The following is a 50,463-nucleotide window of genomic DNA, read 5'->3' as shown; positions in this document are numbered from 1 at the left end:
TGGCGGCCAGCGGCACGGGTGGCGAGGAGCGCAGACCCAGGCGGCGCAGACCCGGCGGCGCTGGCGTGCGGAGCGGCCGCGGGCAGCGCGCCGCCCCGCTCGCCGACCTGGGCCCCGCGGCGGGCGCTCATCGCCGCGCCTGCCACGGGCACGGCGCCGCGTGCAACCGACCGGCTGGCCCAGCTCGACCGCCTCGCGGCGTCAGTGCGCGGCGGCCTGCGCAAGCGCGGAGCGGCGCCGCTGCCCAGCGGCCCGGAGCCGAGCGGCGGCGCCTTTGCCCTTCGCCGCACGCTGCTCCCGTCGGCCTGGCGCGGCTGCACGGCGCAGGCGCACGGACTAGGCGGGCGTGGGGTGCAGCGCTGGACGGGGCGTCGCCGCCGTCCGCCGTCGGGCGCCGTCCTCTCGCCTGACCCGCATGGGCGGGAGTGCCCGGCCGACACGGGATCGCCGGGCGACGCAGCGCCGACGCGGGCCGTGGTGTCCCTCCAGCGGCGGTGGGCGTCTCCTCGTTCCTGGGCGCCCAGCGCGCCGGGCGGCGGTTTCTGGGGCTGGGCGGCCCAGCGGCGCCGTGGCTCGGTCGAAGCAGCAGCATCCCGGGACGACGCCCCGCCGCCGGTTCGCCAGCCGGTCGGGCTCGGGCTCGAGGAGGGCGCCGGCACGCGGCGCGGCGCCGGCCGGGGGTGGCCGACCGCCGCGACGGCACCTGATGGCAGCGTGGCTTCTCGTCGGGCTCGGGCCCGACGAGGGGGCCGACACGGGGCGCGGCGCCAGCCCACGAGTGGCCGACCGCGGCGACGTCATCTGATGGTGGCGCGGCCTTCTCGGGCTCTGGTGGGGTGGTGGCGGCGCTGCGTCCACGCGCGGGCTGCGGGGCCGCGCCGTTGCGCAGTAGTACCGGCGGCCACAGTGGGCCCAGGGCCAGGCCGGCGCAGGGCTGCCGGGGGGGGTGGGAGTCGGCATTCCCTGGGGTGCGGCTCCGCGCGGCACCGCTCGGTGCCGTGCCCCGGCGGTTATTTGACGCCGGCCTCCTTCATTTCCCTCAGTTCGCGTTTGAGTTCCTTGATCTCGTCGCGGAGGCGGGCGGCGAGCTCGAACTGCAGGTCGGTGGCGGCCTGGTGCATCTGGTCGGTCATCTGGTCGATCAGGGCCTCCAGCTCCTCGCGGGGGCGCTCGCCGACCAGGTCGGCGGCGTGGCGGCCCGCCTCCCTGGTGCGGGAGGCCAGGCCCGGGACGGGGGCCTTGCCGCGGCTCTGCTGGCGGCCGGCGCCGCCGATGAGGGTCTCGGTGTCGGCGTCCTCGCGGGCCAGGGAGTCGAGGATGTCGGCGATGCGCTTGCGGAGGGCGGTCGGCTCGATGCCGTGCTCCTCGTTGTAGGCGATCTGCTTGGCGCGGCGGCGGTTGGTCTCCTCGATCGCCCGTTCCATGGACGGCGTCACCGTGTCGGCGTACATGTGGACCTGGCCGGAGACGTTCCGGGCGGCACGGCCGATGGTCTGGATCAGGGAGGTCTCCGAGCGCAGGAAGCCCTCCTTGTCGGCGTCGAGGATGGCGACCAGGGACACCTCGGGCAGGTCGAGGCCCTCGCGCAGCAGGTTGATGCCGACCAGCACGTCGAACTCGCCCGCGCGCAGCTCGCGCAGCAGCTCGATGCGGCGCAGGGTGTCGACCTCGCTGTGCAGGTAGCGGACCTGGATGCCCAGCTCCAGCAGGTAGTCGGTGAGGTCCTCGGCCATCTTCTTGGTGAGGGTGGTGACCAGGACCCGCTCGTCCTTCTCGGTGCGCAGCCGGATCTCGTGGATGAGGTCGTCGATCTGGCCCTTGGTGGTCTTCACCACGATCTCGGGGTCGACCAGGCCGGTGGGGCGGATGACCTGCTCGACGACGTCGCCGCCGACGCGGTTCATCTCGTAGGAGCCGGGGGTGGCCGACAGGTAGATCGTCTGGCCGATCCGCTCCAGGAACTCCTCCCACTTCAGCGGGCGGTTGTCGATCGCCGACGGCAGCCGGAAGCCGTGCTCGACCAGCATCCGCTTGCGGGACGCGTCGCCCTCGTACATCGCGCCGATCTGCGGGACGGTCTGGTGGGACTCGTCGATGACCAGCAGGAAGTCCTCGGGGAAGAAGTCCAGCAGGGTGTTGGGGGCCGAACCCGCCTCGCGGCCGTCGATGTGGCGGGAGTAGTTCTCGATGCCCGAGCAGGTGCCGACCTGGCGCATCATCTCGATGTCGTAGGTGGTGCGCATGCGCAGCCGCTGGGCCTCCAGCAGCTTGCCCTGCGCCTCCATCGTGGCGAGGGTCTCCTCCAGCTCGGCCTCGATGCCGCCGATCGCCCGCTCCATCCGCTCGGGGCCGGCGACGTAGTGGGAGGCGGGGAAGACGTAGAGCTCCTCGTCCTCGCTGAGGACCTCGCCGGTGAGGGGGTGCAGGGTGGCCAGCTTCTCGATCTCGTCGCCGAACATCTCGATCCGGACGGCGAGCTCCTCGTACTGCGGGATGATCTCGACGGTGTCGCCGCGGACCCGGAAGGTGCCCCGGGTGAAGGCCAGGTCGTTGCGGGCGTACTGCATGCCGACCAGCTGCCGGAGCAGGTCGTCGCGCTCGATCTCGTCGCCGACCCGCAGCCGCACCATCCGGTCGACGTACTCCTGCGGGGTGCCCAGGCCGTAGATGCAGGAGACGGACGCGACCACGACGGTGTCGCGGCGGGTGAGCAGCGAGTTGGTCGCCGAGTGCCGCAGCCGGTCGACCTCGTCGTTGATCGAGGAGTCCTTCTCGATGTAGGTGTCGGTCTGCGGGATGTAGGCCTCGGGCTGGTAGTAGTCGTAGTAGGAGACGAAGTACTCGACGGCGTTGGCGGGCATCATCTCGCGCAGCTCGTTGGCGAACTGGGCGGCCAGGGTCTTGTTGGGCTGCATGACCAGCACGGGCCGCTGGAGCTGCTCCACCAGCCAGGCGATCGTGGCGGTCTTGCCGGTGCCGGTGGCGCCGAGCAGGACGGCGTCCTTGTCGCCGCGCCCGATCCGCTCGCCCAGCTGGGCGATGGCCTGCGGCTGGTCGCCGGACGGCGTCATCTCCGTGACCACCTCGAACGGCGCCACCCGGCGCCGCAGATCCGTGATCGGCCGCATCCCTCGCCTCTTCCCTGCTCGGACCGGCGGGCCGCTATGACCCGCTCCCACCACTGTATGCAGGGGGTACGACAATCGCGGCCGCTCTATTATTTCCGCAGGTCAGGTGGCAGGCAGCGGGAGCCTGGCGCGGACGGCGAAGCCGCCGTGGTCGCGGGGGCCCGCCTCGAAGCTGCCGCCCAGCCCGGTGACCCGCTCGCGCAGGCCGAGCAGGCCGTTCCCGCCGCTGGGCAGCCCGTGCCGTGGCCCGGCACGGGGCGGCTCGTTGCGGATCTCCACCTCGACGGCCTCCGGGATCAGGGACAGCTCGATCGAGGTGTCGGCGTCGCCGGCGTGCTTGTGGACGTTGGTCAGCGCCTCCTGGACCAGCCGGTACAGGGTGCGGCCGACGGCGGCGGGCATGGGCCGCTCCTCGCCCTGGACCGACAGGTCCACGCTGAGCCCGGCGGCGCTGGACTGCCCGATCAGCTCGCGGATCTCCGTCAGGGTGGGCGAGTCCTGCGGCAGCGCCTCCTCGCCCTGCCGCAGCACGCCGATCACCTGGCGGAGCTCCTCCAGCGCCTGCCGGCCCATGTCCCCGATGACGGTGGCGGTCTCGGCCGCGCGGGCCGGGTCGCGGACGGCGATGGCCTTGAGGGCCCCGGCGTGGACGACCATGACGCTGACCCGGTTGGCCACCACGTCGTGCATCTCGCGGGCGATGCGGGTGCGTTCCTCGCCGCGGGCCCGTTCGGCCAGGAGGTGCTGCTCGCGCTCCAGCCGTTCGGCGCGTTCCTGGAGGGAGGCGAACAGTTGCTTGCGGGTGCCCATGTACAGGCCCAGAAGGACGGGGGGCGCGGTGAAGGCGAACCCGAACGTGGCCTGGGCGAGGAGCGGTTCGTCTGCGGCGGTGGGCCCCGGGAAGAGCAGGAACATCACGTACCCGGCCAGGGCGACGGCGATGACCGTGCGCCGGGACGCGGCGTAGGCGCCCAGGGAGTACAGCGAGACCAGTCCGGAGAAGCCCCCGCCCCCGGTGGGGGTGGCGAAGAGGATGCCGAACACCGACAGGCCCACGGGGTGGCGGCGCCGTACGACCAGGGCCAGGCCCAAGACGGCGCTGGCGGCCGAGACCTCCCAGCGCGGCAGCCAGAAGTGCTGGGGGGCGAAGTAGAGCCAGAAGGCGTCGAACGCGGCCAGGCCGACGGCGAGGGAGACGTCCAGGGCACGCGAGCGACGTGTCGGCCACAGTGCCGACCACCAGCCCCGGACGGTCATGGACTGAGCTTATAGCGCAGGTGGGGCTCTCTATCACGGGCCGTCGGGACCCGGCGGAAACCCTTGCGCGCAGGGCGCTGCGGGCCGGTCCCCGTGGTGGCCCCGCCGCGGGCGCGGTGGTTACGATGCCGACACCGACAACGACGGGGATGACGCTCACGATGACCCGCTTCGCCGCCTGGGCAGGCAAGAACGCCGACGCCGTCATCGCCTTGGTCCTGGCGCTCGTCGTGGCCGCGCTGGGCCTGGGGGTGAAGCTGCCCAACGAGGACGAGATCACCAACAGCGCGGTGCTGGCCGTGGTCGGCCTGCTGGCCACGTCGGTGCTGCGCGACCGGGCGCGGCGGGCCCCGGTGGAGAACGAGATCAGGGACTCGCTGCGGTCGTCGTCGGCCACGCTCGACGGGCTGACCGAGAAGGTCGGCCGGATCGATTCCTTCGAGGGCGTGGTGACCGACACCAAGCGCGCGCTGGAGGAGACCTCGGTCGTGAGGGTCATCAGCGGCGCGCAGGTGGCGCAGGTGCTGGAGGAGGCCCGGCGCAACACCGACCGGTGGTTCTTCAAGGGGGGCACCGGAACCTACATCAGGGCCAAGACGCTTCCCGAGTGCGTGGCGGCCGCGCGGCGGGAGCGGCGCACCCTGCTGTTCCGCCTGGAGATCATCGATCCGACCAGCGTGGCCGTGTGCGAGGACTACGCCCGGCACCGGCGGTCGGTGGCCGAGGGTCCCGACGCAACGGGCGAGCCGTGGACGCTGGAGCGCACCCGCAAGGAGGCGTACGCGACGATCCTGTCGGCGTGCTGGCACAAGCAGCGGTTCGGGATGCTCGACATCGACATCGGCCTGTCCAGGACGATGACGACGCTGCGCTACGACCTGTCGGCGTCCCGGGTGGTGGTGACGCGGGACGACCCGCGCGGCGAGGCGCTGGTGGTCGACAGCGGCAAGTTCTACTACGGGTGGGTCAGCGCGGAGCTGCAGACCAGCCTGGACCAGGCGCGGCGGGTGCCGGTGGAGCAGGCCCGGCTGGCGCCGCTGGACGACGAGCCCACGGTCGAGGAGGTGCGCAAGCTGTTCGACGTGATCGGGATCGAGCTGGCCGCCGCGTACACCGACCGGGACGTCGTCGAGATCATCCGGAAGGCCCTCCGTCCCAAGGACCCCTACGAGTAGCAGAGGCCATGCGCTACACCGAGATTCGCCGGGAGATCGCCGCGGGCACGGCGGCGGCGACGGTTCCACGGTGGGCGCGGCATGTCCTGGACGACATCGCCGCGGGAAGGGTCGCGGTGGAGGCGGTACGGCATCCTCTGGGCTTCCTGTGCCTGCCCGTGGAGAGGACGGGCGACCTGGGCGTCTGCCTGCATATCTGGACTCCGGAGGTAGAGTCGGTGGCGGCGACGACCTCCGGAGTGCACTGCCATAGCTGGGAGCTGGTGAGCTTCGTGTTGTACGGCGAGGTGCGGAACACCCGCGCGCGTGTGGCCGACGTTCCTCCCGCGGGGGCGGACGGCGCCACCCACAGGGTTTTCGAGGTCGTCAGCAGGGGCGAGGTGGACGAGCTGAAGGCCACGGGCCGCACGGTTCGTTACGCCGCCGGCGACACCGGCACGCACGGCACGGGCGCGGTCTACACGCTGCCCGCCGGGGTGTTCCACAGCACGTTCATCGAGGGCGGGCCGGACGCGGCGACGGTTGCGCTGGGCCGGCAGGACCCTGACGGCGGCGATCTCTCGCTCGGTCCGCTGGGCACGTCCTCCCACCAGATGCGCAGGCTGCGCTGCGATCCCGACGAGACGGCCCGGGCGGCGCTGCGTTCGGCGCGGCGCATCGAGGCCGCCCATCCCGCGCTGCCCGAGCCCGAGCCCTCCCTTGAACCGGGCCTTGAGCCCGGCTCGGAGCGGGGTGCGGAGCCGGGTGGGCGCGGCCGGTCCGGCCGTACGGCGCGGGGGTGACGATGGGATCGCGCGTTCCGTCCGCACAGGGCGTGCCGGTCGATCTGGGCGCGGCCCGCCGGGTGGCGGTGGAGGCCGCCGAGGCGGCGGGGGCGCTGCTGCGTGAGCGGATGGGCGCGCCTCTGGACGTGCGGCTGAAGGACCCGGGCGGGGACGTGGTGACCGAGCTGGACGTCGCCGCGGAGTCCCTCATCCTGGGGCGCCTGCGCGAGGCGTACCCGGGGCATCGGGTCATCGCCGAGGAGTCGGGCGTCACCGACGGTGAAGGCGGCGGGGACGGCGCCGGCATGGTCTGGCTGGTCGATCCCCTGGACGGCACCAACAACGTCGCGATCGGCATGCCCGTGTACGCCGTCGGCCTGGCGTTGTGCGCGGGCACGGTCCCGGTGCTGGGGGTCGTGCACGACCCGGTCAGCGGGCGGACGTGGTCGGCGATCCAGGGGGAAGGGGCGCTGGGCCCGTCCGGGGCGCCGTTGCTGCTGAACGGATCGTTGCGTCCGGGCCGTAAGGAGAACCCGGTCGTGGCGTGGACGCAGGGCCACAAGGTGGGCCGCTCCGACCCGGTGGCCTTCCCCCTCAGGTCGGTGCTGGAGGCCAGCAGCGGCCGGGTGCTGCAGTTGTGGGCGCCGCTGGTGGCCTGGGTGATGCTGGCGCGCGGCGACATCGACGGGATCGTGGGCTACCGGCCGGAGGTGGTGGACCTGCCCGCGGGGGCGATCCTGGCGACCGAGGCCGGGGCCGAGCTACGGGCGCTCGACGGCTCCCCCTACGAGCCCGGTATCGACCGTTCCCCGGACGAGCTCAGTTTCGTGGCGGCGCGGCCCGCTTTCCTGGAGCGTCTTCTGGAGACGACCGCGAAGGCCACCCGCCTGGCCCGCGAGGCGAGTCCGTCGGGCGAGTTGCGCCTCGCCTGGTAGCCCCGGGGCCTCAGGCCGTGAGGAAGAGCGCCCCGGTCGCCGCCGCGCATCCGAGCACGGCCAGGACCGCCCCGGTCAGGACGAAGGTGCGCATGGGAACGGCCACTCCCCTGCGGCGGCACCACTCGAACCACAGCAGCGTGGCCAGCGACCCCCACGGGGTGATGACCGGGCCCACGTTGGTACCGATGAGGAGCGCCAGCAGCTGGTCGTGGTTGCCGGACGGGACCACGGCCTCCCCCGCGACGTAGGCGGGGAGGTTGTTGAGGGCGTTGGACAGCCCGCCCCCGGCGAACGCGGCGCGGAAGGCACCGCCCACGCCGTCGTCCTCGCCGATGAGGCCGCGCATCACCGTGTCGAGCCCGTACCGGCTCAGGGTGGGCACCACCAGGAACAGTCCGGTGACGAACACCAGCAGCTGCCAGGGGATCAGCGCGGGTCTCAGGTGTGAGCGGTCGCGCACGGCGAAGGCGACCACGGCGATGAGCGCCGCCGCACCGGCGGCGACGGCGATCTCCCAGCCCGTCTCGGCGCCCGCCAGGACGGCGCCGATGAACACCAGGCACGCCAGGCCGGTGGCGCTGAACAGCACCGGGTCACCGATGGGCGTGGGCGCCGGCGGCTCGTACCGGTCGGCCCCGCGCGCGCCCCGCCGCCAGTAGAAGACCCAGAGCAGGACCATGGTGACGGCAAGGGCGGCCAGTTGCGGCGCCCACATCCGTTCGGCGAACGCGGGCGTCTCCAGGGCCACCCTGTCGGAGGCCAGGAGGTTGGTCAGGTTGGACACCGGGAGCAGGAGGCTCGCGGTGTTGGCCAGCCACACGGTCGTCATGGCCAGCGGCAGGGCGGCGATGCCCGTGCGCGCCGCCAGGGCCAGCATGACGGGGGTGAGCAGCACCGCGGTCGTGTCGAGGTTGAGGAAGACCGTCGTCAGGGACGCGAACGCCACGCACAGCAGGAACAGGGCGCCGTAGCCGCCGCGGCCCGCGCGAGCGACCCGTTCGGCGATGACGTCGAAGACGCCTGCCTCTTTGGTGAGTTCCGCGAGGACGATGACGGCGAACAGGAAGACCAGCATCGGCCCGATCCGCCGGACGCTGGCCTCGGCCTCGTGGGCGGGCAGCAGGCCCGTGGCGACGAAGAGCAGGCCGATGAGCAGGAGCCCGACGCGGACCCAGTCCAGCACGCCCGCGGAGAGACACAGCCGGCGGAGGGTCTGGCCGATCGCTACCACGGGCGCCATGATCCCATAGGCCGCGCGCCGCCTGGGGCGGACGGCGGCGGGCGCGCGATACTGGCCGCATGACTCCCCCCGGTGTCCCCCTCAGGCAGGAGCGTCCGACCGACTTCTTCATCAGCTACTCGCCGGCCGACGAGCGCTGGGCGTCGTGGATCGCCTGGCAGCTGGAGGCGGCGGGGCACCGGACGATGATGCAGGCCTGGGACTTCGTGGCGGGGACGAACTTCATCGACTTCATGGACCGCGGCCTGTCGGAGGCCAAGGTCGTGGTGGCGGTGCTGTCGCGCAACTACCTGCGTTCACGGTACGGCCGGTGGGAGTGGATGACGGCGTTGCGGGCCGACCCGGACGATCCCGCGAACAAGCTGGTGACGGTCAGGATCGAGGACTGCCCCATCGACGGGCTCCTGTCCACCATCACCTACGTGGACCTGGTCGGGGTCGACGACCCCGACCGGGCGCGCACGATGCTGATGCGGCGCATAGAGGAGGCCCTGGCGGGCCATGCCCGTCCCTCCGACGGCCCCGGATTCCCTGGCGGAGGGCGTCCTCCCCTGGCCGGGCGCGTGGAGCAGCCCGAACCCCCTTCCCAGTCGCCCGAGCCCTCGTCGCGCTTGCCCGAGCCCACGGGTGAGCGTCCCGCACGCCGTGCGCCCGTCGTTCCACCGGTCTTCCCCGCCGGGGAGGGGGACGGGGAGAGCACGCGCGAGACCCTGACCGTGCTGCACGTCTCGGGCCCGCGCTTCGGCCGCACGCTCGCCGAGGAGGGCGAGCCCACCACCGCGACCGAGTTGCAGAACCGCATCTGGAGCGAGGTGACGCTGCTGGCGGACGCGGGCGTCCCCCGGCCGGAGCTGCTGGTGGTCACGGGCAACCTGACGCACTCGGGCAGCCGCAAGGAGTTCACCGAGGCGCTGTCGTTCCTGACGAGCCTGCGCGCGCTGCTGGGCCTGGAGGCGCAGCGCGTCGTCATCGTGCCGGGCACCCATGACGTGACCCGGGCCGCGTGCCAGGCGTACTTCTCCAGCTGCGAGGCCGACGACATCGACCCGCAGCCCCCGTACTGGCCCAAGTGGCGCCACTTCTCGGGGCTGTTCAAGGAGTTCTACCAGGGGCTCGACCCGCTCATCTTCGACAGCGCGCAGCCGTGGACGCTGTTCCCCGTGCCGGACCTGAAAGTGGTGGTGGCCGGGCTCAACTCGACCCTGCCGCAGACGCACCGTCCCGAGGACCGGTACGGGCAGGCCGGCCAGGCACAGGCGGCGTGGTTCACCGAGCGGCTGCGGCATTTCGAGGACGAGGGCTGGCTGCGCCTGGGCGCGGTGGAGCACGGCCTGGTCCCCGGGGAGCCGGGGGCGCTGCGCGATGCCGACACGGTCGATTCCCTGCTCGGCGGGCACGTGAACCTGTTCTTCCAGGGGACCGAGTCGGAGCTGGGCGCGATCCCGCTGACGCCTTCGAACGTGCCGTCCGTGCCCTCGCTGGGGGCGGGGCGCCACCAGGTCCTCGTCCTGAGGCGGGACGGCCTGGAACGGTGGACCGCGCAGGACGCGGGAGGGCGCGGCCCCGAACGCCTGGAACGGACATGGGCCAAGGCCGTTGGTACGTTCCCTCCCCCGGCGGAGGCCGCGCAGCCCGCACTTCCCGTGGGCCCGACCCCCGAACTGGGCGAGGGCGCGTCCGAGGGCGAGGGCGCCGATCCTGCCCCCGACCCGACGGCGAGCCTGCTCGACCGCATCGCCGAAGCGTGCGAGACCCGTTTCGAGAAGGCGACCATCCGCCGCATCGACGCCGACCCGCCCCACCTCCTGCTCTCCCATCTGGAGGACGGCTTCGTCCGCCAGTACAGGATCGGCGCGCACGTCGGCCAGGTGACGGACGCGGACGTGGACGCCTTCGTACGGCACGTGCACGCCGACGGCGCCGACTACGGCTCGGAGCTGGTCTACCTGGGCACGCCCCCGCCGCGTTCGCTGCGCCAGGACGCGCTGCGCCGCGGCATCCGGGTGCGCAGCCTCACCGAGTTCCAGGGCCTGCTGGACCTGTCGGAGTACGTCGCGGGGCAGACGTCCCGCCTGGCGGCCGGGGGCCTCTACCCGCCCTCGCTGTACGTGCCGCAGCGCTACCGCGAGCTCGACCGCGTCCCCGCGCCGTCCGAGCGGCAGGAGGAAGCGGACGGCGACCGGGCGCCCCAGGACCAGGCGCCCCAGGACCGGGACGTGCGCGCCGACGTCGTCGGGGAGATGCTGCGCCTGCTCGCCGCCGACCACGGGCGCTTCCTGCTCCTGCTGGGCGACTTCGGGCGCGGCAAGACCTTCGCGCTGCGCGAGCTGGCCCGCCGCATCCCCGCCGAGCTGCCGCACGTCATCCCGATCCTCATCGAGCTGCGCGCGCTCGACAAGGCGCACTCGGTGGACGGCCTGGTCGCCGCGCACCTGGCCAACCACGGCGAGGAGCTGATCGACCTCAAGGCGTTCCACTACATGCTGCGGCAGGGCCGCATCGTGCTGCTGTTCGACGGGTTCGACGAGCTGGTCACCCGGGTGACCTACGACCAGGCCGCCGACCACCTCGACACGCTGCTGCGGGCGGCGCAGGACAAGGCGAAGATCGTGGTGGCCGGGCGCACGCAGCACTTCAAGTCGCAGGCGCAGGTGCTGACCGCGATGGGCGAGAAGGTCGGCGTGCTGCCGCACCGCCGTGTGCTGGGCCTGGAGGACTTCACGCCGTCGCAGGTGCGCTCCTACCTCGTGGGCCGGTACGGGGACGAGGAGGTCGCGGACGCGCGGCTGCGCACGCTGGAGGACATCGGGGAGCTGCTCGGCCTGACCAGCAACCCGCGGATGCTGAGTTTCATCGCCGACCTGCCCGAGGAGCGGCTGCGGGCCGTCGCCCAGGCGCGCGCGACCGTCAGCCCCGCCGACCTCTACCAGGAGATCCTGTCGTCCTGGCTGGCCTACGAGGCCGAACGGGTCCGCCAGAGCGGCGGGCCGTCGGGCCTGACGGCCGACGACATGTGGGCGGCGGTCGGCACCCTGGCGCTGCGGCTGTGGGAGGGCAACGAGCAGTTCCTCCGCCTGGCCGAGCTCGCCGACGTCGCCGACACGCTGAGCGGCCTGACCGACGGGCGCCTGTCGCCGCACCAGGTGACGCACGCGATGGGCGCGGGGAGCCTGCTGGTCCGCACCGAGGAGGGCCTGTTCGGGTTCATCCACGGCTCGGTCATGGAGTGGCTGGTGGCGCGGCACATCGCGGAGCGGTTCGCCGAGGGGCGGGCCCCGGAGGCGCTGGCGCACCGCGCGCTGTCCCCGCTCACCGTCGACTTCGTGTGCGACCTGGCCGACACCCGGGCCTGCCAGGAGTGGGTGGCCGGGGTGCTGGCCGATCCGGAGGCCGGGGACGCCGCCCGCGCCAACGCCATCAAGATCACCACCCGGTTGCGGACGCCGGCCCGCACCGACCTGCGCGGCGCCCGGCTGCAGGGCGAGGACCTGTCGTACCGCGACCTGCAGGAGGTCGACCTGACCGGCGCCGACCTGACCGACGCGCAGCTGGTCGGGGCGAACCTGTCGCGGGCGGTGCTGCGCGGCGCCTCGCTGGCCGGGGCGCGGCTGGACGAGGCGCGCCTGACCGGCGCCGACCTGCGCGGCGCCGACCTGTCCCGGGCCCGGCTGGCCCGCGCCGACCTGCGCGACGCCGACGTGGAGGGCAGCCGGTGGACGCGGGCCGCGCTGATCGCCGCCACGCTCCCCGACCGCATCGCCCGCGCGCCCGAGCTGCGCGAGGCCGCCATCGCCCCGGGGCGTCCCATCGACATCCAGGTGGCGCCCGCCGCGGTCGGGGTGCCGTACGGGTTCCACTTCCAGACCAGCCGGCTCCCGCAGCCGCTGGCCTACAGTCCGGGCGGGTCGGTCCTGGCGGTCGGGGGCGAGGACGGGGGCGTCCTGGTGTGCGACGCCGTCACCGGCACTCCGCTGCGCACGCTCCAGGGCCACCGTGCCCGCGCCTACGCGGTCGCCTTCGACTCGGCGGGCAACATGCTCGCCACGGGCGCGGCCGACGGGACGGTGCGCCTGTGGGACCTCGCCACGGGACGCAGCGCGCACACCCTGACCGTCCACCCCGAAGGCGTCTGGCCCGTCGTCGTGGGGCCGGGCCCCGATCCCCTCGTCGCGGCCGGTGCGGCGGACGGCACGATACGGGTCTGGGACTCGTCCACGGGAAACCTGCGGCACGAGCTGCCCGGCCACACCGCCCCCGTATACACGGCGGTCTTCGACCCTGGGGCGTCCCTCATGGTGACCGGCGACGCCGGCGGCACCCTGCGCGTGTGGGACCTGGGCACGGGCGCCCTGCACCGCACCCTCACCGGCCACAGGGGCGCGGTGTTCCGGGCCGTGTTCCACCCCGACGGCTCCATCCTGGCCGCAGGGGACGAAGCGGGGGTCGTACGGCTCTGGGACATCCGCACGGGCGAGATCCGTGAGGAGCTCCTCGGCCACACCGGACGCGTCTACGCCATCGCGTTCCACCCCGAGGGCCGCCTCATGGTGACCGGCGACACCGACGGCTCGGTGCGGCTCTGGGAGGACGCCCGCCACAAGCTGACCCTGCCGGGCCACGGCGGCGCCATCTACCAGGCCGCGTTCAGCCCCGACGGCAGCCGCCTGGCCACCGCCGACAGCGCCGGGTCCGTCCGGCTGTGGGACCCCGCCACGGGACGGCAGCGGCTGGAGCTGGCCGGGCACCGGGGCGCGGTGTGGCCGTTCGCGTTCCGTCCCGACGGCGCCCAGCTCGCCACCAGCAGCAACGACGGCACCGCCCGCCTGTGGGACGCCGAGACCGGCCAGTGCCGCACCGTCCTGCGCGGCCACGGCAGGCGCGCCACCGGCGTGGCCTTCAGCCCCGACGGCGGCCTGCTGGCGAGCAGCGGCAACGACGGCCTCGTCCGCCTGTGGGAGCCGCGCACCGGCCGGATGGTGCGCGAGCTGCACGGCGTCGCCGACAACCTCACCTCCGCCGCGTTCAACCCCGCCGGGGCCCAGCTCGCCACCGCCACCAACGACGGCGGCGTGCACCTCTGGCAGGCCGGCACCGGCACGTTCGAGCGGGAGCTGAACGTGGAGACCGACCACGTCTGGGCGCAGGCGTTCAACCCCGCCGGGGACGTCCTGGCCACCGCCAACGACGACGACAGCGTGCGCCTGTGGTACTGGACCACCGGGCGGGAGATCGTCGACCTCGCCGGGCACCGCGGCCGGGTCCGCTCGATCGCCTTCGCCCCCGGCGGCGAGCGCGTCGCCACCGGCTGCGACGACGGCCTGGTCCGCGTCTGGGGCGCCCGCAGCGGCGAGCTGCTCGCCGAACTGCGCGGCCACACCGACCGGGTCTACCGGGTGGCGTTCGACCCGTCCGGGGACACCCTCGCCAGCGCGAGCAACGACGGCACCGCCCGCCTCTGGGACACCCGCTCGGGCACCGCCTCGCACGTCCTCACCCGCCACACCGGACGGCTGTGGACGTGCGCGTTCAGCCCCGACGGCACGCTGCTCGCCACCGCCGGCGACGATCTGGTCGTCCGGCTGTGGAACGCCCGTACCGGCCACCACCTGCACACCCTGCCCGGCCACACGCGACGGGTCTGGTCGGTGGAGTTCAGCCCCGACGGCACGCTGCTGGCCAGCGCCGGAGACGACGGAACCCTGCTCCTCTGGGACGTCGCCGACCGGAACGCCCCGTCCCAACGCGCGACCCTCCTCGGCCTGGCCGAGGGCTGGGCGGCGCTGTCCCCCGAGGGCCGCTACAAGGGCGAGGGGAACACCTCAGGGGAGTTCTGGTACGCCATAGGCATGTGCCGGTTCGAGCCCGGCGAACTCGACGCCCACCTGCCCGAGGTGCGCCAGATCCCCCTGGACGCCGAATTCTGACCCCGTCTCAGCCCTCGAACACGCAGTGGGCGACGGTCGCGTCGTCGTGGGGCTTCGCACGGGGCCACCGGATGCCCCTGGGGTCGGTCCGCTCGATCTCCCTCGTACGGGCGATCAGCGCGGCCGGCCCCTCCTTCTCCACGAGCCCGGCCAGCCCCCGCCAGTCCGCCATGCCGAACAGGTCGGCCGGCCGCGTCGCCCCGTCCGTCATCAGGTAGGCGGCACGCAGGCCGCCCAGCGGCACCGTGCCCGTGATCGCGTACTGGGCGGCCGACGGGTCCGCCGCCGCGTAGTACGGCCCGCCGGTGATCTCCTGGAGCCCGTCCGCGCCGTCCAGCAGCAGCGTCGAGTCCGCCAGCACGAGGTAGTCGACGAGATCGCCGCGAACCCGGAGCGCCACCACCGTCGCGGCGGGCGTCGTCGGGCAGGTCAGGTCGCACGTCGCCCGATGCGACGCCGCCACATCGGCGATGGCCCCCGCCAGACGTCCCACCAGAGGCCGCTCATCGGGCCGGTGCGCGCCCTCCGGTGGCCCGACGGGAGGTCCCGCCTGCGGCGCGTCCCCGAGCCCGTCCACGAGCCGTGAGAGCAGCCTCATGCCCAGCGAGCGGGAGTACCAGGCCGTCCCGTGGACACACCCGAGATCGGTCCCCAGCGCCAGCCCGCACCCGTCCAGCACCACGACGGCGCCGGGCGCCGCCGCCACGAAGTCCTCGTTCCCCCGCCGCGGATCCCCCAGCTCCGTAGCCCACGCAACCCGCATCCCGGCCTCCCCGCCGTCTGCCCCAGACCCCCATCATCCCCGACCCGGCACAGCCTCAGAGCTCCAGTCCGAGATCAACAGAATCGGAGCCGGAGTGCGAGGGGACGCCTAGATCGACTTCCGGCGGTGGACTGCGATTGTCGGAGACGGGGCGTAGCATGACCATCCACTTCGATGGAAAGCGGCGGTATGAGCGGTAGTACGCATCTGTCAATTCGTGTCCCATGGCATGATTCCGGATGGTCCGGAACTGTATGTAAGGATCCCCTGGGGAACGCCTCATGCGTTCTACTTCGAAACGTGGGCCAGCGGCGCGATGACAGCTACGAGCTGGCACACGCCGGCAAAGCACTGTACGATCTGGAAGCTCACCGGGTCGGGTGCCTGACCGAGCGGGGCACCTTCCTCAGCCGCCGTCCTTTCCAGTACCAACGTGAGCACCCCTACGGTTTCACACCGGCGTTGAAGGGTCGGATAAAGCCGACCCCCGTCACTGTCCCCGCATTCGGGGCACACGCGACACCCTATTTCTGGCTACACCGCAAAAACGTCGACGAGGTCGTCAACGCGTATAACGTCGACTACCTTCCGGAACGCGAGGATGCCGTCGATGCCGCGCTCGGCTTCCCACCAGAGTGGGTTCTCCATGGAGACAATCAGCAGGCGCTGATCGAGCGCTTCTTCGAGGACGTTGACCCTGCGGACTCGCTGGTCTTCTTCTACGCGAAGCACTCGCCGTTCGACAGCGCGCGCAACGGCGGGCCCCTGTTGGTCGGAGCCGCCCGGGTGACCGATGTCCAGCTCCCCGGGCGGTGGCTCACCGACGGCGCGAGCGCCTTTCCCAATCACATGTGGGAGACGGCGGTCCTGCACTCCCTCAGGTCTGACGGCACCGGCGGCATGCTTCTCCCGGTGGCGGACCTGGCCCGGCTCGACGAGGAAGGTGAGGATGTAACGCAGGCTCTGGCCTGGGCTCCCGCGATCGGCCGTGAGTTCGCATATGTCACCGAGCACGTCTCACATGACACCGCCATCGCCGCCTTGGAAAGGCTGTTCCATGCGGCGCAACGGTGCCGGAAGCTCGGACTCGACATCCCAGAGCACTCCCTGCAGTGGGTCGACGACCGCATCGGCGAGCTCTGGACTATGCGAGGTCCTATGCCAGGGCTCGGCGCGGTACTCGGAGGCGCACTGAAGTTCCCCCACAGCCAGGTCCTCGCACGGGCCGTCGCCCGTCACACACCGGACGGCACCGACCCGTGGGAGGTGCTTGCCGATGCGATCGCGAATCCAGTCGGCTGTCCAGGCGAGCTGAACGCGGCGATACCCGACACCCATCGAAAGATGTGGCGGACAAGCCTTACCCCAGAGCACCTCCGTGTCCTGCGCCTGCTAGCACGTTTCCACATCACCCCCGATCAGGCGGCGGCCCTCTTCAAGGGTTCTACAGAGATAGAAGTGGAGCACGGAGAGCTCCTGGACGACCCCTATAACGCCTATGTCTGCACTGTCGGTGGACCTGATCCCGTACCGTTCGACGTGGTCGACCGCGGCTGTTTCCCCCAGTCCTCCGTCCGCGCGCGGTTCCCCCTCCAAGAGCCGACGGCAATGACCGACGGCGCCGACGCCCGGCGTGTCCAGGCGCTGCTGGTCGCGGTGCTGGAGGAGGCAGCCCAGAACGGGGACACCCTTGTTCCGATGGACCGCGCGATGGAGATGGTCGAAGCGCGGCGCCTCGCCGAACCCTGCCCGATCTCGGAACCGATACTGCGAGCCCATCGGCTCCATCCCGACCAGTTGCGGTACAGCCTGGAGAGCCCGTACTGGCCACCGTTGACGGGCGCCAAGCTCGCCGACGGTACACCCACCTTCAAGCTCACAAGGCTGGAGACGACCGCCCAGGTGATCAGGAAGGTGGTCGACGCGCAGATCGCGCGTCCCCGCATCACCGCGCCCTCCGGCCTCCGATCAAGCCTGGATCAAGTACTCGGCTCGTATCAGGCGGAGAATGACGACGATTCCCAGGCCGAAGACCGGGCTCGGCTAGAGAAGGCCGCAGCGCTCGAGGAGCTCTACTCCTCGCCCCTGAGTGTGCTCAACGGACGGGCGGGAACCGGCAAGACGACCCTCATCAAAGCGCTGACGACCAGAGATGAGGTGCGCGGCAAGGGGGTGTTGCTGCTCGCACCGACGGGAAAGGCCCGAGTACAGCTCCAGACCAAGGTCGGCCTGGAGGCGCAGACCATCGCGCAGTTCCTCACCAAGTGCCGCCGGTACGACGGCAGGACCAACGCCTACATCATTGACGGCACTCTGCAGAAGGCACCCCGCTACGGCACGGTGGTCGTCGACGAATCGTCCATGCTCACCGAGGAGCAGCTGGGCGCGCTGCTCGATGCTCTGGTCTTCCCCGACCGCTTGATCCTGGTGGGCGATCCTCGTCAATTGCCGCCCATCGGATCGGGCCGCCCCTTCGTGGACCTGATCTCGTATCTGACGGCGGGAAGCGAGGTCCCCAGGTTCCCGCGCGTCGCCCAGGGGTACGCCGAGCTCACCGAACTCCGGCGGCAGAAGGGAGGACACGTACGCGACGACCTCATGCTCGCCTCCTGGTTCTCCGGGGACGAGGTTCCCCAAGGTTTCGAGGAGGTCTGGGAGCGGCTGCGCAACGGTTCGTCGATGGAACGGCTCGGCGCAGTGCCATGGCAGGGGGTGCGTCCCACGGAGACGCTGGACGAACTCCTTCGCGATGAGATCGGCATCACCGATGACGATCCTTCGGGCGCTTTCGAGGTGTCCTACGGTGGGCAGCGCAACGGCAAGTGGGTCAACTTCCCATGGGGCAGGGGAGGCGCCGCGTCACGCTGCGAGGACTGGCAGATCCTGTCGCCTACGCGTGGCCGGGGCTGGGGCACCGTTGAGATCAACCGGCATCTGAAACGCACCTACCGGAGCAAGGCGCTCGCCGACGCGCTGAAGCCTCGCCGGGATCGCACGACACCGCCACCACTCGGCACCGAGCAGATCGTCCTTGGCGACAAGGTGCTGAACAACTCCAACGGGAAAAGTGACGCGTATCCGCGGGGGACGGGGCTCGACTACGTCGCCAACGGCGAGATCGGAGTGGTCGTCGGCCGGCTCGGCAAGCGGGGCTCCAACCCGCGCTGGACCGACGTCGAGTTCTCCTCCCAGACGGGTGCCACGTACAGGTACAGCGGGGAGAGCGAGGACGACCCGACGCTTGAGCTGGCCTGGGCGATGACGATCCACAAGTCACAGGGCTCGGAATTCCGGAAGGTGTTCGTGATGCTCCCCGGGTCGGCCCGGAGGCTGTCTCGGGAGATGCTCTACACCGCCCTCACCCGGCAGCAGGAGCGCGTGGTGCTCCTGCACGAGAGGTCGATCGACGAACTGCTGGACCTGACCGTGTCCACCGGTTCGGATACCGCACGACGACTGACCGATCTCTTCACCCCGCCGGCCCCTCGGCAGGTCCAGTTCGCCGACGGGTCCCCCGCCGGGGTCATGGACGCCAACCGCGTCCATATCACTGCGAACGGAACGGTGGTGCGCAGCAAGAACGAAGTGATCATTGCGGGGATCGTCGACGAGTTGGCTCCCGGCCTGTGGCAGTACGAACGGCGGCTGACGCTCAACGGTGCGACGTACAAGCCTGATTTCACGATCGTCACTCCCGATGGCCGGACCATCTACTGGGAGCACCTGGGGATGCTCGACAACGCCGGCTACAAGGCCATGTGGGACCGCAAAGAGCGCTGGTATCGGTATGGCGGGGTGATTCCCTACGAGGAGGGCGGTGGCCCGCAAGGTACGCTCCTCCGGACCAACGACCTGAACGGTGTCAATGTCCAGGCCTGGACGGAATTGGCCAGAGCGGCCATCGGCCCCATCAGCGCAGGGCCCGTGATCTCTTCCAAGAAGAAGATCAAGAAGTCGCGCCCGGGAGAACCGACGTGAAATGTCCCGTTCCGGCTCGCCACCTGCCGTGCTCCGGCGCGATGAGCCGCGCCGGAGCACCCGCAGGCCTCGTCTCACAACGGCAGGAACGAACTCCGGTTGCCGGAGTAGGAGACGTAGAGGGCGTCACGGGCCCGGGTGCAGGCCACGAAGAGCAGGCAGCGCTCACGTTGCAGGTCCTGGCGGCGGGCGATCGGGTCCTCCGCCTCGTCCGTGAGCGCTCTGGGAGCAGGGCAGGCGACGTCGTTCACCCCGATCACCGCCACGCAGCGGAACTCCAGCCCCTTCATCCTGTGCATCGAGCCGATGCGCACGCATTCGGGGGCCGATCCTGAGGCCGCCAGCGAGATCGTCGCGATTCCGGCGTCCCTCAGCGCTTGTTCGGCCCGGCCGGCCACCGGGTTGAACCGGGCCGCGATGCCGATGGCGTGCGGCTCGATGCCCGCTTCCAGCCATGCGCGCACTTGGTCGACCAGGTCGTCCAGTTCGGTCTTCTCGTCCGGGCAGGCGCGGACTACCGGTCGGCGGCCGTGGAGGGAGGATCTGAATCCGGCGAGCGTCGCGGGCTCGTCGTCCAGGCCCGCGACGGGTTCGATCCCCAGGGTCCGTACGGCCCAGGTCAGAATCTCGGCGGTCGTGCGGTAGCTCAGCTTCAGTCGGTGGCTACGGCCCGCCACCTTGATTTCGAGCCGTTTCAGGGAGACGCGGTTGTCGTAGATCCGCTGATGCGGGTCGCCCACGATGAACAGGTCGTCCGGGCCGGAATCGACCGCGGCGCGCAGCATGCGCCAGCGGGACGGGTGGAGGTCCTGCGCCTCGTCCACGACGATGTGCCGGTAGCGGAGGTCGGGGCGGCGTTTGAAGATCTCGGCCGCCCGGTCGGCGAGTTGAAGGTAGGTGGCCTGCCTCGTCCGCCCGAGCGTCTCCTGGAACCGAGCGATCGCGGCCCATGCCTGCTCGCGCTGTGCCGGATTGAGCTGCCTGCCCCGTCCACGGCGGTCGCAGGCCAGATAGGCCGCCTTGCTCGTCAGTCCTTGCGCCAGGACGACCTGTTCCCATTCGCGGTGCAGGAATGCGGGGGAGAACGGGGCGTTGCTCTGGTCCGCCGCCCGGTGCCAGAGGGCTTGCAGTTCCGCCTCCCCGATGATCCGCGGGTACGCGTCCGCCTCTTCCTTGACCGTCCGGTAGGCGAGCTTGTCCGCGTTGATGACCTCAACGCGCTTGCGGACGTCCGGTTCCTCGATCAGCAAATCGAGCTGGCGCCCCAGCGCCTCGGCAAGGGTGGTGGTGAACGTGGTCACCAGGACGCGTTCGGATCGCGCCGCGAGATAGCGCGCCCGGTGCAGGGCGGTGACGGTCTTGCCCGTTCCTGCTCCCCCGGTGACCTGGGCGGATCCGGTGTAGGACGGGCGGTAGGCGAGTTTGCGCTGGGCCGGGTGCAGGAAGAGCCGCCACAGGGCGAACGGGTTCTCCAGGATGCTTGCCAGTTCGTCCGATCCGGACACGAACGCGATTTCGCTGGGCGTCCGTTCCATGGCCGTGACCAGGTCGGCGGTGTCCACCTCGGCGGGGGGCTCCGAATCGGGCAGCAGCCGGCAGACCTCCTCCCATGCCTCCTGGAGGGTCATGCCGTCCGCGAGCGCCAGGAGGGCGAGGAACTGCGGCTCCGGCAGCATGGTCTCCAGCGCACCGAGGTGATCGTCGTTGGTGACGAGCCGTATGATCGGGAGCACTTCCGCGTCGAGGCCGAGTCCGATCAGGTCCGCGTTGGAGAAGTCGGCGAACAGTCGTTCGTCCGTCGTTTCCGCCACCGCCCCGAGCGCGGGTCTGAGGGTGTCCAGCGCCCGCGCGTCGCGGACCTCCAGCAGGCCGAGCCGGTGGTTGACCGAGAACTTGCGGCCGGTGGCGTACTTGTAGGCGGCGTCATGCTCGAGGACGGCGAGAAGGCAGTAGACGTCGCCGGTCTCGGGTTTGAGCACCACGCCACGGCGCCCGTCGTCGATCTTGATCGTACGCACCCGAGGGTCGCGCGCCCCCTGGATCTTCTCGAGGTGAAGGCCCGCGAAGGTGTGCTCCTCGAACTTGTCGATCGCGGCGTCCACGGCCTTGCGGACCTTCTTGTCCAGGTTTGCGTACCCTGTCAGAAAGCTCTTCGCGATCGCGAGTCTGGCCACCGGGGGTTCCCGCCTTCCGCGATGTCGGGTTCAGTTGTCTCAGCCTGGCCGGAACGAGCCAGGCTCGGCTGAATTCTCGTGATCGGTGCGGCACGATGTCTACCGTCGGGGGTCGGGTCTATCGGCCGGGTCTGACAACGGGGCGAACATATGGGGATGGGGCGAGCATGACCGAGACGGTCGTCCAGGACGGGGACGTGCCGGCACCCGGGCAGCTGGTGACGGTGCGCAACCGTGTGTGGGTGGCCTCGGACGTGGTCCAGGGGACGATGGGCGGGCGTGACGGCGGTCTCACCGCGCGGGCTCCCCACCTCGTCGACCTGGTGAGCGTCGAGGACGACGCCTGGGACGAGCGGTTGCGGGTGATCTGGGAGCTCGAGCCGGGCGCGGTCGCGCACGACCGGCACGACCTGCCGGCCCCCGCCGCCGGTTACGACGACCCGCGCCAGCTGGACGCCTTCCTGGACGCCGTCCGCTGGGGCGCCATCGCCTCGGCCGACCGAACCGTGTTGCAGGCCCCGTTCCGCTCCGGTATCGAGATCGCCGACTATCAGCTCGACCCGGTCGTGCGGGCGTTGTCCATGCCGCGCACCAACCTGCTCATCGCCGACGACGTCGGGCTCGGGAAGACCATCGAGGCCGGGCTGGTGATGCAGGAGCTGACGCTCCGGCACCGGGCACGCACAATGCTGATCGTGTGCCCCGCCGGGCTGACCCTGCAGTGGCGCGACGAGATGCGCGACAAGTTCGGCCTCGATTTCACGATCCTCGACACGGCGTTGCTGAAGAGGCTGCGCCGGTCCCGCGGGCTGTACGTGAATCCGTGGACGCACCATCCCCGGCTCATCGTCAGCATCGACTGGCTGAAGCGCGAACGCCCCCGCCGGCTTCTGCGCGACGTGCTCCCTGATGCACCCAAGTATCCCCGTACGTTCGACATGCTGGTGGTGGACGAGGTCCACACGTGCGCGCCGACGACCCGGGGGCGCTACGCGGTCGACTCGCTGCGCACCCGGGCCGTCAAGGAGCTCGCCCCGCACTGCGAGCACCGCCTGTTCCTGTCGGCCACCCCGCACAACGGATACCAGGAATCGTGGACGGCCCTTCTGGAACTGCTGGACGACCAGCGGTTCGCACGCAATGTTCCTCCCAGCGATGAACAGCTCGCACGCATCATGGTCCGTCGGCTCAAGCGCGACCTGCCGCCGAAATGGGACGGCACGGCGCGGTTTCCGGAGCGCGTGCCCGGATATCTGGAGGCCGACTACTCCAAGGAGGAGCGTGACGCGCATCAGCGCTTGGCGGAGTACGCCGGGTCGCGCCGTGATTCGGCCGACGGGGACGCTGGACGTGCCGCGGCCGACTTCGTCACCACCCTGCTGAAGAAGCGGCTGTTCTCGTCACCGAAGGCCTTCTTCGAGACGGTCGGCACCCATCTGGAGACGATGGCCGCCAAGGAGGCCGGCGGGGAGCATCTGCGCCAAGCGTCCAAGGCCGCGGGACAGAGCGTGCTGAAGCCGCTCATCGACCGGCTGGAGGAGACCTCCGAGGAGGACGACGCCTACGCCACGGCCGAGAACGACGCGTTCACCGCCGTCCGCAACGTCACCGCTCCGCTCAGCGCGGACGAACGCAAGCTCCTGGTGGCGCTGCGGGACTGGGCGGGCAACGCCAAGGACCGCACGGACGCCAAGTTCGCGGCCTTCCGGGCCTGGCTCGACCCCATCCTCAAGCACCCGGACGGAACGTGGACCGGCGAGCGCGTCATCGTGTTCACCGAGTACCGCGACACGCAGCACTGGCTGCGGGAACGCCTCCTGGCCGCCGGGTATCCGGCCGAGCGCCTCGCCCAGCTCTACGGCGGCCAGGACACGAAGGATCGCGAACGAATCAAGAACGTCTTCCAGGAGTCCCCGGACCTGCCCGGGGGCGAGGTGCGGATCCTGCTCGCCACCGACGCCGCCAGCGAGGGCATCAACCTGCAGAACCACTGCCACCGGCTGGTCCACTGGGAGATCCCGTGGAACCCGAACCGGCTGGAGCAGCGCAACGGCCGCGTCGACCGGCACGGGCAGCCGTCCCCGCGCGTCGACGTCCTGCATTTCGTGCCGAAGGGGTGGGACACGACCGGGAACGCCGGCTACGCGAACGGCTCGCTGGAGGACGAGCTCTACTTCCTCCACGTCGCCGCCCGCAAGGTCGAGCAGATTCGTGAGGATCTCGGCAGCGCCGGCGACGTCATCGCCGCCCAGGTGGAGCAGAAGATGCTCGGCCGCCGGGTCGACTGGCAGACCGCCGACACCGAGATCGCCCAGCGCGCGGGCAGGGCGGCGCTCAAGGTGAAGCGCGAGCTGGCCCAGGATCTGCAGCGCCTCGCCGACACCCTCACCGGCAGCCGCACCCGGCTGAACCTGTCCCCGGCCACGGTCGAACGGGTCGTGCGCACCGCGCTCCGCCTCGAGCACAACAAGGATCTTCTCGACGCCCCGGCGCCGCCCGGTTTCACCGGGGCCTGCTTCCGGGTGCCGCCGCTGACGGGGTCGTGGGCCGACGCCCGCAACGACGGCCTGCACCATCCGGTGACCGGCGAGGAGCGCGTGGTCACCTTCGACGGCGACGCCGCCGCCGGGAGGTCGGACGTCGTCCTGCTGCACCTGGGGAACCGGCTGGTGCAGATGTGCCTGCGGCTGCTGCGCGCCGAGCTGTGGTCGGGGGCGCACGGCGTCGCCCGCCGCACCGGCCTGTCCCGGGTCACCGCCCGGGTCGTCCCCGGCGATCTCCTGCGCACCCCGGCCGTCGCCGCGCACATCCGAGTGGTGATGACCGGTGCCGAGGGCACCCGCCTGCACGAGGAGATCCTGCTGGCGGGCGGCGTCATCGAGGGCGGCGCCCTCACCAGGGTCAAGGCCGAGGACCTCCAGGCGTGGCTCGCCGCCGCCACCGACGAGACACCGCCCCAACCCCTGCTGGACACCCTCACCGGCCTGTGGCCCGAGATCGAGCCGAGGCTCGCCCGGATTCTCGACACCCGGGTCAACCAGCGCAAGGGCCGACTCGACGCGGATCTGGCGGCCCGCTGCGAGGAGGAGGTCCAGGCCATGCGGGAGGTGCTGGCCGAGCTCCAGCATTCCATCCGCGCGACGCTCGATGACGACGACCAGTGGGAGCAGCCCAGCCTGTTCGAGATCGAGCAGGAGCAGCTGCGCGCCGATCACCAGGCGCTGCGGGACCGCCTCGCCGCGATTCCCGAGCAGCTCAAGCACGAGACCAGCGCCCTGGAGCGCCGGTACGCCAAACCGCGCGCCCGCTGGTTCCCCGCCGCCGTCACCTTTCTCGTCCCCGCCGCGATCGCCCACCAGCACGCCCACCGGAGCACGCACTGATGCCGCCGCGCAGAAAGCCCAAAGGCCCTTCGATCACCCAGCAGCACGCCGAATGGGTCCGCCTGCTGCGGCCGGACGGCCCGTTCGTCTCCGCGACCGTCCTGGCCTCCGTCTTCGGCCAGGGGCTGGACACCGTGCCGCGCCCTGTCCTCGAACGGGTCCGGCAAGGGTGGAAGGAGGTCCAGGCGTCGCCTCAGGTGCTGTTGCCCGCTTGGTACAAGCTGATCCTGAGCGAGTTGCTGAGTTGTACCGACGCTGCCATCGCCGAAGGTGCGGCGCTGCCAGAGGGCCTGCGCGCCTGGAGCCCTACCGACCGGCGCGCCCGCCCCGACGCGGTCCTGTACGGGCCGGACGGCAAGGGCGGTCGCGCCGAGCGGCTCCTGCTGTACCGGCGGCCGTGGAACGAGCCGCTCGCCAAGGCCACCAAGCAGGCGTCCTCCCCGGTCGAGCAGGCGATCGACCTGTGCCGCCGCCGCGCCACTCCTCTCGCGCTGCTCACCAACGGGCGGCTGTGGACGCTGGTCCACGCGCGTCCTGGGGAGCCGCCCACCGTCGCCACGTTCGACGCCGACCTGTGGTTCGAGGAGGACGAGCTGCTGCGCGCCTTCGCGACCCTGCTGTCGGCGCGCAGCGTGCTCCCGCCCGCCACCCTGCCCGACGGCGGCGGGCACTCGGCCAGCCTGGCCGCGCTGTTCGCCCGCAGCGCCGAGAAGCAGGCCGAGGTCACCGACACCCTCGGCGAGCAGGTGCGGGACGCCGTCGCACTGCTCGTCGGCGAGATGGGCCGCCTGGACCGGGAATCCGACGGCGCCCTGCTGGCCTACATCCCGGCCCGTGACGCCTACCGCGGCGCGCTGACCGTCATGATGCGGCTGGTGTTCCTCCTGTACGCCGAAGAGGCGCGGCTCGTCCCGGTCGGCACCGAGCTGTACGACCACTCGTACTCGGTGAGCGGGCTGTTCGACCTCCTCGAAGCCGAACGGAGCCGCTCCGGCGAAGGCTTCGGCGACACCCGCGCGGCCGCCTGGCCCCGACTGATCGCCACGTTCCGCGCCGTGCACGCCGGGTCGGAGCACAACGCGCTGCGCATCCCGCCGTACGGCGGCGGGTTGTTCGACCCGGACCGCTATGACTGGCTGGAGCGCCTACCGGTCACCGACCGGGTCGTGCACGCCATCCTCGAAGCCCTGCTGATCCTCAAGCAACGCGGCGAACGCCTCTCCTACAAGGGCTTGGACGTCGAGCAGATCGGCCACGTCTACGAAGGGCTCCTGGAGTACTCCTGCCGCCGCACCACCGAACCGCACATCAGCCTGATCGGCGCCCTGAACGCGACCGTTCCCCTCGCCGACGTGGAAGAGTCGTCCCAGGGCGAGGACTTCGATGACTGGCTGGGAGGCAAGAGCGGAGCGACCCAGGCCAAGCGCCGCAAGGGCCTTGCCGCCGAACCTGACCCAGACGCCCTCGGCCAACTCGACGCCGCGTGCGACAACGACCGCGAGCTCGCTTCCAGGGTCCGCCCGTTCTGGGGCCTGCTCCGACCGGATCTGCGCGGCCGGCCCGTCGTGCACCCGGCCGGGTCCCTCATCATCGACAAGGTCGGGGACCGCCGCGCCACCGGCACCCATTACACGCCGAGGTCCCTGGCCGAGGAGGTCGTGGAGCACACCCTCGCGCCGCTGTGCTTCTCCCCTGGCCCCGCCGAGGGCGCCGACCGCCCGTCCTGGAGCGCCAAAGCGGCACCGGAGCTGCTCAAGCTGAAGGTCCTCGACCCCGCGATGGGCTCGGGCGCGTTCCTGGTGTCGGCCTGCCGGTACCTGGGCGACCGTGTCGTGGAGGCTTGGGAACGCGACGGCCTGCCCGACGACGTCATCGAAGCCGTCGGTCCCGACTTCGACCGCGACGATCTCCTCCTGGAGGCACGCCGCCGGGTCGCGGCCGGCTGCCTTTACGGTGTAGATCGCGATGAGATGGCCGTCGAACTGGCCAAGTTGTCGCTGTGGCTGGTCACACTCGCCAAGGACAAGCCGTTCTCGTTCCTGGACCACGCCCTGCGCTGCGGCGACTCCCTGATCGGCCTCACCTCGGAGGCGCAGATCGAGAACTACCACCTCGATCCGCAACGCGGCCGGTACATCAACAACCGCACCACCGGCATGATCAGCGAGGTCACCGGCCCGCTGCTCACCCGCGTCCAGGAGCTCCGCGAACGCATCGAGGCCCAGCCCGTCCGCGACGCCGAGCACGGCGAGGAACTCGCCCGCCTCCTCGGCCAGGCCGAACGCCTCGCCGACCGCCTCCGCCTGGCATCCGACGCAGTCGTCGCCGCCGCCCTGTCGGCCGCCGGTGACGCCAAGTCCAACCGCCGCCCCCACTGGGAAGAGCAGGACGAGGACGCCTCCGACCTCTTCGAGGAACGCCTGACCCAACTCGCCGACCTCGTCGAGAAGGCGCTGGAGGTGGACGAGGACGGCTACCCAACCTTCGACGCCGAACAGGCCGAGAAGGAAGCCCGCGAACGCATCACCCCCATGCTGAAGGGCACGCGCCCCGAGCCCATCCGCCCCCTCCACTGGCCGTTGGAATTCCCCGAGGTCATGCGCCGAGGCGGCTTCAACGCCGTCGTAGGAAATCCGCCCTTCATCGGCGGCCAGAAACTCACCGGCAGCGTCGGCGACGACGTCCGCGAATTCCTCGTCCAGTGGATCGCCCGAGACAAGCGGGGCAGCGCAGACCTGTGTTCCTACTTCTTGCTGCGTGACCTGGCTCTAGCACCCAGCGGGCGGACGGGCATCATCGCCACGAACACCATCGCCCAAGGTGACACCCGAGAGGTCGGACTAGACCAAGCCACCGAGTGGGGCTGGGACATCTACCACGCCATCAAGTCTCAGCCCTGGCCCGGCACCGCCTCCCTTGAGGTCTCCCTGGTGTGGGCAGGCCATGCCGCGTCAGGCGAGAAACGCATCCTCGACGGCAACGAAGTCCCCGCCATCACCACATCCCTGGATGCCGTGTCCCGCGTCGTTGGCAACCCGTACCGCCTGGCCACCAACAAGGAGCAGGCGTTTCAAGGCTCGAATGTCCTTGGCGCGGGCTTCATAATCAACCCCCAGCAGGCAGAAGAGCTCATCGAGACCGACCCGCACAACAAGGACGTATTGTTCCCATATCTCAATGGCGAGGATCTTAACCAACACTGGGACTCGTCCGCCCGCCGCTGGGTCATCAACTTTCACGACTGGTCTGAGGAACGCGCGACAACATACAAGGAACCGTTTGAGATCGTTGAACGCAGAGTAAAGCCGTTCCGAGCACAGAATAAGCGAAAAGTCAGACGTGAGCGCTGGTGGCAGTATGCAGAACGAGCTCCAACCCTGCAAGAAGCTATTGAAGGACTCGACTGGGTCTTGACGATCGCCCTTGTTAGCAAGACGGGTTTGCCTGTCTGGCAGGAAACTGGCCAGGTTTTCTCACATATGCTCGGTGTTTTTGCCACGCAACGCGATGCAGACTTCTCCCTTCTATCCAGTGCAATGCACTTCATATGGTGGACGACAAAAGGGCAGTCCACCCTACGCACAGATGCCCGCTACACTCCCTCCGACGGTTTTGAAACTTTCCCACAACCCACTCTTTCAGAGTCGATGGACCAAGCTGGCGAGTCACTGCATTCATTCCGGCGAGAAATAATGAAACAGCGGCGAGAAACACATCCAGGACTGACCGCTATCTACAATCTCGTTCACAATGTATCCGTGCAAGACGAGGACATTGTTCGGTTGCGGGAGATTCATGTTGAGGTTGATGAGGCAGTGCGGGAGGCGTACGCGCTGGACGAGGAGCAGGAGCCGGAGATCCGCGAGTTTGAGGCTCGGATAGCGGCGGCGCCGCTGCCGTCCTGGCGGGAGATCGATCTGGGGCATGGGTTCCATGAAACTCGCCAGGGCGTGCGGTTCACGATCAGTCCGCAGGCTCAGCTTGATGTCCTTGACAAACTGCTGGCGCTGAACCACTACCGGTACAAGCAGGAGGAGCGGAAGGGCCTGCACAACAAGCCGCGTCGCAAGTCGAGCCGGAAGCCCGCGCGTCCGGCGACGCTCAAGACCACCGAAGATGTCGGTGATGGCCTTTTTGCGCCGCCGGACGCGCTTTTCTGACCTCTTGATCACCGTGGGTCGGCGTTCGAGAACACCATCGCCACCCATGACGCGAGGAGCATGTGGACTTGCTCGGCAGCCGACTCCACGTCCGTGCACGGGGCGAGCAGCGCACCAGTGGAGGACCGGAACCACAAGACAGGGAACGTGGGAATGCTGGTCGGTCCCGGCACGACAGTGACGCTCTCCCCCAGCCAGGTCAGGCGCTCGTCGAAGACGCGCAGCAACGGACGGTCATCGACGTAGCGGCGTGCGCACGTCCAGCCAGCATCGCAGAGAGCGAGGGCGAGCCGATCAAGGTGGGCTGTTGCCGGCAGAGCGGCCGCGCGGACGACGGGTACAGGGGGAGTCCCAACCTTCGCACGGCCCTTCCTCCCCCATAGGGAGCGCCGCCGCCAGTGCCACGTCCCACTGCGGTGACGGCCTGGACGACTCATTCGCCCAGCCTCACCGGGTCCATACCTTGACTTGGGCGCGTGTGCGTTCACCCTTCAGCGCCGCGTGAAGTTCATCCGCCGTGGAACAGATGACGGTCGGGTCGACGCCGGCTCCGGGGTCATGGAGTGTGGCCACCCAGTCGCCCAACCGCCCATCGAAACGGACCGATCGCCAGATCCGATGTCCGGTGAACTCCGCGCGCAGTCCCGCAAGCTCTCGATCTTCACAGTTCGTGCCGTCACCCATCGCGGGATACCTCTCCTGGTTCTTCTTGACCGATTGAGGAGACCAGCATGCCGAGTCGAGTTACTCTCAGCTACAAACCGATCTCAAGTCGTCACCAGGCGCCGGTGGCTCGCGTCAAGGAGCGTTCCGTCGCCGTGATCATTCCGGGAGGTCCCCCCATGCCCCGGCACGGACGTCAGCTCCACCCGCACTCGCTTCTCACGTACTTCGGCGCCGAGCTGCGCCGCCTGCGCGAGGCGGCAGACCTGTCGATGGCACAGCTCGGCGAGGCCATCGGCTACACCCCGCAGTGGATCGGCGCGGTCGAGCTCGGCAACGAGAAGCCCTCCCCCGAGTTCGCCGAAGACCTCGACACCTACTTCAAGACCGAAGGCATGTTCGTCCGGCTCGTGGAAGCACACGAGCGCGAACTCAAGCGTCCCAAGGTGCCGCCGAACTTCCCCCGGTTCGCCGAGTTGGAGCAGAAGGCATCCTCGATGCATATATTTGAAGCCCTTCTGATCACTGGGCTCCTCCAGACCGAGGACTACGCACGAGCGGTGTTCCTCACCGTCCAGCAACCGGAGGACGTCGAGCCCCTTCTAGCAGCGCGCATGGAGCGCCAGTCGATCCTCGAGCGCCAGAAGCCGCCCCGGCTCTTGGTGACGGTGGACGAGCACGCACTCCGAACCGTCCTGGGCGACATCGAGGTGATGCGGAATCAACTCGAACACATGATTAAGGTGGCTCATCGCCCCAACGTCATGCTCCAGGTCGTACCAGAGAAGACGGGCGGATACGCCGGATCATGCGGCAGCTTCACCATCTTGGGCTTCGGGAACCGTCCCAACGCCGCCTACATCGAGGCTGCTGGGGTGGGGCAAGTGATCGAGGAAAGCTCCAACGTCGCCAACTTCCACATAGGGTACGACTTGATTCGTGGGCAGGCGCTGCCCGTCGAGCAGTCACTACTGCTGATCAAGTCGATCATGGAGAGCCTATGAGCGAGGTAGATTTCTCGGCCGTGCGGTGGCGCAAGAGCAGTTACACGGATGGCCACGGCGGGCAGTGCGTGGAAGTGGCGGAGGTTGCGCCCGCTGTGGCGGTGCGGGACTCGAAGGATCCCGAGGGGCCGAAGCTGCTCTTCGGGGCCGTGGCATGGCACGCGTTCTCCCAGCGCGTCAAGAGCGGGCGCCTCGACCTGATCTGACCGAGCGGCACCGAAATGTCAGGGGCCCGTGTCATCCTGCGTACATCGCTGGATGACACGGAGGTCCCATGGACGGTACACCCCCCGCTCCTTCCCCGTTCCAGTCCGCTCTGCGCCTCGTGGGTCTGAGTGTCGGCGCGCTGGCAGCCGGCGCGTTCACGACCGGACTGGTGTATTTGGTAGCCCGGCACTGGGTCGGGATCCTTCAGTTCCTCTCCGTCCTCGCGCTTCTCGTCGGCGGCACCGGCGCGTACCTCTACCATCGCCACCACGAGGCCGAACAGCGCCGATGGCAGCTCCAGATGCTCGCCCGGCTCGACCAGGTGGACGTCATGACCGGTCCGGAGTTCGAGGAGCTCACGGCCGAGCTTCTCCGCCGGGACGGTTTCCGCTCGGTCAGGATCCTCGGAGGCAGCGGCGACAGGGGCGTGGACATCACCGCGCTCACCCCTGACGGGCGCCGGGTCGCCGTTCAGTGCAAGCGGAAGAAGGACAAGGTGTTCCCTTCACAGGTGCGCGAGCTGGCCGGAGCGCTGGTCTGCACCTACCGCGACCATGCGGGCGTGTTCGTCACCAACAACTATTTCTCCGAGCAGGCGCAGGCAGAGGCGCGCGGTCACATGACCCTGGTGAATCGGGCGACGCTGGCCGGTTGGCTCGATGGCCGGGAACTCGTGCTCTGAGCGACGACCTCGAAGCCCGGGTATCGACACTCGCGGCTGATCATGTCGCTGGCCGGTTGCGGTCTCTTTCAAGGACCCGTGCAAGGGCATGGGTTCGCGGATGGTATTCCATCATGGATGGCCGCACCCTTTCATCGCTACATTCCGGCTCGACCGAAAGCGCGACGCCTGATGCGAAACGGTCGGTGGCGAGTCGTGCTCGGCGCGGCCTCGCCTTGCCATGAGGATCAGGGGGAAATGCACACGTGAGCACGGAGAACGTTCGGACCTGCGGCCGTCCCACTCGCTCCGGGACGCCCTGCAAGAACCCGGTATACGGAGCGAACGTCGCCTGCGGCACCCATGTGACGGACCATGAGCGCGAGCTGGCGGAGGCGCACCGCAGAGGTTACCGCGAGGGCTACGAGGAAGGGCGCGAGAGCACTTCCGGAGCCGCCGATCTCAAGGTCGAGTGGCTGGAGCGCCGCGTCAAGGAACTCGAGCAGAAACTCGACGACGCGACGCGCGTCCACGAGGTCGACGGGGGTCAGGCGGTCGAGGTCGACGGTTACGCCTACCTGTGGCGCGGAGCCGAACCCCTCGAAGTGGGTGATCACGTGCTGCTGCCCGAAAACTATGTCAGCCGGGTCAAGAACGGTCCGGGGCCGACGCGGGGAGTGGTGACCCGCCTGGGCATCACCTACCGGGGCGAGCTAGCGACCATCATCGGCCGGGCGCCGCGAGACCACGGCTGACCGGGCGAGATCCGCCACCGTCCCCCGCCCGCGCGGCGCTGAGCCACGCCGCCGCGCATTGACGGGGCCGCGCTATCGCCGCCCGTGCCTGTTGCGGCGCTCGGTCTGCTTCGGATGCCCGGCAGCGACCATGGTCAGCCAAATGGTCGACGCGGCGTCGTCGATGGCATACCAGAGGCGCCCGCCCCCGGTGACTTCGTACTGCCACTGCTCGAAGATCTCTCCCTTGACGTTCGCTGTGCCGAGAGAGCCGCTGAGCCGGTGCTGCCGTGGCGTGGTGGCACGTGGCTCATCAACGATGTCGAACCACGCTCGCCGCACATTGCCGGGAACCTGATTGCACAGTTGCCTCCAAGCCCTTCCCACCGCGTTATCAGCTGCGACGAGAGACCATTCGGCGGGCGGATGGAGTTCGTCGCCGCGCTTGGGAGCACTCATTCGGCGTCGACCGGAGGGGGAAACAGGACCGGCCCGTCTCCAGGCAACGGCCGACGCAGGGCGCGGGCGGTCTCGGGGTCGCTCCAGGCGATCGCCGTTGATTTCCAGGAGCGCTTGGCCCGCGCGTAGGGCAGCAGCTCGCCGGTGTCGGCGCCGGCCACCAGGTGGTCGAGAAGTTCACGAACGCATTGCGGGCCTTCCGCCTCGGGCAGCCAGGTCAGCCAGGGCAGGTCCTGAGCGAGAGCTTCCTCGGCCAGTTCACGGTTGGCGCGGGCAACGATCGCCATCGACCGAGCGAGGGTGAGCAGCGCGTCCTGAGCGGCCTGGTAGCGCTCATCGCGAATCAGCCACACGTTTTCGGCGTCACGCCGCTCCAGAAGGACATCGGCGTTGTCCACGGCGGTGAACACTTCACCGCGCTCACGGACAAGGGTGCTGAACGGGAAGGTTCTCGTGCTCATGCTCTCCACTCTAGCACCCGATGCACTCTTAGTGCATCACTAGTGCAACACTCTCGAGTGGGCCGAAAGGCCACCGCGTTCTCGTGTGCACGCGCGATCGGCGGCCGACTCTCAGACACGGGGCGGGTGTCGGTGGCGGCGTCTAGGGTGGCGCTGTGACTGACGAGACGGTGCTGAGGGCCCCCGACCCCGCCGTGATCCGCGACGAGTTGCAGCGACTTGTGATCAAGGATCTGCACGGTCCGCTGGCCGGGGAGTTCGAGGAGTTCCGGGAGCGGCCGACCGATCGTTACGTGCTGGGGAGGCTGGCCCCCGACGGCACGGTGATCGAGCCGGACGAGCAGGACGACACCGCCGACGCCGACGGCGCCGATCTCGGAGAGGACCAGACCGAGCCGAGCGCTCCCAACATCGTGAGCCTGGCACCGTCCTCGCTGGGCTGCACGGTCTACATCGACGGCGAGCTCGACGAGGTGCCCGTCGCCGCCGAGTGGGCCCGTTACGAGCGGGTGCACGCGGAGGACGACGACGCGGCCGGGCCGGTCTGGCGTCGTATCCCTGAGCACGGCGAGGTCTCACTGAAGCTCCGCGAGGGCACGCTCGACCCGGAACCGGTGATCGATGCGCTGCCGCAGGTGACCGTGCAGGGCCGAGCCCGTCGCCTGGACGGGCACTGGCTGGTATCGATCTTCCTGGTGAACGGCCAGCCCAGGCCCCAGCGGCTTCCCGACTCGGCGTGGCTGTTCCAGGCCTCGATCACCGTGCGGGCGCCCGGCGGGTCCGCGCCTTTCCTGCCCCGGCCGGACAGGGCCAGCGGCGGCGACGACGCCGACAAGGCCGAGCAGAACCGCCTGGGCATGGCCTACCGCTTCCATCCGGAGTTCGCTGTCGGGCATGGCACCGGCGTCCACGTGACCCAGTCCCCCGATGACCCCATGCGCGCCGTCGAGATCACCACGGCGGCCGTGCCCGAATACGAGATCCCCTACACCGACGTGCCGAAGGCGGAGGACGACCCCGACCTTCCCGAGCTCGCCGACCTCGAGCTCGACATGAAACGGCTCGCCGAGCTCGCCGACGGTCCTCCCGCCGCGCTCCTGGCGGCGCTTACACCGCTGGTCACCGGCTACCGCCGGTGGATCGAACGGCGCCGGGCCGACCTCGACGACCCGGCCCGCAGGCTGGAGCGGCACCGCTCCGACGCCGAGGCCGCGCTCGAGAAGGCGGAGCTGGCCGCCACGAGGATCCAGCACGGCATCGAGCGCCTCGGCGATCCGCATGCCCGGCGCGCGTTCGGATTCGCCAACCGCGCGATGTACCTCCAGCGCATCCACACCATGGCGGCCGACCGGCGCGGCGTCGACGACTCCGTCGCCCTGGAGACCGCCCTCGCCGAGGTCGACGACCCGGACAACCACCGGTGGCGCCCGTTCCAGCTCGCGTTCGTGCTGCTGAACCTGCCCGCGCTGGCCGACCCCGCGCACCCCGAGCGCGCCCCGGGCAACTCGGCGCTGGCCGATCTGCTCTGGTTCCCCACCGGCGGCGGCAAGACCGAGGCCTACCTCGGCCTCACCGCGTTCACTCTCGCGATCCGGCGGCTCCAGCCGCCGGTGGGCGGCACCGACTCCGGCGCGGGCGTGGCCGTGCTGATGCGCTACACCCTGCGGCTGCTGACGATCCAGCAGTTCCAGCGGGCCACCGCGCTGATCTGCGCATGCGAGAAGCTGCGCGCCGACGACGAGGGGACCTGGGGCCGCGAGCCGTTCCGTATCGGCCTGTGGGTCGGCGCCGGGGTGACGCCCAACCGCACCGACCACGCCGCCGAGTGGCTGAAGCAGCACAAGGGCAACCGGCGCGGTCCGGCACGGGCACAGGGCTCCCCCCACCAGCTGACCTCCTGCCCCTGGTGCGGCACCAGGCTGGAGCCGGGCCGCGACGTCCAGGTCGACATGATCCGCCGCCGGACGCTGGTGATCTGCCCCGACGTGTTCTGCCGGTTCGGGATGGCCGGCGGCCGCGAGGGCATCCCGATCGTGGTGGTCGACGAGGAGATCTACCGCCTGCTGCCCAGCCTGATCATCGGCACCGTGGACAAGTTCGCCCAGCTCGCCTGGCGCGGGGAGACCCTCGCCCTGTTCGGCCGGGTGTCGCGGCGGTGCGAGCGGCACGGCTACGTGACCGACGATCTCCGTTCCGCCGACTGGGAGCTGTCGGGCAGCGCGTCGCACCCGGCCAAGGGGGACGCCCCGGCCGCCCGGATCGTGCCGACCGGCCGGCTGCGCCCGCCCGACCTGATCGTCCAGGACGAGCTCCACCTGATCTCGGGCCCGCTCGGATCCCTGGTGGGCCTCTACGAGACGGCGGTGGACCGGCTGGCGACCTGGGAGCGGGACGGCGGCGAGAGCGTCCGCCCGAAGATCATCGCTTCCACGGCGACCATCCGCCGGGCGGGCAAGCAGATCGGGGCACTGTTCAACCGGCGCACCGAGCTGTTCCCCCCGGCCGGCGTCGACATCGGCGACAGCTTCTTCGCCCGGCAGCGTCCTGCCACTCCCACCGCGCCGGGGTATCGGCCGGGCCGACGCTACATAGGGATCTGCGCCCACGGCGTACGGATGAAATCGACGCTGATCCGGGTGTACGTGTCGGTGCTCGGGGCGGCACAGGCGCTCCACGACAAGTACGGCGGGAACGAGGTCACCGACCCGTACATGACCTTGGTCGGCTACTTCAACAGCCTGCGCGACCTCGGCGGCATGCGCAGGCTCGTGGAGGACGACGTGTCCACCCGCCTGGCGCGGGCCGACGAGCGCGGCCTGGCCAGGCGCTTCGACCCGCTGGCCAAGGAGCTCACCTCCCGGCTGTCGTCGCCCGACATCCCCGACGTCCTGGAGCATCTCAAGGTCCCGTTCCGGGCGAACCGCGCGCGGGGCGAGCGGCGGCCGATCGACGTGCTGCTCGCCACCAACATGATCGCGGTCGGGGTGGACGTCTCCCGGCTGGGCGTCATGACGGTGGCCGGGCAGCCCAAGTCGACCGCCGAGTACATCCAGGCGACCAGCCGCGTCGGTCGTGCGGCACCCGGGCTGGTGTTCACCGTTTTCAACTGGGCGCGTCCCCGCGACCTGTCGCACTTCGAGACGTTCGAGTACTTCCACGGCACCGTCTACCGTCACGTGGAGGCGCTGTCGGTCACCCCCTTCGCCGATCGGGCGGTGGACCGCGGGCTCACCGGAGTGCTCATGGCGCTGGTCCGCGATCTGACCGAGGACTACAACGGCAACCTGAAGGCGGCCTGGTTCGACCGCAACGGCACGCTGGCCGACCACGTCGTGCGCTATTTCGGGCGCCGCGCCGCGGATGTGACCAGTGACAACAGGGTGGGGCGCGCGGTCGAGCAGCACCTTGACGCCCGCCTCGACCACTGGAACGCCCAGCGGCTGATACCCGGCCGGCGGCTCGCCTACGACCACCCGCCGGGCCGCGCCGACGAGGTGGTGGGGCTGCTGCGGCGCCCCGAGCAGGGCCCGTGGGTGGCGATGACCTGCCCCACCTCGCTCCGCGACGTGGAGCCCGGCGTCCGGCTGCTGCTCCTCCCCGAGGACGACGGGCTGTCGATCACGACCGAACCCGCGTACGCTCCGGTGGCCGAGGCCGACGACGGTGACGGTGGCCCCGGCTCCTCCGGGCCGGATGACCAGGACGGGGGCCCCCGATGACGATGCCCGCCCCGCAGCCCATGCGCGTCGGGGAACTGCGGCCCAACCAGCTCCTGCACACCTACGGCGTCGGCGCGGTCGCCGACCTCCCCAACCTGTCGGTCGTCGTCGCGGGACTGGACGACTGGGACCTGGCCAAGACGACCATCGTCCGCGAGGACCGCCTGCTGGCCGCGATCCGCCGCGAGCTCGGGCCACAGGTCGAGACACTGCGCACACCGCCCTACATCCCCGAGACCTCCGACCCGTTCGCCGAATGGACGCGCGTCGGGGTGCCGGTCCGGCTGTTCCCGCGCTGGCTGCGCTGCTCCGACCTGCGCTGCAACCGGCTCGCCCCCGTGGAGAGCAGCATGTTCGAGCTGCTGCCGCATTCGTTCTCGCCGGAACGGATCCGGTACGTCCACGGCTGCCGGGGGCGTGGTGGCAGTCGGCCCACCGTGGTTCCGGCGCGTTTCGTGCTCGCCTGCGAGGGCGGCCACCTCGACGACTTCCCCTGGCTGTACTACGTGCACGGCGGGAGGGTCCCGCAGGAGGGCGAGCATGTGCTGCGCCTGCTCGAGCGCGGCACCACCGGTGAGGCCGCCAACGTGTACGTGGAGTGCTCGTGCGGTCGCAACGTCCGGCGGTCCATGGCGCAGGCGTTCGGCTTGGACGCATGGCGCAACCTGCCCGCATGCCGGGGCCGCAACCCCCATCTGGCCGGTTTCTCCGAGTGCGGGGCCAGGACCCGCACCCTCGGGCTGGGCGCGACCAACGGCTGGTTCGCCATGCAGCTCCAGGCGTTCACGCTGCCGCGGGCAGACGACGAGATCGCGCAGAAGGTCGCCGAGAACTGGGCACAGCTCAACCTGCTGGCCAGCCTGTCCAGGGAGCAGGCCACGGCGCTGCTGCCCAGTTTCGCGTGCTGGCCCGAGCTGGAGTCGTACGACATCGACAAGGTGTGGCGGGCCATCGTCCGCCGTGCCGAGGAGGGCGAGGACGACGGCGACGACGACGATCAGGACCTCGACACCCCCGAGTGGGAGGCCCTCACCCGCCCGGACCCGGTCGAGCTTCCCGACTTCACCATTCGCAAGGAACCCGTCCCCAGCGAGGCCCGTCCATGGCTGAGCGAGGTGGTGCTGGCGTCGCGGCTCCGTCGGGTGTCGGCCCTGTACGGTTTCACCCGCATCGACGCTCCCGAATGGGATGTGCAGGCCACTGACAGCGGCCGTCGCGTGCCCCTGTCGCGGGAGGCGCCGACGTGGGTACCGTGCGCGGAGACCCGCGGCGAAGGCATCCTGCTGCGCTTCGACGAGCAGCGGCTGCGGGACTGGGAGGAGTCGGAGCCCGTCCGCCTGCGCGCCAGAATGCTGCGCCCCGCGCACAACGACTGGAGAAGCCAACGTCAGCTTCCTCCAGGCCAGTGGCCCGGCATGCGCTACCTTCTGCTGCACACCTTCGCGCATGCGCTGATCCGCGAGTTCGCCTTGGAGAGCGGCTACAACGCCTCGGGCATCGCCGAACGGATCTACGCGCGGGGCGGAGACCGGCCGATGGCCGGCATTCTCCTGTACACGTCGGCTCCCGACAGTGAGGGCACCCTGGGCGGGCTGGTGTCGCTGGGGCGTCGCGACCGGCTCGGCACGCTGATCCGTCAGGCCCTTGAGGCCGCTCGTCTTTGCAGCTCCGACCCGCTGTGCGCACAGCACGACCCACGCGTGCATGGCAGGTTGTACGGCGCCGCCTGCCATGCCTGCCTGTTCGCCGCCGAGACGTCCTGCGAGCGCGGCAACCACTACCTGGATCGGGCCCTGCTCGTGGACACGGTGACCGACCCCGACATCGGTTTCCTGGCCCGGTGAGCCCGCCGCTCGCGGCCGTCATCGCGGACCTGACCCGCGACCTGCCGCCCGGCTGCGTGGCCGACTGGGCGCGGATCTTACGCTCGGTGTCCTTACCCGGGCCGGGCGTCGAGGCCACGCTCATCGAAGCCACGCCGGGCCCCGTCGCCGCCGCCAAGGTGGAGCGGTTCGCCACCGCTTGGCGGACCGGCAGACCCCCGCTACCCGGGGCCGCGGTCGCTCTCGCGTTGGAGGTCGGCGCCGCGTCGTATGCCGAACAGCACGCCCGCCAGACCGATGTCATGGTCAGCGGGCCGGTGAGCCTGGGCGCGGATACCGCGGTCCGGCTCACCGGCTCGGTCATCACCGAGGTGATCCGAGGAAGCGAGCGGTCGCTGCTGGTGGTCAGTTTCGCCGCCTTCGGGGTCGCCGCCGTGCTCGCCGAGCTGGAACGGGCCGTCCACCGGGGAGTCCGTATCGATCTCGTACTGGAGAGCGGGCGAGCGGACGGCGGCACGCTGCGAGGTACCGGCGCGGAAGCCGCGTTCGCCTCGCTCGGCGGCGCGGTGACGTTCTGGTCGTGGCCGGCACCCCGCCGCCCGATGGTGCGCGGCGCGCGAGCGGCCATGCACGCCAAGCTCGTGGCCGCCGACGAGCGGGTCGCCGTACTGGGCAGCGCCAACCTCACCGACCGGGCACTCGCCCACAACATCGAACTGGGCGTGGCCGTCCGTGACCCGGACGCCGTCGGCCGCATCGTCCGCCACTTCCGATCACTGATGCGGCCCGGAGAGGGGCCTCTCGAACCGGTGCCGCGCGCTAGCCGTCCTCGATCGTGAACGAGGTCAGGGACCGGAGCTCGGTCCGCTTACGGCTGCGGGCCAGCACGCCCGCCGCCCGGACCGTCGCCCCGTACTCGGCGGCCCGCAGCGCCAGGTTGAACAAATCGGGATGGAGCCGTACCCAGATCAGTCGGCGCATCCGTTTGTCCCTGGTGGCCGCCACACCCTTGATCACCACCCAGCCGGGCTCCGTCGGCCGATCACGTTCGGTCCGCCAGATCTTGCCGGTGACCTCGACCCGCTCGTCGCGCATTCTGCCGTCGTCGAGGTCCTCCTCGGCTTGGGCGAGCACCGACACCTGCGCCTCATCGAACCGGATCGGCGGTGTTCGAACCCCTGTCGGCAGGGACAACGCCCAGGAAAAGCGCAGCTCGAACGGATGGTCCTGCTCGGCTCCCCCGAACCGGGAGAGGGCACGGCACAGATTCGCGGAGATCCCCTCGCCGACGCGTTCGGTGAACGGGCTCAGCTCCGACCTGTCGAGCGCCTCCCCCGCCGCCGAGTGCGCCGCGCGCACGGCGTCGTAGAGCCGCAGCATCGCTCTGCGCCCGAACGGCTGGTCGACGGCGAACAGCCCGTCGTCCTCGTCGAGAGGAACCTCCACGGAAAGGACGTAGCTGCCCTCGGAGGACGGCCCGAGCCGTGCTCGCTTCGGAAACTCCTCCACCCGGTGCGGTTTGCGTCGGGGCAGGACCAGGACGGGATCGGCGACCACCGCGTACGCGCCCACGATGAGCAGTTCGCGGATGCCGTCGACCGTCTGGAGCCCGTCCGCCACCGAGATCGTTCCGGGTGGTGTTCCCGGGTGGGTGCGCACGTAATGGCGATCGACGCTGACGGTCGTGAGATCGCGCAGGATCTGCGGCCTGGGCCGGTCCTCTGTCTCTGACAGGACCTGAAGCAGATTGACCATGCGCAGGACGTAGTCGCGAGCGGTTTCGTCCCCGGGAACGACCACCTCACGGTCTTCGCCTGCATGCGTGAGCGCCCAGAGGGTGGATCCACCGATCCGCTCGGCCTCTTCCCAACCGCCATTGGAGAGGTATGCCTCCACGTCGCGCAGGGGCACTCGGCCGAGGACGGCCATGTACTCCTCATCAGACCGCGCGGTCACGGCGCCACCCCTCCCACACCCGGCCTGATCATGAGGCTCAGCAGCGACTTCGCGGTGAGGAGGTTCGCCTTCGGAACGTCGACTGTGATCTTCTTCTCTCGGGGACGATCGAGAATCGGATGGATCCCGTGATAGCCCTCCCAGTATGCGCCCCATCGCAAGGTCAGGCCCGTCCCGGTGACCTCGGTGTACTCGGCGGGATCATCCGGCACCACGACCAGGATGAGATAACGGGGCATGTCGAAGGCGCCGGCCAGCTGATTGAAATGAGCAATCTTGAGCGGATAGCGCCAATTGTCCGAATTCCCCTGAGGGGTACGCCACGACTTCACCTGGACGTCGATCTGCGGCAGATAGATCGTGCTACGGGCACCGGGATAGCGGATGCCGAAGTCGATCCCGTCGCAGTCCGGTTCGGGCTTCTGGATCTGCAGGCCGACCGCGGCCGCGAGCACCCGGACGTACTGCTCGGCGTAATGGCCCTGATGGTTGTCATGGTCGAGCGGCAGAACCGACCTCCCGCCATCTTCTCGACGCCACGCCGAGCACTGACTCATCTTTTGACCAAGAAGCACTTTATGGTGAAGACCATCACCAATGGAAGGGGGCGTTGACATTCCCCGCGTCGGACACCGCCGCACAGCCGGAAGCCCCGGAGATCGACGACCGAGACCCACGTCCGCAGAAACCCTGAGTACAGGGATCGTGACGTTTTGTCGTACCCGCGGGTGAGACTGGCACCCGGCGGCGGAAGCACCGATCGCACGGAGGTGATCTCCCCGGGTGGCAGCCAAGAGCGCCGAGCAGTTCTTCCACGAGTTCCGCACCGGATCCGCGGCAGATGTCGCGATGTCACTCCTCAGGTCGAAGCACGCCCTAGTCTCCATGGCGCTGATGGCCGCGCACCTGGGTGACGGCCAGATCGTCGACGGGATTTCGCTGACGGCCATGCTCGACGAGGATCTGCCCGCGCTGGAGCGCGGCCTCACCTCAGGCGAGCATGACGCGGACGATCCGGTTCAGCTGGGCGCCGAGCGGATGCTGACGACGTGGGTGAAGAAGGGCTGGGTGCACCGAAGCATCGACGCCGAGACCCGGACCGAGCGCTACCAGCTCACCACCGGCGCCGCGCACGCCGTCCGCCAGATGCGCGGCCTCCGGCAGCAGAGCTCGGTCGCGACCCAGTCCGCCCTGTCGATGGTCATGGCCGAGCTGCGGCAGATCGCCACCGAGTCCGATCCCGACCCGAACACGCGACGGCGGGCCATCGACGAGCAGATCACGGTACTGGCCGCCCAGCGCGACCGGATCGACGGCGGCGAGGCGGTCGACGTCGACGCCGGGGAGCTGATCGACAGGGTGGCCGCGGTGGCTCAGCTGGTCGAGCGGATCCCCGCCGACCTGGCCAGGTACGGAGAGCAGATGCACGCCAACACGGCCATGCTGCTCCGGCAGAGCCTCTCGGACGATCCCGCGGAGTTCGCGCAGACCCTCGACCGCATGTTCGCCGGACACGATGTCATCGCCGACTCGCCGGAAGGGCAGGCGTTCCGCGCCTTCGCCACCCTGGTCGGAACGCCGTCGCAACGGGCCCAGCTGGAGTCCGACATCGACGCGATCCTGACGCAGCTGGAGGGGTTGCCCGATCACCTGGCGGAGATCCTGCGCGGATTCATCAACGCGATGTGGCAACGCGTCGAAGAGGTGGAACAGACCCGGGGCATCGCCTTCCGGCGGATGAGCACCTTCGTCCGGGGTGGTGACGCCGCGCACTACCGCGGCATGCGAACCAGGATCAGTGAGGCACAGGCGCTGGCCGCCGACGCGTTCCAGGTCACGCACGGCGGGCGCGACATCGGGTTCCCCATTCCCATGAGCGGTGCCGACACCTCCTCCGTCGGACGGCTGCGGCTGGACGAGGGCAGCCCGGCAGCCCCCGATCCGGTGATCGATTCGGGGGACGAGTTCGACATAGATCCGGCCGCTCTCGCAGGCCGTGAGTCGATCGACTGGCTCGCCCTACGCGACGCGGTACACGCGGCGATGGCGGCGCACGGCGACATCGCCACCCTGCCCGAGGTGCTGGAGCATCTGCCGGGCGCGCGCACGGGCGACATCATCGCAGTCTGGTCGCTCGCCAACCGGTATGGCGAGGTCGATCGCGACGCCCAGGTCAGTGTGCTCGCTCACACCGACCGCGGGCCCCGTGAGATCACACTCCCCTACCTGGTGTTCGGTGAGCCGATCCCCGACCCGACCGTCCCCACTTCCCACGAGCACGCCCGGCCCGGGCAGCTGTCCCTCTTGGAAGGAGACTCCGGATGACCGGCCCACCTGACCCCTCCTTCGCAGCGATCTTCGACGAGGAGGCGCTCACCGGCCCGCACACCCCTGGACGAACCGCCTCGGCCGTCATCTCCGAGGACACGCTGGCCAAGGTGTTCGAGGAAGACGACGACCGCACCGCCGGCACCCTCGTCGAAGGCCCGGCGCGCCCGCCCCGCTTCGACGGGGACACAGGCGAACTGCCGGCCGAGGCATGCTGGGCTCTCCAGGCACTGGTCGCCGCGCCGCACGTCAGCGAGCAGTCGCGGAAGGCCTGGGCGGCGGTCGTCCAGTACGCGGACCAACTCCGTGTCCGGCTCTCCGAGCTGGGGCTCGTGCTGGAGATCAACCGCGAGCACGGCTACGCCTTCACCCGCCAGGGCGGCGACCCGAGCCCCCACGGCCGCGCGATCCTGCGGACCAAGACGCTCAGCCTCGCGGCGAGCGCGCTCTGCCTGTATCTGTACAACCAGTACGTGCTCGCGCCGGACGCCCCGGTGGTCGAGACGACGGACATGGTCGACCACATGCTCGCGTACCGGCGGAAGAACGACACCGACGACGCCGCATTCGACAAGAAGACACGCACCGCGATCAAGACGCTGGAGGATGCGGCGATCATCAAGCCCATCAAGGGCACCGGACGCTACGTCATCTACGGCGTCATCACCTCGATCCTCACCGCTGAGCGCGTCGAGGCGCTCAGCGACCGTTACCGGGCGATCGCCGACGGCACGCTCCAGCACGCCGACGAAGGCGACACGGCCGGCGTCGACGAACGCGGTGAACGGAAGGACGTGGAAGACGACGGCTCTGCGGAGGGGGAAAGGGGAGGCACCGCCGATGTCTGACGATCTCACGAACCGCGGAGTCCTTGCGGGCCAGTTCCGCCTGGCCCGGCTCCAGGTGATCAACTGGGGCACGTTCTGCGGGTACAAGGACTTCCCGATCGACGCGCGCGGTGTCCTGTTCACCGGACCGTCGGGTTCCGGCAAGTCGTCCCTGATGGACGCTCATTCGATCGCGCTGCTACCGACCCGCGACCAGCGTTTCAATGCCTCGGCGGACCTGACCGCGCGCGGCGCGAAGCAGGGAACGCGCAGCGTGGCCGACTACGTTCGTGGCGCATGGTCCGAGACCGACGACGAACAAGGCCGATCGCAGGTCCGCTACCTGCGTGGCGGCAAACCGACCTGGTCGGCCGTCGGAGCCACCTACGACGACGGACTCGGCTCGGTGACCACCGCCGTGGTCGTGAAGTGGTTCTCCGGGACCGAGACCGACGGCTCGGCCCTGAAGTCGATGTACCGGTTGCATGACGGCCACTTCGAACTGATCACACTGGAGGGGTGGGCCGCGAGGGGGTTCGACACGAGATGGCTCGGGAAGGCGTACCCCGCCGACTGCCCCGAGGGCCCGGAGGCCTATACCCGTCAGCTGCGCAAGCGCATTGGGCTCGGCACCTCCAAGACGGCGCTGTCGCTGCTGGGCAAGGCCAAGGCGATGAAGAACGTCGGCGACCTCAACCTGTTCGTCCGCGAGAACATGCTGGACACGCCCGCCACCTATGCGGCGGCGCAGCGCATGGAGGACGCCTTCACCCCTCTCAACGAGGCGTACGAGACCGCCCGCCGTGCTCATGAACAGCTCAAGATCCTCGCCCCGATCCCCGGTCACTGGCATGCGTACGGCGAGGCGAGGAAGGAGGCCGCGCTCACCGAGCGGCTTCTCGGCGCCCCCGTCGACCGCTACCTTCGGGCCGTTCACCTCGGTGTTCTCCGCACGGAGATCGAAGGGCTGGCCGAGAAGCTGGAGCACTTGGGCGGCCGGCTGGAGGAGCAACTCCAGCTCGCCGACCAGGCGGAAAGCAACTACCTCTCCCTGGAGAACCAGCTCACGCGCGCGAGCGACGTACTCGACCAGCTCGGCACCCGGCTGAAGTCCGCCCGGACGGAGTTCAACCACAGGAAGCGCGCGTTCGATATCTACGCCAGCCACCTCCGTCGGCTTGAACTCGCCCCGCCGGACGACGAGGACGCCTTCCTCGCCCTGCGGGGCATGGTCCGCTCAAAGCGCGATCATGCGGCGGCCGAGAAGGAAGAGCTCAAGCCCGTGCTGCACGACGCGTTCGCGGAGGCCGCCAACGCGAAGCGCGATCTCCAGGCCAGGCAGGAGGAGCTGGAAGCGCTCGTCAGGGCCGGCTCGCTGATTCCCTCCAAGGAACTGCGGCGCCGCGACCTGATCGCGAAGCAGTCGGGCCTCTCAGCGGCGGAGCTGCCGTACGTGGCCGAACTGCTCGACGTTCTGCCCGGTGAAGAGCGCTGGCGGCCCGCGGCCGAGAAGGTGCTGCGCAACTACGGGCTCCGGCTGCTGGTGCCCGCTGACCGGCAACACGCCGTCAAGACCTTCATCGACGAGAACGATATGCACGGCATCGTCGAGTACAGCGTGGTCACCGCGGCGTCCGAGCACCAACCGCGCCCGGAACCTGGCACGTTGGCGAGCAAGCTCGGTGTGAACACCGGGCATCCGTACGGCCCCTGGCTCGCAGGGCAGGTGGCCCGCAGGTTCGAACACGTCTGTGTCGGGTCGGCCCGCGATCTCGACGAACATCGGGTGGCGGTCACGGTGCGGGGGACCGTGAAGCTGCCCGGCAACCACTACCGCAAGGATGACCGGCCGGAGTTGACGAGCCCCTCGTCGTACATTCTCGGCGCAGATGTCGTGACCAAGCGCGAAGCACTGCAGGCAGAGATCACCGAGCTCGAGTCGAAAAGGGACAAGGCCGCGGCCGGAGCGGACGACCTGGATCGCCGGAACACCGCAATCGATCAGGTGGTTCATGCGGCCGAACAGGTCGTAGCCCACAGTGCCTGGGGCGACCTCGACCACAGGCGCTCCCAGCACGAGATCGACGAGCTCACCGAACGGATCCATGAGATCAAGGAGAACGATGTCGACCTCCGACGACTGGAAGAACGACGCGACGCCGCCAAGACCGCGTGGCAGGGACTGAACGACGCCTGTTCCGACCTGCGCAACCGGATCACCCAGAGCGAGCGGCGACAAGAGACGCTGACCGGGGAACTCGCCCGGCAGAGCCCTCGGCCGCACACGGTCGACGACGGCGACCGGGAGTACCTCGATGCCTTGCTCGTCAAGCTCGATGCAGCTGTTTCGTCCGAAGGCATGCCTCATCTTCGGCAACTCCTTCGCAGCGACCTCGAGCGACGGCATCAGAAGGCCAGATCACGCCACGACCTCGCTCTGAGCGGGATGAAGGGAGACATCAACCGCTTCCTGGATAAGTGGCCAGATTCCGCACCCGATGGCACCGGCGATGTCGAGCGCTCCGGCGGCGACTTCGCCGCGCTGCACGACGAGATCAGCGAACGCCGGCTACCGGAGGCCATGGGCAGGTTCCAACTCATGATCAGCCGGGACATGGTGCCGTCGATCATGTTCGTGCAACGCGCCATCGAGGAGGCGGCCAGACAGATCCGGGAGCGCGTCGAGATGGTGAACGAGGGGCTGCGGCGAACGGAGTTCAACACCGGAACCCGTCTACAGATCGCCTATACGGTCAAACCGTTCACGGAGAGCAGGGAGTTCCGTTCCCACGTCGACGCGCTCCTGCGCCACGAGGCGGCCGCGCCGGCGAACGCCGAGGCGTCGATGGGGCAGTTCAAGCGCGTCCGCAGGTTGATGAAACGCTTCACCGCCGACGACGCCGAATCACGCCGCTGGACGGAGAACGTCCTGGACGTCCGGCAGGGCTACGCGTTCTATGGACGCGAGGAGACACCGGACGGAGTCACGGTCAACACCCATCGCAACACCGCCTCCAACTCGGGTGGAGAGCAGGAGAAGCTCGTCGCCTTCTGTCTCGCGGCAGCCCTCAGCTACAACCTCGCGGACGCCGGCTCCGGCGGACGACCGCGCTTCGCGGCCCTGATGCTGGACGAAGCATTCAGCAAGTCCGACGAGACCTTCTCGGCACAGGCGCTGGCGGCGTTCGACGAATTCGGTTTCCAGCTCCTTATCGCCGCACCGATCCGCATGTCCGGTGTGCTCGAGCCCTTCATCGGCCAGGCGATCCTGGTCGAGAAGCGTTCCACGGCCGAAGGCGCGCGTTCCAACGCCGCCACCGCCTCCTTCGGCGAACTCGCCGCCCGGCGGGTCGCCGAGGCCGATGGAGCCACGGATGCGTGAGCCGGACGACGTACTCGGGCAGTTGGGCACCAGGTTCGAACGCGATTACCCCGACTGGGCACGAGGCAAAGGCACCTGGCCGCTGCGGATCTCCCTGCATCCGCCGACCCCGCGGCAACGCTCCGCCGACCCCGTGGCCTGCCACGCCTGGGCCGCGAGATGGGCTGTTTACGAAGGCCCCGGGACGGTAGACCACACGAGGCTCAGGTTCCCGACGGGAACCCATGCCATGCCCAGAACACTGATCCTCGATCGACCGCGCGAGGTGGCGGCGGCTCTGCCGGTCACTCGCGCCACGTGGACGCGGTGCGGCGATCGTCTCACCAGACTGCAGCACGAGTTCCCCGACGCACGTTTCAGTGGAGTGATCCGGCGGATGACCGAGCTGACGGAACGGGACTATCAGCGCTTGGTCGACACGGCCGCCTGGCTGAAGGAGAACCCGACGTCCGACCGCCTGCTGCGCCAGTTGCCCATCGAAGGCATCGACACCAAGTGGCTCAGCAGGCACGCCGCCCTCGTCCTGGCCCTCATCGGAGAGGGGGACGACGGCGTTCCTCCAGCCGAGGACGCCGCATCCGGATCCACCCGGAGACGGCTGCATGAACGCCTCGGGCTTCGCCTACCACCCGAGCTGATCCAGGTCGCCGTGCTCGATCCCGAGCTACGCTCCCGGATGGCCGGAATGAGGCACTTCGCCACCTCTCGTGAGGACCTCGAGCGGTGGCCCCGGCACCCGCGGGTAGTAATCATCCTCGAGAACAAGGAAACCGGCTACGCCATCACCGACGACCAGGCAGACACCGTCGTACTGCACGGTCAGGGCTTCAACATCGCGGACTACGCCCGGATCTCCTGGGTGCGAAACGCTCGCGCGGTCTTTTACTGGGGCGACATCGATGCTCCCGGGCTGCAGTTCGTCAGCGATCTCCGCGGACGTGGAGTGCCTGCCCGTTCGCTCCTCATGGACCTCCCCACGCTCGAGCGTTTCCGGCACCTCGCGGTCAAGGGCACGGTCCCCCGGAGAAGCGTCGTCCCGCATCTCACCGACGCCGAGGCGGCTCTCTACCGCCATCTTGTGCATCATGCCGCAAAGCACGGCGCCGGCCTGCTACTCGAGCAAGAACGCATCCCATGGCCCCACGCCCACTCGGCACTCACCAACGCCATCCGGAAGGCGGACCAGATGTCTTCGGGCTCTTGACTGCTATGCCGCGGGTGCGCAGACAAACCATGCGACGCAGTTCCGGTCGCCGGGCGCTGCAACAAGGCGAGACGGCCCTGAAACGCCCGCTCCTCCCCTGAGAGCCTCAGTCCCAGGGGGGAATCCGTAGTTCATTGCTCTGGCATCGGCTCAGCGGTCTGGGCGCGGCGGGTGAGGTCCTTCCAGAGGTCGTCGACCTGGGCGCGGAGGTCGTCGAGGGAGCCGGAATTGTCGATCACGTGGTGGGCGATGGCGCGGCGGTCCTCGCGGGAGGCCTGCGCGGCGATCCGGGCGCGGGCGTCCTCCCCGGTCATGCCGCGGCGGCCCGTCAGCCGCTCCAGCTGGGTCTCGACGGGGGCGTCCACGACCACCACCAGGTCGTACATCTCCCCGAGGCCGTTCTCGGCCAGCAGCGGGACGTCGTAGACGAGGATGGCGTCCTCGGGCGCGGCCTCCATCAGCTCCTGCGTCCGCTTCCCCACCAGGGGGTGGACGATCGCGTTCAGCGCCGCCAGCCGCTCCGGGTCGGAGAACACGATCGAGCCGACCTTCGGGCGGTCCAGCCCGCCATCGGGCAGCAGGACCCCCTCGCCGAACTCGGCCACCACCGCGGCCAGCCCGGGGGTCCCGGGCTCGACCACCTCGCGCGCGATCCGGTCGGCGTCGATGACCACCGCGCCATGCTTGGCCAGCCGTCCCGACACCTCGCTCTTGCCGGATCCGATACCGCCGGTAAGTCCCACTTTCAGCACGGCACCACAGTAGTGCCGCCGCGTCACGGCCACCGGCGGAGGGTCAGCCCCCGGCCGCGGCGGGGACGAGGGCCTTGCGCATGTGCACGAGCGTGAGATGGGCCGCGACCCGTTCACGGTGGGTCTCGCTGTAGCCGAGCCGCCGGTAGAGGCGCAGGTTGTCCTCGCTCAGGTGGCCGGTGAACAGCACGCAGGCGTCGGCGCGCCCGGCCACCTCCTCCTCCAGGGCGCGCATGAGCCGGCCGCCGATGCCGCGCCCCTGCATGTCCGGGGCCACCACCAGACGGCCCACCAGGCAGGTGTGCTCGCTGAACTGGGCGCGGACGGCCCCCACCAGGCGCCGCCCCGACACCGCCTTGAGCACCGCCGCGTCGCCCTCCAGCAGCCTGCGCATCTGGTCGTACGACTCGACCAGCGCAGGGATGAACGGGTCGCCGTAGAGCTGCGCCTCGGCGACGTAGGCCGCGCGCTGCAGCGTCAGGATCTCGCCCGCGTCGTCAGGGCCGGCCCGCTCGATCGAGGCCGTCGGTTCGCTCATGGGCGCGACCCTAGCGGCGCCCGCGCGCCCCGTCCCCTCACTGCCCGATCCGGACCGTCACCGCGACGGGATAGTGGTCGGACGCCGACGACCGCGGCACGTCGTAGTCGCCGAACATCAGGTCGTCGGTGCCGAAGATCCAGTCGACCCGGCGGCCGTCCCCGGTGGTCGGCGCCGGGTCCCCGCTGGGCGCGGCGCTGCGCAGCTCGGTGCCGTCCAGCATCCGCGAGATCTCCGCGCTGCCCGGCCCGGCGTTGAAGTCGCCCGCGATCACGGTGCGCGGGGCGCCGCCCCACGCCCGCAGCAGCGCGGCGATCTCCCGGCCCCGCTCGGCGGACTGGTCGGCGCCGCCCTCCAGATGGGTCGACCACACGTCCAGGGTCTGCCCGCCGACCCGCACCCGGGCCCACACGTACCCGCGGATCTGCGACCAGTCGCCCTTGGGCATCCGGCCCGTGCCCGACCGCTCCACCGGCAGCGAGGTCAGGATCGCGTTGCCGAACTGGCCGTCGGCCGCCGGGCCCCACAGCAGCTTCATCCCGAGCCGCCGCGACAGCCACACGCCCACGTCGGTCGTCCCCGACAGCAGCGACCCGCGCCCGGCCTCCTGCAGCAGCACCACGTCGGCGCGCTGCGACTCGATGGTCGCGGCGACGGCCTCCGGATTCAGCCGCCCGCTGGGGCCGACGGCGTCGTGGATGTTGTAGCTGACGACGCGGATGCGGCCGTCGGCCGGGGCCGCCTTCGCCTCGCCGTCCGGGCCCGCCACCGTGAAGACCGCCGTGCCGAGCAGCAGGACCAGCGCGGCGGCGATGGCCATCGTCACGCGCAGCGGCGCCTGCGCGGGCAGCGGCCGCACGA

General features: G+C 70.1%; 30 protein-coding genes. 18 read left to right on the top strand and 12 right to left on the bottom strand.

The window, feature by feature from the left end:
- Positions 1-1,010: 1,010 nt before the first annotated feature.
- Together uvrB and ACFPZN_RS43965 are read right to left on the bottom strand one after the other, a co-directional pair.
- Positions 1,011-3,128 (bottom strand): excinuclease ABC subunit UvrB, encoded by a 2,118-nt coding sequence (gene uvrB / locus ACFPZN_RS43970; protein ID WP_378288766.1) that lies wholly within the window; start codon positions 3,126-3,128, stop codon positions 1,011-1,013.
- A 102-nt stretch (positions 3,129-3,230) separates the two neighbouring features.
- A complete protein-coding gene (locus tag ACFPZN_RS43965; protein WP_378288764.1) occupies positions 3,231-4,385 on the bottom strand; it encodes a sensor histidine kinase in 1,155 nt (384 codons plus the stop codon).
- A 149-nt stretch (positions 4,386-4,534) separates the two neighbouring features.
- Between ACFPZN_RS43965 and ACFPZN_RS43960 the strand changes: the two genes are divergently transcribed.
- From ACFPZN_RS43960 to ACFPZN_RS43950, 3 genes are read left to right on the top strand one after another with little or no spacing between them, the layout of a single operon-like run.
- On the top strand, positions 4,535-5,560 hold the full coding sequence (locus tag ACFPZN_RS43960) for a hypothetical protein (RefSeq protein WP_378288762.1): 1,026 nt from the start codon (positions 4,535-4,537) through the stop codon (positions 5,558-5,560).
- An 8-nt stretch (positions 5,561-5,568) separates the two neighbouring features.
- Complete coding sequence (locus ACFPZN_RS43955; RefSeq protein ID WP_378288760.1) at positions 5,569-6,342, top strand: hypothetical protein; 774 nt, start codon at positions 5,569-5,571, stop codon at positions 6,340-6,342.
- A 2-nt stretch (positions 6,343-6,344) separates the two neighbouring features.
- A complete protein-coding gene (locus tag ACFPZN_RS43950) occupies positions 6,345-7,259 on the top strand; it encodes an inositol monophosphatase family protein (RefSeq protein ID WP_378288768.1) in 915 nt (304 codons plus the stop codon).
- A gap of 10 nt (positions 7,260-7,269) precedes the next feature.
- Here the strand turns inward: ACFPZN_RS43950 and ACFPZN_RS43945 are convergent, their stop codons facing one another.
- The gene (locus ACFPZN_RS43945) at positions 7,270-8,493 is read right to left on the bottom strand and encodes an ArsB/NhaD family transporter (RefSeq protein ID WP_378288758.1); all 1,224 of its coding nucleotides are present in this window, start codon (positions 8,491-8,493) and stop codon (positions 7,270-7,272) included.
- A 68-nt stretch (positions 8,494-8,561) separates the two neighbouring features.
- Here ACFPZN_RS43945 and ACFPZN_RS43940 point away from each other — a divergent pair, with 68 nt between their 5' ends.
- The gene (locus ACFPZN_RS43940) at positions 8,562-14,426 is read left to right on the top strand and encodes a WD40 domain-containing protein (RefSeq protein WP_378288756.1); all 5,865 of its coding nucleotides are present in this window, start codon (positions 8,562-8,564) and stop codon (positions 14,424-14,426) included.
- A gap of 7 nt (positions 14,427-14,433) precedes the next feature.
- Here the strand turns inward: ACFPZN_RS43940 and ACFPZN_RS43935 are convergent, their stop codons facing one another.
- The gene (locus ACFPZN_RS43935) at positions 14,434-15,189 is read right to left on the bottom strand and encodes an integrase (protein ID WP_378288754.1); all 756 of its coding nucleotides are present in this window, start codon (positions 15,187-15,189) and stop codon (positions 14,434-14,436) included.
- 300 nt (positions 15,190-15,489) lie between these two features.
- Between ACFPZN_RS43935 and ACFPZN_RS43930 the strand changes: the two genes are divergently transcribed.
- The gene (locus ACFPZN_RS43930) at positions 15,490-19,167 is read left to right on the top strand and encodes an ATP-dependent DNA helicase (protein WP_378288752.1); all 3,678 of its coding nucleotides are present in this window, start codon (positions 15,490-15,492) and stop codon (positions 19,165-19,167) included.
- Positions 19,168-19,241: 74 nt separating this feature from the next.
- Here ACFPZN_RS43930 and ACFPZN_RS43925 read toward each other — a convergent pair whose 3' ends face one another.
- Complete coding sequence (locus ACFPZN_RS43925; RefSeq protein WP_378288750.1) at positions 19,242-21,341, bottom strand: UvrD-helicase domain-containing protein; 2,100 nt, start codon at positions 21,339-21,341, stop codon at positions 19,242-19,244.
- Positions 21,342-21,508: 167 nt separating this feature from the next.
- Between ACFPZN_RS43925 and drmD the strand changes: the two genes are divergently transcribed.
- The 6 genes from drmD (at position 21,509) to ACFPZN_RS43895 (ending at position 32,174) form a co-directional block, all read left to right on the top strand.
- Complete coding sequence (drmD, locus tag ACFPZN_RS43920) at positions 21,509-24,724, top strand: DISARM system SNF2-like helicase DrmD (RefSeq protein ID WP_378288747.1); 3,216 nt, start codon at positions 21,509-21,511, stop codon at positions 24,722-24,724.
- A complete protein-coding gene (locus ACFPZN_RS43915) occupies positions 24,724-28,884 on the top strand; it encodes an Eco57I restriction-modification methylase domain-containing protein (RefSeq protein WP_378288745.1) in 4,161 nt (1,386 codons plus the stop codon). Before drmD ends, ACFPZN_RS43915 begins: the two co-directional genes overlap by 1 nt.
- A 731-nt stretch (positions 28,885-29,615) precedes the next feature.
- A complete protein-coding gene (locus ACFPZN_RS43910) occupies positions 29,616-30,551 on the top strand; it encodes a helix-turn-helix domain-containing protein (protein WP_378288743.1) in 936 nt (311 codons plus the stop codon).
- Positions 30,548-30,757, top strand: coding sequence for a DUF397 domain-containing protein (locus ACFPZN_RS43905; protein ID WP_378288741.1), 210 nt, complete (start codon positions 30,548-30,550; stop codon positions 30,755-30,757). The genes ACFPZN_RS43910 and ACFPZN_RS43905 overlap by 4 nt, the downstream gene beginning before the upstream one ends.
- 68 nt (positions 30,758-30,825) lie before the next feature.
- Positions 30,826-31,440, top strand: a complete 615-nt coding sequence (locus ACFPZN_RS43900; protein WP_378288739.1) for a restriction endonuclease — start codon at positions 30,826-30,828, stop codon at positions 31,438-31,440.
- 344 nt (positions 31,441-31,784) lie between these two features.
- Positions 31,785-32,174 (top strand): FliH/SctL family protein, encoded by a 390-nt coding sequence (locus ACFPZN_RS43895; protein ID WP_378288737.1) that lies wholly within the window; start codon positions 31,785-31,787, stop codon positions 32,172-32,174.
- Positions 32,175-32,246: 72 nt separating this feature from the next.
- On the opposite strand, the gene ACFPZN_RS43890 is transcribed toward ACFPZN_RS43895, so the two are convergent.
- Positions 32,247-32,612 (bottom strand): hypothetical protein, encoded by a 366-nt coding sequence (locus ACFPZN_RS43890; protein WP_378288735.1) that lies wholly within the window; start codon positions 32,610-32,612, stop codon positions 32,247-32,249.
- On the bottom strand, positions 32,609-33,073 hold the full coding sequence (locus tag ACFPZN_RS43885) for a hypothetical protein (protein ID WP_378288733.1): 465 nt from the start codon (positions 33,071-33,073) through the stop codon (positions 32,609-32,611). Before ACFPZN_RS43885 ends, ACFPZN_RS43890 begins: the two co-directional genes overlap by 4 nt.
- A 155-nt stretch (positions 33,074-33,228) precedes the next feature.
- Here ACFPZN_RS43885 and drmA point away from each other — a divergent pair, with 155 nt between their 5' ends.
- Genes drmA through drmC form a run of 3 tightly spaced genes read left to right on the top strand, consistent with a single transcriptional unit; the run spans position 33,229 to position 39,454 of the window.
- Positions 33,229-36,792, top strand: coding sequence for a DISARM system helicase DrmA (gene drmA, locus ACFPZN_RS43880; protein WP_378288731.1), 3,564 nt, complete (start codon positions 33,229-33,231; stop codon positions 36,790-36,792).
- Positions 36,789-38,636 carry a DrmB family protein gene (drmB, locus tag ACFPZN_RS43875; RefSeq protein ID WP_378288728.1) on the top strand — a complete coding sequence of 616 codons (1,848 nt, stop codon included), beginning with the start codon at positions 36,789-36,791 and terminating at the stop codon, positions 38,634-38,636. The genes drmA and drmB overlap by 4 nt, the downstream gene beginning before the upstream one ends.
- Positions 38,633-39,454: a DISARM system phospholipase D-like protein DrmC gene (drmC, locus tag ACFPZN_RS43870; RefSeq protein ID WP_378288726.1), complete on the top strand. Its 822-nt coding sequence runs from the start codon at positions 38,633-38,635 to the stop codon at positions 39,452-39,454. The genes drmB and drmC overlap by 4 nt, the downstream gene beginning before the upstream one ends.
- Here the strand turns inward: drmC and ACFPZN_RS43865 are convergent.
- Together ACFPZN_RS43865 and ACFPZN_RS43860 are read right to left on the bottom strand one after the other, a co-directional pair.
- Positions 39,435-40,571 carry a hypothetical protein gene (locus ACFPZN_RS43865; RefSeq protein ID WP_378288724.1) on the bottom strand — a complete coding sequence of 379 codons (1,137 nt, stop codon included), beginning with the start codon at positions 40,569-40,571 and terminating at the stop codon, positions 39,435-39,437. The genes drmC and ACFPZN_RS43865 overlap by 20 nt on opposite strands.
- Positions 40,568-41,128 (bottom strand): DUF4365 domain-containing protein, encoded by a 561-nt coding sequence (locus ACFPZN_RS43860; protein ID WP_378288722.1) that lies wholly within the window; start codon positions 41,126-41,128, stop codon positions 40,568-40,570. The genes ACFPZN_RS43865 and ACFPZN_RS43860 overlap by 4 nt, the downstream gene beginning before the upstream one ends.
- Positions 41,129-41,354: 226 nt before the next feature.
- Between ACFPZN_RS43860 and ACFPZN_RS43855 the strand changes: the two genes are divergently transcribed.
- Genes ACFPZN_RS43855 through ACFPZN_RS43840 form a run of 4 tightly spaced genes read left to right on the top strand, consistent with a single transcriptional unit; the run spans position 41,355 to position 48,312 of the window.
- Positions 41,355-42,896 (top strand): DUF3375 domain-containing protein, encoded by a 1,542-nt coding sequence (locus ACFPZN_RS43855; RefSeq protein ID WP_378288720.1) that lies wholly within the window; start codon positions 41,355-41,357, stop codon positions 42,894-42,896.
- Positions 42,893-43,747 (top strand): DUF4194 domain-containing protein, encoded by an 855-nt coding sequence (locus ACFPZN_RS43850; RefSeq protein ID WP_378288718.1) that lies wholly within the window; start codon positions 42,893-42,895, stop codon positions 43,745-43,747. Before ACFPZN_RS43855 ends, ACFPZN_RS43850 begins: the two co-directional genes overlap by 4 nt.
- Positions 43,740-47,108 carry an ATP-binding protein gene (locus tag ACFPZN_RS43845; RefSeq protein WP_378288716.1) on the top strand — a complete coding sequence of 1,123 codons (3,369 nt, stop codon included), beginning with the start codon at positions 43,740-43,742 and terminating at the stop codon, positions 47,106-47,108. Before ACFPZN_RS43850 ends, ACFPZN_RS43845 begins: the two co-directional genes overlap by 8 nt.
- Positions 47,089-48,312 (top strand): Wadjet anti-phage system protein JetD domain-containing protein, encoded by a 1,224-nt coding sequence (locus ACFPZN_RS43840; protein WP_378288714.1) that lies wholly within the window; start codon positions 47,089-47,091, stop codon positions 48,310-48,312. Before ACFPZN_RS43845 ends, ACFPZN_RS43840 begins: the two co-directional genes overlap by 20 nt.
- 131 nt (positions 48,313-48,443) lie before the next feature.
- Here ACFPZN_RS43840 and coaE read toward each other — a convergent pair whose 3' ends face one another.
- From coaE to ACFPZN_RS43825, 3 genes are all read right to left on the bottom strand, one after another.
- On the bottom strand, positions 48,444-49,064 hold the full coding sequence (gene coaE, locus ACFPZN_RS43835; protein ID WP_378288712.1) for a dephospho-CoA kinase: 621 nt from the start codon (positions 49,062-49,064) through the stop codon (positions 48,444-48,446).
- 43 nt (positions 49,065-49,107) lie between these two features.
- Positions 49,108-49,602, bottom strand: a complete 495-nt coding sequence (locus tag ACFPZN_RS43830; RefSeq protein WP_378288710.1) for a GNAT family N-acetyltransferase — start codon at positions 49,600-49,602, stop codon at positions 49,108-49,110.
- Positions 49,603-49,639: 37 nt separating this feature from the next.
- Positions 49,640-50,463, bottom strand: an 824-nt coding sequence (locus tag ACFPZN_RS43825; protein ID WP_378288708.1) for an endonuclease/exonuclease/phosphatase family protein, incomplete at its 5' end; no start/stop codon positions are given.

It is taken from the genome of Actinomadura rugatobispora, assembly GCF_042656285.1.
GTDB classification, from domain to species: Bacteria; Actinomycetota; Actinomycetes; order Streptosporangiales; family Streptosporangiaceae; genus Spirillospora; species Spirillospora rugatobispora.
This window is presented reverse-complemented; position numbering and strand designations above follow the sequence as displayed.

Excerpts from the sequence above, each read along its gene's own strand:
- drmB (WP_378288728.1), top strand. The coding sequence starts at position 36,789 with ATGACGATGCCCGCCCCGCAGCCCATGCGCGTCGGGGAACTGCGGCCC.
- drmD (WP_378288747.1), top strand. The coding sequence starts at position 21,509 with ATGACCGAGACGGTCGTCCAGGACGGGGACGTGCCGGCACCCGGGCAG.
- ACFPZN_RS43840 (WP_378288714.1), top strand. The coding sequence starts at position 47,089 with ATGGAGCCACGGATGCGTGAGCCGGACGACGTACTCGGGCAGTTGGGC.
- ACFPZN_RS43885 (WP_378288733.1), bottom strand. The coding sequence starts at position 33,073 with ATGAGCACGAGAACCTTCCCGTTCAGCACCCTTGTCCGTGAGCGCGGT.
- ACFPZN_RS43905 (WP_378288741.1), top strand. The coding sequence starts at position 30,548 with ATGAGCGAGGTAGATTTCTCGGCCGTGCGGTGGCGCAAGAGCAGTTAC.
- ACFPZN_RS43845 (WP_378288716.1), top strand. The coding sequence starts at position 43,740 with ATGTCTGACGATCTCACGAACCGCGGAGTCCTTGCGGGCCAGTTCCGC.
- ACFPZN_RS43935 (WP_378288754.1), bottom strand. The coding sequence starts at position 15,189 with ATGCGGGTTGCGTGGGCTACGGAGCTGGGGGATCCGCGGCGGGGGAAC.
- ACFPZN_RS43950 (WP_378288768.1), top strand. The coding sequence starts at position 6,345 with ATGGGATCGCGCGTTCCGTCCGCACAGGGCGTGCCGGTCGATCTGGGC.
- uvrB (WP_378288766.1), bottom strand. The coding sequence starts at position 3,128 with ATGCGGCCGATCACGGATCTGCGGCGCCGGGTGGCGCCGTTCGAGGTG.
- ACFPZN_RS43955 (WP_378288760.1), top strand. The coding sequence starts at position 5,569 with ATGCGCTACACCGAGATTCGCCGGGAGATCGCCGCGGGCACGGCGGCG.
- ACFPZN_RS43860 (WP_378288722.1), bottom strand. The coding sequence starts at position 41,128 with ATGAGTCAGTGCTCGGCGTGGCGTCGAGAAGATGGCGGGAGGTCGGTT.
- ACFPZN_RS43830 (WP_378288710.1), bottom strand. The coding sequence starts at position 49,602 with ATGAGCGAACCGACGGCCTCGATCGAGCGGGCCGGCCCTGACGACGCG.
- ACFPZN_RS43915 (WP_378288745.1), top strand. The coding sequence starts at position 24,724 with ATGCCGCCGCGCAGAAAGCCCAAAGGCCCTTCGATCACCCAGCAGCAC.
- ACFPZN_RS43850 (WP_378288718.1), top strand. The coding sequence starts at position 42,893 with ATGACCGGCCCACCTGACCCCTCCTTCGCAGCGATCTTCGACGAGGAG.
- ACFPZN_RS43900 (WP_378288739.1), top strand. The coding sequence starts at position 30,826 with ATGGACGGTACACCCCCCGCTCCTTCCCCGTTCCAGTCCGCTCTGCGC.
- ACFPZN_RS43940 (WP_378288756.1), top strand. The coding sequence starts at position 8,562 with ATGACTCCCCCCGGTGTCCCCCTCAGGCAGGAGCGTCCGACCGACTTC.
- ACFPZN_RS43960 (WP_378288762.1), top strand. The coding sequence starts at position 4,535 with ATGACGCTCACGATGACCCGCTTCGCCGCCTGGGCAGGCAAGAACGCC.
- ACFPZN_RS43910 (WP_378288743.1), top strand. The coding sequence starts at position 29,616 with ATGCCGAGTCGAGTTACTCTCAGCTACAAACCGATCTCAAGTCGTCAC.
- ACFPZN_RS43890 (WP_378288735.1), bottom strand. The coding sequence starts at position 32,612 with ATGAGTGCTCCCAAGCGCGGCGACGAACTCCATCCGCCCGCCGAATGG.
- ACFPZN_RS43965 (WP_378288764.1), bottom strand. The coding sequence starts at position 4,385 with ATGACCGTCCGGGGCTGGTGGTCGGCACTGTGGCCGACACGTCGCTCG.